The sequence below is a fragment of the Mycolicibacterium sp. XJ1819 genome, assembly GCF_053483675.1.
Map to the genome: position 1 here is coordinate 1 of NZ_JBEFST010000024.1, position 54,785 is coordinate 54,785.

Consider the following 54,785-nt stretch of genomic DNA (forward strand, 5'->3'; position numbering starts at 1 on the left):
AACAACGCGAACTGCTCGCCGCCGAGCGTGTGATCGGTGAACTCTTCGATGGCGCTGCCGCCGATCACGTTCTCCAGGCAATCCAGGAAGTCGGCATCGGTGACCAGCGGGACACCGAGTTCGCGCGCCTGATAGCCCTTGCCGTGGTCCGGGTCGGCATCGTTGCTGATGACCAGCGAGGTCTCCTGGTCGACGGCGTCGGTGTAGGCCAGCCCGGCGTGCACGATTCGTTCGACGAGCTCCTCGTGGGTGCGGGTGACCTCGGCGGCCAGCGCTACCCGCATGCCCTGCACCAGTGGGCGCCCCGCGACGAACCGGCCGGGGTTGAGGTACCGGCACGGCAGCCTCGAGGCCAGTTGCTTGAGCGGACGCAGCTCCTCGTGGGTCACCTGCCCGTTCGGCCACGCCCGGCGCGACAGCGGGCGCAGCGGCAGCCAGACCCTGCGCTCCCTGGCCCGCATCAGCACCGGCTTGAGGATCTGCGCGAGCACCATCGCGTCGTCGAGCGCGTCGTGCGGCTTGATCTGGGTGATCCCCCAGTGCGCGGCGAGGGTCTGCAGCCGCAGGTCCTCGGTGCCCAGCGCGAGCCTGCGGGCCAGTTCGACGGTGCACATCGCGGAGTCGATGGGCAGTTCGGCCTCGACCATCTCGGCCTCGGCGGCCAGAAACGCGTAGTCGAACGCCACATTGTGGGCCACCAGGGTGCGGCCCCTGAGCAGCTCGATCAGATCACCGACGATGTCGCCGAAGCAGGGCTGACCGTCGAGCATCTCGGCGGTCAACCCGTGCACATGGGTGGGGCCGGGATCGACGCCGGGGTTGAGCAGGGTGTACAGGCTGTGTTCGACGTTGCCGTCGTCGCCGAGCGCGAGGACGGCGATGCTCACGACGCGGGCGTGTCCGGGCCGGAAGCCCGAAGTCTCGACGTCGACGACGGCCCAGCCCGCGCCGGGCTCTGCTGCCGGACGTCCCCAGCAGTGGCTCACAGTTCGAGGATGGCACGCAGCTGTGACAAACCCGGGACGTCGGCGCTCGGGTCAGGCGGCGTGTCGGACGGCCCCGCCACGGCCCTATTTAGACTGCCGGGGATGGTCACCACACGTGGACGGGTCGCGCTGGCGGCCGGGGCCGGGGCGCGCTGGGCGTCGCGGGTCACCGGGCGCGGTGCGGGCGCGATGATCGGCGGCCTGGTCTCGATCGCGCTGGACCGTTCGATACTGCGCCAGCTGGGCGTGGGTCGTCGCACCGTGGTGGTGACGGGCACCAACGGCAAGTCGACCACCACCCGGATGGTGGCCGCGGCGCTGGACACGATGGGGTCCGTCGCGACCAACAGCGAGGGCGCCAACATGGACGCGGGGCTGGTGGCCGCCTTGGCCGGATCGCGCGACGCGCCGCTGGCGGCGCTGGAAGTCGACGAGATGCACGTCCCGCACGTGATGGATGCGGTGGCCGCCGACGTTCTCGTGCTGCTGAACCTGTCGCGTGACCAACTCGACCGCGTCGGCGAGATCAACCACATCGAGCGCACGCTGCGGGGCGGGTTGGCGCGCCATCGCGCCACGGTCGTGGTCGCCAACTGCGACGACGTGCTGATGACGTCGGCGGCCTACGACAGCCCCGACGTGGTGTGGGTGGCCGCCGGCGGCGGCTGGGCCAACGATTCGGTCAGTTGCCCGAGGTCGGGCGAGGTCATCGTGCGCGACGGCAGCCACTGGTATTCGACGGGAACCGATTTCAAGCGGCCGACCCCGCAGTGGTGGTACGACGACACCCACATCCACGGCCCCGACGGGCTGTCCTTGCCGATGCGCTTGGCGCTGCCGGGAAACGTCAACCGCGGCAACGCGACTCAGGCGGTGGCGGCGGCTGTCGCGCTGGGCGCCGACCCGGCCGCCGCGGTGGCCGCGGTGTCGGGGGTCGACGAGGTCGCGGGCCGGTACAGCACCGTGCGGATCGGGCCGCACACCGTGCGCATGCTGCTGGCCAAGAACCCGGCGGGCTGGCAGGAGGCGCTGTCGATGGTCGACACCGCCGCCGGGTCGGTGGTGATCTCGGTCAACGGGCGGGTGCCCGACGGCGAAGACCTGTCCTGGCTGTGGGACGTCGACTTCGAGCACTTCGTCGACCACCCCGTCGTCGCCGCGGGCGAACGCGGCACCGACCTGGCCGTGCGGTTGGGCTACGCGGGCGTCGAGCACACCCTGGTGCACGACCCGGTCAAGGCCATCGCGTCCTGTCCGCCCGGGCACGTCGAGGTGGTCGCGAACTACACCGCGTTCCTGCAGCTGAGCCGGGCCCTGACCAAGGTCGGCAATGGCTGAGTCGACGGTCCGGATCGGGCTGGTGCTGCCCGATGTGATGGGCACCTACGGCGACGGCGGCAATTCAGTGGTGTTGCGCCAGCGGCTGCGGATGCGCGGGCACGACGCCGAGATCGTCGAGATCACGCTGGCCGATGCGGTGCCCGCCGAACTGGACCTGTACACCCTGGGCGGGGCCGAGGACTACGCGCAGCGGCTGGCGACCAAGCACCTGATGCGCTACCCCGGGCTGCAGCAGGCTGCCGCACGCGGAGCGCCGGTGCTGGCGATCTGCGCGGCGATTCAGGTGCTGGGCCACTGGTATGAGACGTCGTCGGGCGAGCGGGTCGAAGGCGTCGGGCTGCTCGACGCCACCACCTCGCCGCAGGACGAGCGCACGATCGGCGAAGTGGTCTCGCAGCCGTTGCTGCCCGAACTCTCGCAGCGGTTGACCGGTTTCGAGAATCACCGCGGCGGAACGGTATTGGGCACCTCGGCGCGGCCGCTCGCCCGGGTGGTCACCGGTGCGGGCAACCGCGCGGGCGACGGTGTCGACGGAGCGGTGCAGGGCAGCGTGGTGGCCACCTACCTGCACGGGCCGTGTCTGGCGCGCAATCCGGAGCTCGCCGACTATCTGCTGAGCCAAGTGGTGGGTGAGCTGGCGCCGTTGGACATCGACGAGGTCACCCAGCTGCGCAAGGAACGGCTGGCCGCCCCCCGCCGCGCCTAATCAGGTCGCCAGCCCCTGGACAGCAATGCCTCCCGCGCGCGGGCGACGATGTCGTCGGGCCTGTCCTCTTTGATCACCTGGTCGACAATCCAACCCATCGCCCGCAGCGTGCGCATCACCCTGGCGTCCTTGACGTAACGCCGCCGTTCTGTCTGGTGTCGGCTGCCGTCGTACTCCGACCCGACGAGGTAATCCTCCCAACCCATGTCGAGCATCCGGATCAACCGCCCCTTCGCGTCGACAACGGGGATCTGGGTCGTCGGCGCAGGCAGACCAGCGTCGATGTACAGCAACCGCAACCAGGTCTCCCGCGGTGAGTCGGCCCCGCCGTCGACAAGCGGAAGCACCCTTCGCAATGACTTCAGCCCCCGCGCGCCGCTGTGGCGGTTGGCCAGAAGAAGCACGTCCTCGATGGCGAACTCCCTCACCCGCATCAACGCATCGAGTCGCGCGACGGCCTCTTCGCGTGGCAGATAACGCCCCAGGTCGAACGCCGTGCGCTCGCGGGTCGTGACCGGAAGTTTGCTTGCCCACGTGATCTCGTCGGATGCGAGCATTTCAGTGCGCACGATGAGACCGTCTTGCCTTCGAAGACGACTGGAGATGACCTCGATCGGTATGTCGGGCTCGACCCACGACGCGCCATGCAGCGCAGACGCCGCGGCACCCGCGATGACTCCGTCGCGTCGCGTCCGCAACCACGCGCCCGTTGTCCGGTCTCGCAGCGACGGCTGCACCCTCTTGTCCAGGTACACGTCTCGGAAGATCGGCCGATACCAGCGTCGCAGTTCATGTTCGGTGACGTCGCCGCGAACCAGGGCCTCGCTACCCAGAAAGACTTCCCCCACCCGAGAGAGCGTGCCCCCGCGCACTGACAACTCCGCGAGATGCACGTTAGCGAGGAAAAGTACGAGTAGCGGCCTCGCTAACGTACGTTTCGCGTCAGGCCATGGCGCGGCGGCCTGCCAGCGCCCGGCCCAGCGTCAGCTCGTCGGCGAATTCCAGGTCGCCGCCCATCGGCAGACCCGAGGCGATACGCGTCACCGTCAACTCCGGGATGTCGCGCAGCATCCGCACCAGATAGGTCGCGGTCGCCTCGCCCTCGGTGTTGGGGTCGGTCGCGATGATCACCTCGGTGATGTCCACCCCGTCGACCCGTTCACCGATCCGGTTGAGCAGCTCACGGATTCGCAGCTGTTCGGGGCCGACGCCCGACAACGGGTCCAGCGCCCCACCCAACACGTGATATCGGCCGCGGAACTCCCGCGTGCGCTCGACGGCCTGCACATCCTTGGGCTCCTCGACCACGCACACCACCGAACCGTCCCGCCGCGGATCGGCGCAGATGCGGCATCGGTCGGCGTCGGAGACGTTTCCGCACACAGCGCAGAACTTCACCCCGTCGCGGACCCTGTTGAGCGCGGCGGTCAACCGGTCGATGTCGGGCGGTTCGACCGACAGCAGATGAAACGCGATCCGCTGCGCGCTCTTCGGCCCGATGCCGGGCAGCTTGCCGAGCTCGTCGATGAGGTCTTGTACGGGTCCTTCGAACAATTACGTGCCCGGTAGGCCGAGGTCGCGCATACCGCTGGCCAGCGGGCCCAGCCGGTCGTGCGCGAGGATGGTGACCTGTTTCGCGGCGTCGGCGATGGCGCCGACGACCAGGTCCTGCAGCGTCTCGACGTCGTCGGGGTTGACGACCTTGGGATCGATCGCGACCGCGACCACCTCACCGCTGCCCTTCATGGTGACCTGCACCAGACCGCCGCCGGCCTGACCGTGCACCTCGGCGTTGGCCAGCGCCGCCTGGGCCTCCATCAGCTGTTGTTGCACCTGCTGGGCCTGAGCGAGGAGCGCCGACATGTCGGGCTGTTGGCCTCCGGGTTGCATGACGATCCCCTTGCGTGTTGGTTTCGACTTGGTCTCTGTCCCCCGCATGCGGCGGTTTGGCCTTTCAGCGTAGTCGCGGTCGCGGCTACGGTGACGCCCGTGCCTGCCCGCCTGCGTGTCGGCGCCGCGATCGGTGCCGTACTGCTGATCACCGCGTCGACGCTCGCCTACCCGCCGACCCGAGCCGACGCGGCACCGGTCAGCATCGCGGGCAAGATCGTGTTCCTCGACCCCGGCCACAACGGCGCCAACGACGCCTCGATCAGCCGGCAGGTGACCACCGGCCGCGGCGGCACCAAGGACTGCCAGGCCAGCGGCACCTCCACCGACGACGGCTACGCCGAGCACACCTTCGCCTGGGAGACGACGCTGCGCATCCGGCAGGCGCTGACCGCGCTGGGTGTGCGCACCGCGATGTCGCGCGGCGACGACACCGGCCTCGGGCCGTGCGTGGACGAACGCGCCGCGATGGCGAACTCGCTTCGGCCCGACGCGATCGTGAGCATCCACGCCGACGGTGGCCCGCCCACCGGCCGCGGCTTCCACGTCCTGTACTCGTCGCCGCCGCTCAACGACGCCCAGGCCGGCCCGTCGGTGCGGCTCGCGAACATCATGCGCGACCAGTTGAAGGCCTCGGGCTTCGTGCCGTCGACCTACATCGGCTCGGGCGGGCTCAATCCGCGCTCGGACATCGCCGGGCTCAACCTGGCCCAGTTCCCGTCGATCCTGGTCGAACTCGGCAACATGAAGAATCCCGCCGACTCCGCCTTGATGAAGACGCCCGAAGGCAGGCAGAAGTACGCCGAGGGCGTGGTCCGCGGAATCGCCGGATTCCTGGGTTCTAGTTAGAACCCTCGAGGTGCTTCTTGAGGTTGGCCAGCACCTCGTCGTAGATCCGGCGAAGGCCCAGCGGCGCGAACGTCTTCTCGAAGAACCCGCCGATACCGCCCGCGCCCTGCCACGTGGTCTTGACCGTGACCGACGACCCGGGCCCGGCGGGTGCGACGGTCCAGTTCGTGATCATCGTCGAGTTGGCGTCCTTCTCGATGACGGTGTGACCGGCCACGTCGACATGCGCCTCCACGTCGCGCACCCGCGACTTGGTGGCTTGCAGCTTCCAGCGCGCGACCGTGCCCGCGCCCTGCCCGCCCTCGACCACCTGGTACTCGCTGTAGTGGGGCGAAAGGACTTTCGGGCGCACGGTCGAGTAGTCCGCGATCGCCGCCAACACGGTTTCGGGGGCGGCGTCGACCAGGACGGTGCTGGACGCGCTGACCTGTGCCATCTGATTACTCCTGGTAGTGACTGTGCGGTCGCATCGATGGGCGACGCGGACTAGCGTATATCCGTGTCAGTTGATGAGGCCGACGCACGTACTGCTCATGCGGCGGGGGTAGGGCGGCTTCTCGCCAGCTATCGGGCGATCCCGCCGAATGCCACCGTCCGACTCGCCAAACCCACCTCGAATCTCTTTCGGGCGCGCGCCAAGCCGACCGCCAAGGGCCTCGACGTGTCCGGGCTCACCGGTGTCATCTCCGTCGATCCCGACGCGCGCACCGCAGACGTGGCCGGCATGTGCACCTACGAGGACCTCGTCGCGGCCACCCTGCCGTACGGCCTGTCGCCGCTGGTGGTGCCGCAGCTGAAGACGATCACGCTCGGCGGGGCCGTCACCGGTCTGGGCATCGAGTCGGCGTCGTTCCGCAACGGGTTGCCGCACGAATCGGTGCTGGAGATGGACATCCTGACCGGATCCGGCGAGGTGCTCACCGCGAGCCGCGACACCCACGCCGACCTTTTCCGCGCGTTCCCCAATTCGTATGGCACGTTGGGCTATTCGGTGCGGCTGAAGATCGAGCTGGAACCGGTCCGGCCGTTCGTCGCGGTCCGGCACCTGCGGTTTCACGCGATCGAGGACATGGTCGACGCGATGAACCGCATCGTCGAGACCGGCGGGCACGAGGGTGTCGAGGTGGACTACCTCGACGGCGTGGTGTTCACCGCCGACGAGAGCTACCTGACGCTGGGCTTAAAGACCTCCACCCCCGGCCCGGTCAGCGACTACACCGGTCAGCAGATCTACTACCGCTCGATACAGCATGCCGAAGGCGCCGTCGACGACCGGCTCACCATCCACGACTATCTGTGGCGCTGGGACACCGACTGGTTCTGGTGTTCGCGTGCCTTCGGCGTGCAGAACCCGCGGATCAGGCGGTTCTGGCCGCGGCGCTACCGACGCAGCAGCTTCTACTGGAAGCTGGTCGCGCTCGACCAGCGCTTCGACATCGCCGACCGCATCGAGATGCGCAACGGCCGCCCGCCGCGCGAGCGCGTCGTGCAGGACGTCGAGGTGCCGATCACGCGGACCGCCGAGTTCCTGACCTGGTTTCTGGGCAACGTCCCCATCGAACCGATCTGGGTGTGTCCGCTGCGCCTGCGCGACGACGGCGGATGGCCGCTCTACCCGATTCGCCCCCACCACACCTACGTCAACATCGGTTTCTGGTCCTCGGTGCCGGTCGGCCCGGGCTGGCCCGAGGAGCAGGGCCACACGAACAAGCTGATCGAACGGAAGGTGAGCGGACTCGACGGGCACAAATCGCTGTACTCGGATGCCTATTACAGCCGCGACGAGTTTGACGAGCTCTATGGCGGAGAAACCTACAAGACCGTAAAAAAGGCATACGATCCGGACACACGACTCCTCGACCTGTACGCGAAGGCGGTGCAAAGACGATGACGACGTTCAAGGAGAACCCGACACACGCGCCGGCCAACAAGCTGACGCTGGCCGAGATCCTCGAGATCCTGGCTGGCGGCCGGTTACCGCTGAGGTTCACCGCATACGACGGCAGCAGCGCCGGGCCGCAAGACGCCGAACTGGGACTGGAACTGCTGACTCCGCGCGGCACGACGTATCTGGCCACCGCCCCCGGGGACCTCGGCTTGGCGCGCGCCTACGTGTCCGGCGACCTCGAACCGCGCGGTGTGCACCCCGGCGACCCGTATGAGCTTCTGCGGGCCCTGGCCGACAAGATGGAGTTCAAGAGGCCGCCCGCGCGGGTGCTGGCAAACATCGTGCGCTCCATCGGTTTCGAACACCTCAAGCCGATCGCCCCGCCTCCGCAGGAGGCGCTGCCGCGGTGGCGTCGCATCGCAGAAGGGTTGCGGCACAGCCGGACCCGGGATGCCGAGGCGATCCACCACCACTACGACGTATCGAACAGGTTCTACCAGTGGGTGCTCGGGCCGTCGATGACCTACACCTGCGCGTGCTATCCCAGCGCCGAGGCGAGCCTGGACGAGGCGCAGGACAACAAGTGGCGGCTGGTGTTCGACAAGCTACGGCTCTCGCCGGGCGATCGGCTGCTCGATGTGGGATGCGGCTGGGGCGGCATGGTCCGCTACGCCGCCGAGCGCGGCGTGAAGGCCATCGGCGTCACGCTGTCCCGTGAGCAGGCCACCTGGGGCCAGAAGGCCATCGCCGAGCAGGGCCTGTCCGATTTGGCCGAGATCCGCCACGGCGACTACCGCGACATCGCGGAGTCCGGTTTCGACGCGGTGTCCTCGATCGGCCTGACCGAGCACATCGGCGTGCAGAACTATCCGGCCTACTTCGGCTTCCTCAAGTCCAAGATGCGACCCGGGGCGTTGCTGCTCAACCACTGCATCACCCGCCCGGACAACCGGTCGGCGCCGACGGCCGGCGGCTTCATCGACCGCTACGTGTTCCCCGACGGCGAACTCACCGGCTCCGGCCGGATCATCACCGAGATCCAGGACGTGGGCCTGGAGGTGATGCACGAGGAGAACCTGCGCCACCACTACGCGTTGACGCTGCGCGACTGGTGCCGCAATCTCGTCGAACACTGGGACGAGGCCGTCGAGGAGGTCGGGTTGGCCACCGCCAAGGTGTGGGGCCTGTACATGGCCGGATCGCGCCTCGGCTTCGAAACCAACATCGTTCAGCTGCACCAGGTCCTGGCGGTCAAGCCGGACTCGCACGGCTACGACGGCGGTCTGCCGCTGCGGCCGTGGTGGACGGCGTAGTGCGCTAACCGTCGATACGGCGGGCGCCGAGCTCGTTCTGGAGCAGTTCCAGCGCGGCTTCCTCGGGGTCGCGGCGGGTCACCTCGACGGTCTCGCTGCCCGCCTCCGCCAGCATGCTCTCCTCGTCGTCGTCCTGCGGCGGTGCGAGGGCGGCCGCGGCGGGCGGCGGCGGTTCGGCTGCGGCGGGCGGCGCGGCGCCGGTCTCGCAGCGGATCTTCCAGTCGACGCCCAGCGCATCCTTGAGCGCCTCACGAATGACATCGGAGTTGCGTTGCTCGACAAGCCTTTTGGCCAGTGGCGCGGACTCGTGGCTGAGGACGAGCGTGTCGCCGTCGACGTCGAGCACGATCGCGCCCGCCAGCATCACCTCCGTGGTGCGGCTACGCTCGCGCACCTTCTCCCGCACCGTCTGCCACATGCTGCGCACCGCGGCCGCGTTCGGCTCGCCGGCACGGGCGGCAGGCGCGGTTGGCGGCGCCTCCACAGCCGGGTCCGACGGCGGCCGCACGGGCGGCGGTGACGCGGGCTTGGCCTGCGGTTGCGGCGCAGGCTCCGGGGCGGGCTCCGGACGGGGCTCGGGCTTGGTTTCGGCTCGGGTTTCCGCCTTGGTTTTGCGGACGAACTGCTTGGGCGCCGGCGGCACCTGGCCGGCGTCCGGGATCGCCATGTCGAGGCGCGTCTCGATACGTTCGATGCGTTGCAGCAGCGCCGATTCGGTGTCGCTGGCCGACGGCAACAGCAGCCGCGCGCACACCACCTCCAGCAGCAGCCTCGGCGCCGTCGCCCCGCGCATCTCCCCCAGCCCGGCGTGCACCACCTCGGCGTAGCGGGTCAGCGTCGCGACGCCTGCCCGCGTGGCCTGCTCACGCATTCGCTCCAACACGTCCTCGGGCCCGTCGACGACACCGCGGGCGATGGCGTCGGGCACCGACTGCAGCACGATCAGATCCCGGAACCGTTCCAGCAGGTCGGTGGCGAACCGTCGCGGGTCGTGGCCGGCATCGATGACGGCCTCCACCGCACCGAACAGCGCCGCGGCATCTCCGGCGGCCAGCGCGTCGACCGCGTCGTCGATGAGCGCCACATCCGTGGCGCCCAACAGCGCCAGCGCCCGCGGATAGCTGATGCGGCTGCCGTCCGCGCCGGCCTCGGAGCCGGCCAGCAGTTGGTCCAGCACCGACAGGGTGTCGCGGGGAGAGCCCCCGCCCGCGCGGATGACCAGCGGGTACACCGCCTCGTCGACGGTCACGTCCTCTTGGGCGCAGATGCGTTCCAGCAGCGAGCGCATGGTCCGCGGCGCCAGCAGCCGAAACGGGTAGTGGTGGGTGCGCGACCGGATGGTCGGCAGCACCTTTTCGGGCTCGGTGGTGGCGAACACGAAGATCAGGTGGTCGGGCGGTTCCTCGACGATCTTCAACAGCGCGTTGAAACCCTGCGGGGTGACCATGTGCGCTTCGTCGATGATGAAGATGCGGTAGCGCGATTGGGCGGGGGTGTAGAAGGCGCGGTCGCGTAGTTCCCGGGTGTCGTCCACGCCGCCGTGGCTGGCCGCGTCGAGTTCGACGACGTCGACGCTGCCCGGTCCGTTGGGGGCCAGCGCCACACACGAGTCGCACGTGCCGCACGGCGTCGGGGTGGGACCCTGCTCGCAGTTCAGCGAGCGGGCCAGAATCCGGGCCGACGACGTCTTACCGCACCCGCGCGGCCCGGAGAACAGGTAGGCGTGGTTGATGCGTCCGGCCGACAGCGCGGTGGACAGCGGTTCGGTGACGTGTTCCTGGCCGACCACGTCGGCGAAGGTGGCCGGTCGGTACTTGCGGTAGAGCGCCATCGCTGCGCAGGCTACCGACGCGGTGTGACGGGTTGGGCCGGGTGGTCCATCAGCTCTCCATCAGCGCTTCGGTGGCGGACAGCAGCGCACAGGTGGCCAGCCCGTCGATCGCCGCCCGCAGCTCGGGCTCGTCGGGAAATGTGGGTGCGATGCGAATGTTCTTGTCCTCGGGGTCTTTCCGGTACGGGAACGTGGCTCCCGCCTCGGTCACCGCGATGCCGGCGTCCTTGGCCAGCGCGATGGTGCGGCGGGCGGTGCCCGGCCACACGTCCAGGCTGACGAAGTAGCCGCCCTTGGGGTCGGTCCACGACGCGATCTTCGACTCGCCCAGCCGGTCCTCGAGGATCTCGGCCACCGCGGCGAACTTGGGCGCCAGCAGCGCCTGGTGCCGCTGCATCTGCAGCCGCACCCCGTCGGCGTCGCCGAAGAAACGCAGGTGCCGTAGCTGGTTGACCTTGTCGGGCCCGATCGTCTTCTTGCCCGCGTGCTGCAGATACCAGGCGATGTTGCCCAGCGAGCCGCCCAGGAAGCTGACCCCGGCGCCCGCGAAGGTGATCTTGGAGGTCGACGCGAACACCAGCGGCCGGTGCGGGTTGCCCGCGGCCTCGGCAAGGCCGAGCACGTCGATGTTGCGCTCGAACTCGTGGGTCAGGGTGTGCACCGCGTACGCGTTGTCCCAGATCAACCGGAAATCGTTTGCCGCCGTTCGCATCTGGACCAGGCGCCGGACCGTCTCCCACGAGTAGGTGACTCCGGTCGGGTTGGAGTAGACCGGCACGCACCACATGCCCTTGACGGCCGGGTCGGCGGCGACGAGTTCCTCGATGAGGTCGACGTCCGGGCCGTCCTCACGCATCGGCACAGTGATCATCTCGATGCCCAGCGTCTCGGTGATCGCGAAGTGCCGGTCGTAGCCGGGCGCCGGGCACAGGAACTTCACCGTCGGTTCCGCGCGCCACGGCCGCGGCGAGTCCACCCCGCCGTGCAGCATCGAGAACACCACGACGTCGTGCATCAACTCGAGGCTGGCGTTGTTGCCCGCGATCAGATTGGGCACCGGGATGCCGAGCAGTTCGCCGAAGATCGCCCGCAGTTCGGGCAGTCCGTGCAGCCCGCCGTAGTTGCGGGTGTCGGTACCGTCGCCGTCGCGGAAGGCGTCCGGGCCGTCACCGGGCAGCGTGAGCAGCGGGTTGGCGAGGTCCAGCTGGGCTGGGGACGGTTTTCCGCGGGTCAGGTCGAGGCGCAGGCCCTTGGCCATCAGCTCCTCGTAGTTACGTTTCTGCTGCTCGTGTTGTGCCCGAAGTTCATCAGGGCCGAGCGACTGAAACGACACGGGGCGCGCCTTTCGCGAGAGCGGGGATAGTTGAGGGGACCCCGCGCACCCGCCAGAGCCCATTGACCCTTGCTGCCTTCCGGCCCTGGGGGAGTTCACAGGATGGACGCCGCGCGGGGTCCACGGCGAGTCTAATACCCACCGCGGCCGCAACTCGACGGGCCGCTCGGCCGCGGTCGGTTACCATGGCCCGCGGAGGATTCGCCTAGTGGCCTATGGCGCTCGCCTGGAACGCGGGTTGGGTTAATAGCCCTCGCGGGTTCAAATCCCGCATCCTCCGCATCCGGACCGGGGTGCGACCACATAGCGAAATAGCGAAGGCGTGGTCGCACCCCGGCCAGACAATCACGAGGAGGAGTATGCGGCGCTGGGTCGCGGTGGTGTGGCACGCCTCGTTCTCTGTGGTCGCCGCGGCCCTGTTCTTCGCGTTCGTCATGCCCCGCTGGTGGGAGCTGATGGGTGTCACGTCGCACACCCTCGGCACCGTGGCGCGCATCGTGACCGGCGCGCTGATCGGATTGGCCGCACTGCCGGTGGTGTTCACGCTGCTACGCACCCGCAGACCGGAGTTCCGCACCCCCCAGCTCGCACTGACGCTGCGGACCTGGTCGATCGTGCTGCACGTACTGGCGGGGGTGCTGATCGTCGGCGCCGCGATCAGCGAGATCTGGCTTTCGCTCGACGTCGCCGGCCAGTGGCTGTTCGGACTTTACGGCGCGGCCGCCGCGATCGCCCTGCTGGGCATCATGGCGTTCTACCTGGCCGATGTGGCCGAACTGCCGCCGCCACCACCCAAGCCGCTCAAGCCGAAATCGAAGCAGCGTCGCGGCCGGCGCAAGAAGGCCGACGAGGCCGGGGCGACCGACGACACCGAAACCACCGAGGTCGCCGAGATGGCAGAAGCCAACGAGACCGCTGAGACCGAAGAGGCCGAAGAGACCGAAGACGGCGACGAGCCTGAAGACACCGAGCCCGACGCGACCGACGACACCGACGAGGCTCCGGAAAAGGGCGGCAAGCTGCGCAACCGCCGCCCGTCGGGCAAGACCGAATCGACCGGGCGTCGCCGCAGACGAACCCGCGGCGGCGTGGCGATCGAGGATTAAGCGCCCCGACTTCGGGCACTATGAACCCATGGGCATACTTCGCACCCGTCGCCCGCTCGCGACGCTGCTGGCTGCGCTTGCCATGATGTTCGCCGTGGTCGTGCCGGTGCTGCCGGCGCCCGCCACGGCCGCCCCCGCCGACCCGCTCGCCGCGGCCACCGGCGTTGAGCCGGCCGTGGCGCGCATCGACACCGAGATCTACTACCAAGGCGCGGTCGGCAACGGTGCGGGCGTGGTGCTCGACCCGGGCGGCCAGGTGTTGACGAACTTCCATGTCGTGTCCGGCGCCGACCGGATCACCGCGACCGTGGCCGACCGTGCCTACCCGGCCGAACTGGTCGGCTACGACCGGCGCCACGACATCGCGGTGCTGCAACTGATCGGCGCGAGCGGCTTGCCGGCGGCCCCCATCGGCGACTCCGCGCAGCTGGTCGGGGGCGAACCGGTGGTCGCGCTGGGCAATGCGATGGGTTCGCACCGGCCGTTGACCCGCGAGGTCGGCTCGGTCACCGCCTTCGGTCAGACCGTCAACGCCGAAGACACCCTCACCGGCAGCAAGGACGAGTTGTCGGGGCTGATCGAGTTCGCGGCCCCGGTGGTGGCCGGTGACTCCGGCGGCCCGCTGGTGAACAGCGCCGGCCAGGTCGTCGGGATCACCACGGCCGCATCGGTGAACTTCCGGATGGGACCGGGCGGTCAGGGCTATGCGATCCCGATCAACGACGCGATGGCGATCGCCGACCAGATCCGGTCGCGGGTGCCGTCGGAGAATGTGCACATCGGGCCACCCGTGCTGCTCGGCGTCGGGGTGCGCACTGCGCCGCAGCGCACACCCGGCGTCCTCATCGCCGAGGTGCTGCGCGGCGGCCCGGCCGAACGGGCCGGGTTGATGGACGGCGATGTGCTGATCGTTCTCGACGGCACGCCCCTGGACTCGGCCACCACCTTGACCTATGTCCTCGACCGGCACTACCCCGGCGACGTCGTCGACCTGACCTGGATCGACCGCAACGGCACCGAGCGCACCGGCAAGGCCACCCTGACGCCGGCGGTGTAACCCCGCCTAACGCGCCAGCAGCCGCTGCAGGCCTTCGGTCAACAGGTCGAGTTCGAACTCGAACTGTGTCTCGGCGTCGCGGCCCTTGGGTTCGGCCGAGGCCAGCACCGCGCGCAACGCCGGATAGGTGTCCTGCGGTTCGCGCCGGAGGGCCTCGCTGGTTTCGGCGCGATGCCGGTGCACACCAGCGGCGCCGGCCTGCGCGACGACGGTCTGCGCGGCCGACTGGGCGATGTTGGAGGCGGCGGTCAGACCGTGGCGGGCGCTGTCGGGGTCGAGCCCCGCCGACAGCAGCGCGTCGAGCACGCGGTCGGCCAGCCCCAGCGCCGCCGAGGTACTCAGACCGCTCAGCTGGGTGAAGTCGGTGGCCACGCCGACCTGGACAAGGCCGTCACGAAACGCGATCGCGTAGGCGCGCAACACCGCGCGCCAGTCGTCGCCGTCCGGTAACTCGACGGGTTCGAGTTCGCGCTCGAACAGATCGAGCACCATCAACGTCAACAGGCCCTCCCGGTCGCCCACGTAGTAGTGCAGCGCCTTGCGGCTGACCCCGAGTTCGTTGGCCACCGCCTGCATCGTCAGTCCGGCGGGCGCGACCGTTCGTGCCGCCGCCACGATCTGCGCCCTGCTGATCCGCGGTGGGCGGCCCCTGGTTCGACCCGGCGCCCCGTTCATCCCCGTCAGCGTAAATCAATTTTCGCCAGTCGGTAAAAAACACCACCGAAACCCGCCGAGCGGCCCTATGCTGTGCGGGTGCCAAACACCACTACGTATCGCGTGGTCCAGTGGACCACCGGAAATGTCGGCAAGAGTTCGATCACCGCGATCGCCAACCATCCGCATCTCGATCTGGTCGGCCTGTACGCCTGGTCGCCGGACAAGGTCGGCCGCGACGCGGGCGAGTTGGCGGGCATCGCCCCGCTGGGAGTGGCGGCCAGCAACGACGTCGAGGCGCTGCTGGCGACCAAGCCCGACGTCGTGGTCTACAACCCGATGTGGATCGATGTCGACGAACTCGTCAAGATCCTGTCCGCCGGCATCAACGTGGTGTCGTCGGCCTCGTTCATCACCGGCCATAACCTCGAAGCCGCGCGCGACCGCATCGAGCAGGCGTGCCAGGCGGGCGGCTCGAGCATCTTCGGGTCGGGGGTGAGCCCGGGCTTCGCCGAACTGCTGGCCATTGTCGCGGCCTCGGCGTGCGACCGGATCGACAAGATCACCATCTCCGAATCCGCCGACACCACCCTCTACGACTCCCCCGACACCGAGCGGCCCGTCGGGTTCGGCACCGCGATCGACGACCCGGGCCTGACGCCGATGGCCGCCAAGGGCACGGCGATCTTCGCCGAGGCCGTGCGACTGGTCGCCGACGCGATCGGAGTCACGCTCGACGAGATCAAGTGCGTGCCCGAATACGCCCAGACCACAGAGGATCTCAAGATGGCGTCGTGGACCATCCCGGCCGGCCACGTCGCGGGGGTCTACGCCAGTTGGCAGGGCATCGCCAACGGCAAGACGGTGGTGGAGATCAGCGTTCGGTGGAAGAAGGGCCAGACGCTCGACCCCGACTGGCCGATGGACGGCGACGGCTGGAAGATCACCATCGACGGGCGGCCGACGGTCAACATGGCGGTCGGTTTCCTGCCGCCGCAGGACATGATCGAGAACGCCACGTCGATCGAGGACTTCTTCGTGCTCGGCCACATCATGACCGCGATGCCGCCGATCCACGCGATCCCGGCCGTGGTCGCCGCCGCGCCGGGCATCGTGACCTACAACGACCTGCCGCTTCCGCAGGCACGGGGCGTCGCGTCCGCCGGTTAACCGCGGGCCCGCGCGCCGTAGGCCGGCACCCGCACCGGGGTGTTGCGTCGGGCGGCGAGGATCGCGTTGCGCATGGGTTTGGCCAACCCGGCGAACGTGGCCATGTCGAACACCATCGGCGTGAGCAGTCGGTTGTGCACGAACGCGAACGCGCTGCCGCTCTGCGGATCGGCCCAGCCCAGCGTGCCCCCGAGCCCGATGTGACCGAATCCCTTGAGCAGACCGGGAATCGGCGAGCCGTGGTAGCCGAGATGAAACGGCATCGGCACCCCGACGTTGAGGTCGGGCCACGGTCGCGGCGTGCCCGCCAACCCGCGGGTGAGGTCCTCGGACAAGAATTGCGCACCGTCGATGACACCGCCGTTGGCGAGGGCCGCGTACATCTTGGCCAGCGCGCGGGCCGTCACCACCCCGTTGGCGGCGGGCACTTCACCGTCCAGAAACGGGATCTCCCCCTGCACAAAGGATTTGATGCCGGGAAAGAACATCGCGCCGAACGCACCGGACATCGGCAGACCCGCGACCTTGGGGGCGACGAAGTCGAAGACCGGGTTGGCGCGGGTGTTCTGCGGCGCCAGGATCTGGGCGGCCGGGGTCGGTGACCCCTTGGGTGGACGGCCGAGGTGGATACCGTCGACCTTGAGCGGATGGGCCACCTCGGTGCGGAACAACTCCCGCATGCCGCTGCCGGTCACCGCACGGGCCAGCCCCGACAGGATCCACCCGTAGGTCAGGGCGTGATAGGCCGGCCACCCCCTGAGGTGGTCGACGGGAGCGGCGGCCAACCGCGCTTCCATCAGCCGGTGATCGAGCAGTTCGTCCTTGGTGACCCCCTTCAGATGCGACAGCCCGCAGCGGTGCCGCAACACGTCGCGCAGGGTGATCGCCTCCTTGCCGCTGGCGCCGAATTCGGGCCAGTACGCCGCGACGGGTTCGTAGGACAGCAGCCCGCGGTCGACCAACCGGTGGATGACGGTGGCACTCACCCCCTTGGTCGCCGAGAACACCATCGCCGCGGTGTCCGCGGTCCACAGTTGACGTCCGTCGCGGTCGGCCCATCCGGTCCAGACGTCGACGACCGGGCGGCCGTCGAGGTACACCGCCAGCGCGCCCCCACCGAACCGTCGGCCCGGAAACAAGCCGGCGAACAGGCGCATCACCCGCTCGAAGCGGGGATCGGCGGCGCCCTGCACACCACGCGGCAGGCCGTTGCCCGCCTTCAGTGGTGATGCTCGTGCCATACCGCCGAATCAGCCCTTCACATCCATCACGATGGCCCTCAGTTGCGCGTTCGGCGGGCCTTCGACCACCACATCCTTGAGGATCTTGGCCTGATCCTTGTGCACGGTGAACTCGCCCTTCTGCGGCTGGAACCCCCCGTTGACTTCGTAGAAGACCGTGAACGGCGTCTCGGGCAGCGGATGCCTGCCGACGTACTGCGGTTCGATCGTGTACTTGTAGGCGCAGGTGCCCTCCGGCGCGCACTGCGTATCGGTGACCGCCACGCCGATGGTGAACTCCACCGGGATGGGCACCTTGGGGGTCGGCTGCGCGAACGTCGGCGCCGGCCGGGCGGTTTGCGTGGGTTCCGGGCTTGTGATGCTGCCGAAGATCATCACGGCCCCGATACCGATACCGCTGACCACCATCGCCACCAAAGCCAGTGCCGCAAACCACTTGCGAACCGTCGACGAAATGCGCATGTGCCTATGCAACATCCTCGCCGCGCGAGTGCGCGGCATTTCGGTGGCGTTGGTTCACCTGGACTCCAGCACGTCGTAGAGGTCGTAGTGGAGGGGAACGTCGAGTTGATCGAAGGTACAACTGCGCGGATCCCGGTCGGGGCGCCACCGCCGGAATTTCACCGCATGCCGAAACCGCCTGCCGTGCACCGTGTTCCCCTCCATCTGGTCGTAAGCGACCTCGCACACCTTCTCCGGGCGCACCGGGATCCACCGTTTGTCCGCCGCGGAGTTCCAGCGGCTCGGGTCGCCTTCACGCAGCTGGTCGCCCAGCCGCAGCGGCTCCAGGTCGGCGAGAAGTTTGAGCCGGTCCTTGGCGGTGAACGACGCCGCGCCACCGACCATCTGCAGCTCACCGTCGTCGCGGTACAGGCCCAGCAGGATCGACCCGATCCCCTCACCGCTTTTGTGGATGCGGTAGCCCATCGCCACGCAGTCGGCGTCGCGGGCGTGTTTGACCTTGATCATCTCGCGCTTGCCCGGCAGATACGGGCCGTCGAGCCGTTTGGCGATCACGCCGTCCAGGCCGGCGCCCTCGAACTCCTCGAGCCACTGTGCGCCCAGGGCGGGGTCCTCGGTGGTGCGGGTGACATGGCACCACTGCTTTTCGGTCACCGCCTCCAGCAGCGCTTCGCGGCGCACCCGAAACGGTTCCTTCAACAGCGACGTGTCGGCGGTGGACAGCGCGTCGAACCCGATGAAGTGCGCGGGTGTCTGCTCGGAGAGCAGCTTGATGCGACTGGCTGCGGGATGCACGCGCTGTGACAGCGATTCCCAGTCCAACCGGGTCCGTCCGTCGATCTCCCTCGGGACGACGAGTTCACCGTCGAGCACGCAGCGCGGCGTCAATTCCTCGCGGACCGACTCGATGACCTCGGGAAAGTAGCGGCCCAGGTCCTTACCGCTGCGCGAGAGCAGCACCACCTCGTCGCCGTCGCGGAACACCAACGCGCGAAAGCCGTCCCACTTCGGTTCGTAGGACCAGACACCCGGCTCGACGGGCACCTTGGCCTGCGCCTTGGCCAGCATCGGCTCCAACGGCGGCATCACGGGAAGGTCCACAGTCTCCATACTCGACTAGACCCACGAGGCCGGGCAATGTCATCGCAACAGCGAAGCCACGAGGGTCTGGGTGAGCCACCGCTCGTATCGCTTCGGCGGCCAGCCGCTGTCGAGCACCAGTAGCCGATAGACCTCGGGAGACATCAGTGAGTAGACGATGTCGGCGGCCTCTCGCTCGCGCAGGCCGTCCCGCAGCGAGCCCGCGCGGCCCAGGGCGCGCGCAAGTTGGCCCTGGCCGGCGCGTCGCTGGCGGTTCAACTCCTCGAACAGAGCCGCGGCGTCGGGATCCGAACTCGCCGCGCCGACGAGGATTCGGTAGACGGCCGCGGTGCGTGAGTTCACCGCCGAGGCGACCGCGACGAAGCCCGCCACCTGGTTCTCCGGGTCCGGATCGGCGACAAGTGTTTGAACCTGGGGGCGATCCGGCAACGCCACAGGGTGGTCGTCGCCGGCGATCGACACGTCGAGGATCGCTTTGAGGATTCCGCGCTTGGAGGAGAACAACCGGTACACCGTGGCCTGCGGGACGTCCGAGGCGGCGCTGATGGCCTCGATCGTGGTGGCGCCGTACCCGCGTTCGACGAACAGCGTGCGCGCGGCGTCGATCACCGCGGCGCGCGCCAGGCGGGTCCTGGCCTGACCCGGCCTGTCGGCGGATCTTCCGGCGTTCGTCACGAATTGAGTCTATTACTCTCGAATCGAGAGTGATACTCTCAATTTGAAAAACTGACCGGACGACTACGAGAGGAGTCCCGGCATGACCCGAATCGAGTGCGTCACGCTCGAGACCCCCGACCCCGCCGCCGCCGACGCCTTCCACGCGGCCGCCTTCGGCCCCGACCTGCCGGTACGCACCCGACCGGGAGACGCGCCGACGTCGGGCTTCCGGGGCTTCACGCTGTCGCTGGTGGTGCCGCAACCGTCCACCGTCGACGCGTTGCTCGACGCCGCTCTGGCGGCGGGCGCGTCCGAGTTGAAGCCGCGCAAGAAGTCGCTGTGGGGCTACGGCGGCGCGGTGACCGCGCCCGACGGCACGATCTGGACGGTCGCGTCGTCATCCAAGAAGGACCGGGACCCCGTGGAGCAGGCGGCGCACCGGATAGACGAATTCGTGCTCCAATTGGGCGTCACCGACGTCGCGGCCAGCAAGCGCTTCTACGTCGAGCGCGGCCTGGACGTCGCGAAGAGTTACGGCCGCAAGTACGTCCAATTCGCCGGCCCGAGCCCGATCACCATGGCGCTGTTGAGCCGCCGCGGCCTGGCCAAGAACGCCGGCGTGTCCCCGGAGGGCACCGGCTCGCACCGCCTCGTCGTCAACAGCACCGCGGGGGAGTTCACCGATCCCGACGGGTTCACCGGGGAGGCCATCCGATGACCGGGCGCCCGAAGCTGCTGTCCGGCGGCAATCCTCAGATCCCCAAGGGCGAGGGAAACGGGCCGGTGCAGGACTACATCGCCGCGATGCCCGGCTGGAAACACGCCGTCGGGAAACGGCTCGACCAGTTGATCGAGCGCGCGGTCCCCGACGTGCACAAGGCGGTGAAATGGAACCAACCGTTCTACGGCCGCGACGACGGCTGGTTCGTGTCGTTTCGCTGTTACACCAATTACGTGCAGGTGGCGTTCTTCAAGGGCGCGTCGCTAAATCCGGTGCCGCCCAAGGCCTCCAAGCACCCCGAGGTCCGCTACCTCGACATCCGCGAAGACGACGACCTCGACGAGGACCAGTTGCGGTCGTGGATCGAGCAGGCAGCCAAGCTGCCCGGCGAGAAGGTCTGACGCGGTCTACACGGGGTTTCCGTCGTCGTCCCAGTTGGCCGCGACCTTCTTGCTGGGCTGCACGCGCGGCGGCTCACCTGGCATCTTCGGATAGTTCGGCGGGTAGGGCAGATCGCCGAGCCCGCGTTCCTCGTCGGCCTTGACCATGTCGAGCAGCTTGTTGATCGACTGCGGTTTGTCGATGCCGGCCCACGGATCGTCGCGTCGCGCAACGAGATCCGGCACGGTCGCGATCGTGTAGTCGTCGGGGTCGGCGTCGCGCAGTTCGTCCCAACGCAACGGCGTGGACACGGTGGCGATCGGCGTCTTACGCGCCGAGTAGGCCGAGGCGAAGGTCCGGTCGCGGGCATTCTGGTTGTAGTCGATGAAGATGCGTTGGCCGCGCTCCTCTTTCCACCAGGACGTGGTCACCGCGTCGGGTGCGCGCCGCTCCACCTCCCGCGCCAGCGCGATGCCTGCCCGTCGTACCTCGATGAAGTCCCAGTCGGTCTTGATCCGCAGGAACACGTGGATGCCGCGGCCACCGGAGGTCTTGGGATAGCCGACCAGGCCGAGTTCGTCGAGCAGCGGTTTGAGGATGTCCACCGCGACCGTGCCGGCTTCGGAGAACCCGGTGCCGGGCTGCGGATCGAGGTCGATGCGCAGTTCGTCGGGGTGCTCGGTGTCCGGGCAGCGCACTTGCCACGGGTGCAACGTGATGGTTCCCATCTGGGCGGCCCAGGCGATGGCCGAGGAGTGGGTGACCTTGAGCGCGTCGGCGGTGCGGCCGGACGGGAACGTCACCGTGCAGGTCTCGAGGTAGTCGGGGTGCTTGGCCGGCACCCGTTTCTGGTAGATCTCCTCGCCGTCGATGCCGTCCGGGAAGCGCTGCAGGTGCACCGGCCGGTCGCGCAACAACGCGACCATCGGCTCGGCGACCGACAGGTAGTAGTCGAACAGCGTGCCCTTGGTGCCGTTCTTGCCGAGCTTGGGGAAGTACACCTTGTCCCGGTTGGTCAGCCGTACCTTGACGCCGTCGACATCGATTTCCTCCGCGCGAGTGGCCACAGGTTCCATACTCACCCAGACCCGCGCGGCCGACCAGAGTCATCGCGAACAGAGCGTGGATAAAGTTTCGACGATGGACCTGCCCGTGATGCCACCGGTTTCGCCGATGTTGGCCAAGTCGGTCGCCGCGATCCCGCCCGACGCGTCCTACGAACCGAAATGGGACGGCTTTCGCTCCATCCTGTTCCGCGACGGGAACGAGGTCGAACTGGGCAGCCGCAACGAGCGGCCGATGACGCGCTACTTTCCCGAACTGGTCACCGCGGCGATGGCGGAGCTGCCGCCGCGGTGCGTGGTCGACGGCGAGATCGTCGTGGCCGCCGATGCCGGCCTGGATTTCGAGGCTTTGCAGCAGCGCATCCATCCGGCGGCCAGCCGCGTCAACATGCTCGCCGAGCGCACGCCCGCGTCGTTCATCGCGTTCGACCTGCTGGCGCTGCGCGACGAGGACTTGACCGGACAGCCGTTCGCGCAACGCCGCGCCACCCTGGTCGACGTGCTGACCGGATCCGGCCCGTCGATACACGTCACGCCGGCGACCACCGATCTCGACACCGCACGCGTGTGGTTCGACGAGTTCGAGGGCGCCGGCCTCGACGGCGTCATCGCCAAACCCCTGGACCTGACGTACCAACCGGACAAGCGCATGATGTTCAAGATCAAGGATCACCGGACCGCCGACTGTGTGGTCGCCGGCTACCGGGTGCACAAATCCGGTGCGGACGCGATCGGCTCGCTGCTGCTCGGGCTCTACGACGAGGGAACACTCGCATCGGTCGGCGTGATCGGCGCGTTCCCGATGGCCACCCGGCGGCAATTGTTCGCGGAGTTGCAGCCGCTGGTCACGACCTTTGACGAGCACCCGTGGAACTGGGCGGCGCACAGGACCGGCGAACGCACGCCCCGACGCAACGAAGGGTCGCGCTGGAACGCCGGCAAGGACCTGTCGTTCGTGCCGCTGCGACCGGAGCGGGTGGTGGAGGTGCGCTACGACCACATGGAGGGCCGACGGTTCCGCCACACCGCACAGTTCAACCGGTGGCGCCCCGACCGTCACCCACGCTCGTGCACGTACGACCAACTCGAGCGTCCCGTCGCCTTCAGGCTCGACGACATCGTGCCGGGGCTGGTGACCAGGAACATCGGGTAAGCAGTGCCGTGGATGGGTGAAACGTGTGATGCTGCGTGCATGCTCACCCGTGCGATGGTCGTCGGGGTCGCGGTCGCCGGCGTCGCGATCGGGTCGGCGGCGCCGGCCTGGGCGGTCGACCGGCTCGAGGGCGACTACCGCTACACCAACGGGGCGACGGTCAACACGTGGACCATCACCTCGCAGTGCAACCCCGAAGGCCTGTGTGGCGGGACGGTGTCGAGTTCCACCGGGATGCTCGTGCACATCGGCAAGCAGATCGACGGCCCGTGGACCGTCAACCGCCACGACGTGCCCAACGGCCGGGTGTGTGCCGACGGCAGCACCGGCCCCGCCGATCAGTCGTACTCGTTCGACCCGGTGAGCCTGACGGGCACGCTGAGCTACTCGTGGCCCGCCGGCACCTGCGGTGACCCCCACCCCGGGCACGCCGAGGAACCGATCAGCCTGACGCCGCTGTGATCAGCGTGCGTCCTGCAGGTGCCTGATCGCGGGCATCACCACGGTGTCGATCACGTGGCGCACGAAGCCGGCGTCGACGCGCTGCCCACGCACCACCTGTAGCAGGCTCATGGCGGTGGTGATGTCGGCGACGACCGACCAGTCCCGGTCGCCGGCGATCTCACCCCGGTCGGCGGCCTGACTCAGGATCGCGGAGAACACGTGGCGTCCCCTGAACAACATCAGGTCGTCGAGGGCCGCGGCCAGCTCGGGGTCTTTCGAGGCTTCCAGCGCGACTCTCAAGATCAGGTCCGTGGACACCAGCGAGTCGTCATTTCGCTTCACGCGCTCGACGAGCAGGTCCAGGTCACCGCGGAGGCTTCCGGTGTCGGGCGCATGGTTGTCGAGGAGGTCGGGCCGCCAGTAGAGCAGAGCGTCGGCAAGCAACGCCGCCTTCGACGACCAACGCCGGTAGATCGCGGCCTTTCCGACGCCGGCGCGCTCGGCGATGTCGTTCATGTTCGTGGCGTCGTACCCGTGTTCATTCAACGCCGCCAGGGCCGCATCGAGGATGGCGGGGTCGCGGGATCGGTCCAGGCGTCCCTCCGTGCGCTGGCGCAGTTTCGACTCTGCCACCGTTGCACGCTGTCGCCGGCCGCGCGGTGCGTGATTCACCCTGCGGCTCGCTTCAGGCGGTACCTGTCGACGATCTCGAAGGTGTTCAGCGGCCACCAGAACCAGCGGCCCAGCGCCGCGGCGATCGACGGGGTCATGAACGACCGCACGATCAGTGTGTCGATCAACAACCCGATGCCGATGGTCATACCGAGCTGGCCGATCACCCGCAGATCGCTGACGACCATCGACATCATCGTGAACGCGAACACCAGGCCGGCGGCGGTCACGACGCGGCCGGTCGCGCCCATCCCGCGGATGATGCCGGTGTTCAGGCCGGCGTGGATCTCCTCCTTGAGCCGCGACACCACCAGCAGGTTGTAGTCGGAGCCGACTGCCAACAAGATCACCACCGACAGCGGCATCACGATCCACTGCACCCCCAGCCCCAGGATGTCCTGCCACAGCAGCACCGACAGACCGCAGGCGGTCCCCAACGACGCGGCGACGGTTCCGACGATCACCAGCGCGGCGACGACGCTGCGGGTGATCATCAGCATGATCGCGAAGATCAGGATCATCGAGGCGATGACCGCGATCATCAAGTCGACGACGACCCCGTTCTGCATGTCGTGATAGAGCGAGGCCGTACCGGCCAACGACACTTTCGCGTTCTGCAGCGGTGTGCCCTTGACCGCGTCGGCGACGGTGTCAGTGATTCCGTCTATGTGCGCGATGCCATCCACCGAAGCGGGATCACCCTGGTGGGTGATGATCATCCGGACGGCCTTGCCATCGGGTGACACGAACATCTTGAGTCCGCGCTCGAAGTCCGGGTTCTGGAAGACCTCGGGCGGCAAATAGAACGAATCGTCGTTCTTGGCCTGGTCGAAGTACAGGCCCATCTCCGTGGCGCCCTGCGCGAGCTCCTGGGAGTGCGCCTGGATACCCGCCATCGTGCTGTGCGTCGACAGCATGAAGTTGCGCATCGTCTTCATCGACTCGATCGTCGGCGGGATGGTCGCCAACATCTGCGGCATCAATCGGTCCAGCTGGTCGAGGTCACCGGTGACGCCTTGCAGTTGGTCGGCGAGTCGGTCGATCCCGTCGAGCGAGTCGAAAATCGACCTCAGCGACCAACAGATCGGGATGTCGTAACAATGCGGTTCCCAGTAGAAGTAATTGCGAAGGGGCCGGAAGAAGTCGTCGAAATTGGCGATGCTGTCGCGCAATTCGCTGGTGGTGTCCACCATGTCGTGAGTTCGGCCGACCATGTCGTGCGTGGTGGCGGTGACCTGTTGCATGAGGCCGTACATGCGTTCGAGGTTGGCGACGGTCTCGCCCAACTCATCAGCCTGCTCGAGCATCTGGGCGGTGTTGTCGTTCATCACCTTCGCGGTCTGCAGGGTCCCCGAGTTCTGCATCGCGATCTGGAAAGGAATGGAACTGTGCTCGATCGGCGCACCGAGCGGGCGGGTGATCGTCTGCACCCGCTCGATACCGCGCATGTGGAAAACACTCTTGGCCACCCGGTCGATGACCAGCATGTCCGCCGGGTTGCGTAGGTCGTGGTCGGCTTCGAGCATGAGTAACTCGGGGTTCATCCGGGCTTCGGAGAAGTGCCGTTGCGCGGCGGCCATCGAGACGTTGGCGGGCATGGCGGCGGGGGTGAACTTGTCGTCGTTGTACTGCGGCACGTAGGTCAGCAGGCTGACGAATCCGATGACGGCGACCAGCGCGGCAACGCTGATGACCGGCTTGGGCCAGCGCACCACGGTCGTGCCGACCTTGCGCCAACCGCGGGTGGACAGTTCCCGCTTGGGGTCGAACAGACCGAACCGCGAACCGGTCACCAGGATCGCCGGCACCAACGTCAGGGCCGCGGCCACGATGACCAGAAGTGCTATCGCGCACGGCAGCGCCATCGTCTGGAAGTACGGCAGCGTCGTCATGGTCAGGCACAGGCAAGCGCCCGCGATGGTCAGGCCCGACCCGAGGATCACGTGCGAAACACCCCGGTACGCCGTGTAATACGCATCTTCCCGGTTCAAACCGGTGGCACGAGCCTCGTGGTAGCGCCCGAGCAAAAAGATGACGTAGTCCGTTCCGGCGGCAATGGACAGCATCGTCACCATGCTCACCGCATAGGGCGTCAGGCCGATCAGGTCGAGGTTGCCCGCGGTGGCTGTGACTCCCTGTGCGGCAAAGAGTTCGATGCCGACGATCAACAGCGCCAGCAGGGTGGTCACCACCGAGCGGTAGACGAGCAGCAGCATCAACAGGATGACGCCGATCGATACCAGCGCCATCGTCGCCATCGACTTGTGCCCGGCGATGCTGGTGTCGACGTTGAGCACGGTGTTGCCCGCCACGTAGGCCTGCACTCCCGGCGGCGCCGGAACCGACTCGACGATGTCGCGCACCGCCGCCACCGATTCGTGGCTGGGGGTCGTGCCTTGCGCGCCTTCGAGGAAGACCTGGACGTAGGCGGCCTTGCCGTCCGGACTCTGCGAACCCGCCGCCGTCAGCGGATCACTCCAGAAATCCTGCAGGAATTGGACGTGGGCGCCGTCGGCCTTCAGCTTGGCCACGATCTGGTCGTAGTACGCGTGAGCGCCCTCGCCGAGCTTGTCTCGGCCTTCGAGCACCACCATCGCCGTGGAGTCGGTGTCGAACTCCTCGAACACCGCCCCGATGTTCATCATCGACTGGAAAGCGGGCGACTGCTGCGGGGCCAGCGACACCGAATGTGCGTCGGCGACCGCGTCCAGAGGCGGGGTGAGCACGCCCAGGACGACCGCGAGAAGCACCCAGAACAGGATGATCGGAATCGAGAGGATCCGCACCAACCGGGCGACGAGTGGACGACCCGGCTTGGAATGCGTTGTGCTCATACGGACTTCACCAAGCAGTAGACGAACGGGTGAACCTCGTCGTTGCTGCGGTCATCACGTACCTGACCGTCGACCACGACTCGACAGCGCAGGCTCTCGACGTCGGCGTCCCCTTGCGCGACGATGTTGGCCGACATCGAGGGCAGCGTCGTCACGATGGTGAACGACCACGGCAAGGTCGCGGCGTCGATCCGATGGGGTTGACCGTTTTCGTCCAGATAGTCGAGGTCGACGTGGCCACCCGGACCGGTCAACTCGTAGGTGATGTGCTTGGGGTTGAACGGTTCGGTCAGACCGGAATTCGCGTCGACGGCCGTGGCCGCCCGGCGGTCGGTGACTGTGTCACGGATGCGGACCACCGCGTATGCCCCGATCGAGACCACGACCACGAGGACCAGTGGCATCCACGTTCTTGCCATCAGTCGGAGCACCGATCGCCGCCTCCCATCGTGCGCCGATGGGCGGAACTCGAGTTCCGTCACGGCAACGGGAGCACTTTACCTCCCCGAAACGGCAGTCCGCTCGCCGGGTTAGGCGCCGCGGGCGCCCGTTGTGCTCAGCTGCGGCTGTCCTCGAGTTCGTAGTCCAACTGTGGCGGTGCTTCCGCGGTGCCGGGAATTTCGGTGCCGCCGATCGGGCACCGCGCGGTCTCGGGCAGCTTGAGCAGGGCGATCGCGCCCACCACGCACGCCCCCATCATGTAGTAGGCCGGGAACAGGCCGTCGCCGGTGGTGTTGATCATCCAGTCGTTGACGGCCGGGGCCGTGCCGCCGAAGATCGCCGTCGACACGTTGTAAGCGATCGCGAACCCGGCATAGCGCACCTGGGTGGGAAACATCGCCGGGAACGTCGCCGAGATCGTGGCCAGTTGCGGCATGTACAGCAGGCCCAGCACGGCGAAGCCGATCACGGCGCCCACGACGCCGGTGGACATCAGCAGGAACATCGGTATGCCCGCGACGAACAGCCCGATCAGCGAGATCCACCAGACCGGTTTGCGCCCGATGCGATCGGACAGCAGCCCGGCCAACGGCAGCACCAGCATCATCGAGAGCATGCCGATGATGGGCACCAGCAGCGACATGTCGGTGGACAGCCCGATGGTGTTCTCCAGATACGTCGGCATGTAGGTCAGCAGCGTGTAGTTGACGACGTTGAGCGCGACCACCAGCCCGCCCAGGCGCAGGATCGGACTCCAGTACTCGCGCAGTAGGTCGCGGAACTGGTTCTTGATGTCGTCCTCGCGCTGGCCGGACTCCGACAACTCCTTGAACACCGGCGTTTCGTCCAGCCGCGACCGCAAATACAGCCCGATCAGGCCGAGCGGGGCGGCGATCAGGAACGGCAGCCGCCAGCCCCAGGTGTTCATCTGGTCGTCGGTGAGCACCAACGAGAAGCCGAGCATCATCAGCGCGCCGGCCGAGAACCCCGCCAGGGTGCCGAATTCCAGGAAGCTGCCCAACACCCCGCGACGGCGTGTCGGCGCGTACTCGGCCATGAACGTCGCGGCACCGCCGTACTCACCGCCGGTGGAAAAGCCCTGGATCATCCTCAGCAGCACCATCAGCGCCGGCGCCCACAACCCGATCGCGGCGTAGCTGGGCACGAGCCCGACGCACAGGGTGGCGCCTGCCATCAGCAGGATCGTGACAGCGAGCACCCTGCGGCGGCCCAGTCGGTCGCCGAGCGGGCCCCAGACGAACCCGCCGAGCGGCCGGACCAAAAAGGACACCGCGAACGTCATCAGCGCCAGCAGTGTCGCCGTGGCCCCGTCACCGGGGAAGATCGCCGTGGCGATGTAGGAGACCCCGTAGGCGTACAGACCGTAGTCGAACCATTCGGTGAAGTTGCCGACGGCCGAGGCCGCGATGGCCTTTCTGACGGTGCCCGGCTCTTCGTGGGGTCCGGCGTCCTGCGTGCTGGCGGAGCCTTCGGAATCCACAGTTCCTCCTTGTGTGCGGTCCCCCCGACTAGCGCTATATACCCAGCGCGGCACTGTTTGTACACCGTTACATTTTTGGGGTGACTGCAGGCAGGTTTGCGCCGAGCCCGTCGGCCGATCTGCACATCGGCAACCTGCGCACCGCGGTGCTGGCCTGGCTGTTCGCCCGGTCCACCGGTCGGCACTTCGTCATCCGCGTCGACGACCTCGACGACCGCACGGACCCGGCCATCGCCGAGCACCAGTTGGCCGACCTCGCCGAGATCGGGCTGACCTGGGATCGGGTGGAGTGGCAGACCCGGCACCGCGACCGTTACGACGCCGCCATCGCCGAACTCGCCGATGCCGGACTGCTATACGAATGTTATTGCAGCCGAAGAGATATCGCGCAGGCGCCACGCGCTCCACACGCGCCGGAGGGGGCCTACCCGGGAACCTGCCGAGAGCTCACCGATGCGCAGCGCGAGGCCAGACGCGCCGAGATCGGTCGTCCGCCGGCGCTGCGATTGCGCACCGACGCGCTCGTACACACCGTCCACGACCTGTTGCACGGCGATTACACCGGCGCCGTCGACGACTTCGTGGTGCGTCGCGGTGACGGGGTCCCCGCCTACAACCTCGCGGTGGTCGTGGATGACGCGGCTCTGGGCATCGATCAGGTGGTGCGCGGCGACGACCTGCTGGCGTCCGCACCCCGGCAGGCCTATCTGGCCAGGTTGCTCGGCTACCCGGAGCCGACGTACGCCCACGTCGCCCTGGTGCTCAACGAGGACGGCGTCCGGTTGGCCAAACGCGACGGCGCCGTGACGCTCGCCGAGATCGGCCGGCGACGCGCGATGGCGCAGATCGGCGCGTCGTTAGGCTGGCGGGCGGACAATCTCGAGGAGATGCTGGCGCAGTTCGAGCCGTCGCGCCTGCCGCGTCAACCCTGGATCTACCGCCCGGACTGAACCAGGGCGTCGCGGAACCGGGGGTGGGCGATGTCGGCGAGCGCCTCGGCGCGCTCGCGCACGGTTCTGCCTTCCAACTCCGCGGCGCCGTATTCGGTGACGATCACGTCGACGTGGTGTCGGGGAGTGGTGATCAGGGCGCCCGCGTCGAAGCGCGGCACGATCCGCGACTGCAGCACCCCGTCCTTCTCGAACGTGGACGGCAGGCAGATCAGCGAGCGGTCCGACAGTTCGAGGCCGGCGCCCGCGACGAAGTCCTCGGCGCCGCCGACGCCGCTGAACTGGCTGCCGCCGATGGTGTCGGCGACCACCTGGCCGTGCACGTCGATCGCGAGCGCGCCGTTGATCAAGATCATGTCGTGGTTGGCGCCGATCACCTCCGGCGCGTTGACGATCCCGACCGGAAGGAAGGCGACCTCGGCGTTACCGTTCAACCACGCATACAGCTCGGCCGAGCCGAACGCGAACGTCGTCACGCTCACCCCGGCGTATTGGCCCTTCCTGTTGTTGGTGACCTTGCCCGCCCGGTGCAGCCGCATGCAGCCGTCGGTGAACATCTCGCTGTGCACGCCGTATTCGCCGCCGTCGCCGTCGGCGAGCAGCGTGGCGATCTGATTGGGGATGGAGCCGATGCCGGTCTGCAGGGTGGCTCCCGGCGGGATGAACGCGACGGCGTGCCGCGCGATCGCCTTGTCGACGTCGGTGGGCTCCGCATCGCCACCGGGCAGCGTGAGCGGCGCCTCGGTCGAGTTGACCAGGATGTCGATCTCGTCGACATGCAGTGCGTGGCGCCATTTTTCGCCGAGCCCGAAGGTTCGGGGGAACGCGTCGGAGGCCTCGACGACAAGCACTCGGTCGGGATCGGCGCCCGCACGGCGCAACTCGTCGACGGTGCCGCCTGCGTGCAGTGAGAGCGAACACCAACCGTCCGCGTCGGGCGGGGTGGCCACGGTCGTCATCACCCGCGGCGCCTGATGCTCCATGAGCGGCCCGAACCGGCGGAAGTCGGCGGGCACGAACTCGATGTCGGCGCCCGCGCCGAGCAGTGCGCGCTCCAGAGGTCCGTAGAAGCCCGACAGATAGCGCACCCCGGGTCGGGAGAACAGTTCGGTGCCGACCGCGAGCAATGCGCCGTAGACGCGCAGATCCGTCCAGTCGTCGCGCTCGCCGAGGGCACGCAACACCGCAGGCGGCTGGCCGGGACCGAGCGGCATCCCGAGCGTGTCGGCGGGTCGCAGGCGCGCGGCGGCCTGGTCGGCGGCGAGTTCTTCGGGCATCACAGCTCCATCTGGCCCCACGGCGCACCGTAGGCCGTCAACAGTTCCAGAAACGGCACGGCGTCGAAGGCCTCCGGTCCCAGAACCCCGGAGCCCGACCAGGTTCCGTTGGCCAGAAGCTCCAGCGCGACAACGGGATTGATCGCGGTCTGCCACACCACGCACTGGTGCCCGTACTCGGCCATCGACCACTCGTTGTCGACGACGTGATACAGGTAGGTCGAGCGCGGGTTGCCGTCGGAGCCGGTGCCCGTCACCCACACCCCCGCGCATGTCTTACCGCGCATCTTCGGGCCCAGTGTGGCGGGATCGGGCAGACAGGAGGCCACCACATCGCGCGGACTGACCTCGACCGGCCCTACCCGGACCTTCTCGGTGCGGTCCAGGCCGAGCTTGTGCAGCGTCTTGAGCACGTCGATGAACTCCTCGCCGAGCCCGTACTTGAACGTCGCACGCTTGCAGTCGATCCAGCGCGGCATCAACAACACCTCCTCATGCTCGACGTTGACGCACTCGACCAGACCGATGCCGTCGGGAAAGTCGAACACCTCGGGCTCGCTGAACGGTTCGGTGGTGAACCAGCCGCGGCCGGCCTCCCAGATGACCGGTGGGTTGAGGCACTCCTCGATGGTGGTCCAGATGGAGAACGACGGGGCGAACTCGTAGCCGTCGACGGCCAGGTCGGACCCGTCGCGGGTGCCGAGCTCGTCGATCTCGGAGAACAGGTGGTCGGCCGCGTAGCGCGCGAACACATCCGACAGCCCCGGTTCGACGCCGATGCCCACCAGCGCCAGCCGGCCCGCCGCCGTCCACCGGGCCTCGTCGGCGAACTGCTCGTCGCCGAGTTTGACGCCGGTGAGTTCGTACGGCTTGTCCGGATCGGGCCGCGACAGGCTCATCGCCATGTCGAGATAGTCCGCGCCGCCCGCGAGTGCGCCGGTGAAGATCGACATCACGAACCGGGGATCGACGGCGTTGAGCACATGGGTGATGCCGTGGCGCCGAACGAGTTCGGCCACCGCATCGGCCGAACCGGCGTCGACGTGCGCGGCGCGAAACCGCGCGTCACCCGCCGCGGCGGCCCGCTGTGCGCGGCTCTCGTCGTAGTCGGCGACGACGAGCGCGTCGTAGAACCCTCGACGCACGGCGATCGAGCAGAACGCCGCCCCCACCCCGCCGGCACCGACCAACAGAATCCGCATGGGCTAGGACGCTATACCGTGATTTCACTGCAGCGCCACGGAAAGCGAAGCCATCCCGCGCAGCGTCAGGTTCGGCTTGTACACCGGTTCGGCGGCCATCCGCGCGCGCGGGAACCGGGCGGTGAGCGCGGAAAGCGCGACGGCTCCCTCCAGCCGGGCCAGCGGCGCGCCGAGACAGAAGTGCACACCCTTGCCGAACCCCAGATGCCGGATGGTCCCCCGGTCGGGATCGAACTCACCGGGGCGTTCGACGGCGGCGGGATCGTGGTTGGCCGCCGCCAGCAGCAGCATCATCACGTCACCCCTGGGAATCGCGACGTCGCCGACGGTCATATCGTCGGCGGCGATCCGGCTGGTCAGCTGCACCGGCGGTCGTACCGCAGTGTCTCTTGGACGACGGCCGACACCCGTTGCGGGTTGTCGCGCAGCGCATTCCACTGCGCAGGGTGGCGAAGCAGGGCCAACGTCGCGTTGGCGATCAGGTTCACCGTCGTCTCATGGCCCGCGACGAGCAGCAGGTTGCAGGTCGCAACGATCTCATCTTCGCTGAGTTGATCTCCGGCCTCCTCCACGCCGACGAGGGCCGACATCAGGTCCTCGCCGGGCTCGGCGCGTCGCCGTGCGATCAAGTCGCGCAGGTACTCGCGCAGCCACAGCCCGGCGTCCACGATTTCGTCGAAGTTGCCGTGGGCCTGCCCGGTGACGGTGTAGATCGGATCCAACGCCCTGGCCAGAATCGCCGAGGCCCGGCTGAAATGCGGCTCGTCGTCGATCGGGACACCGAGAAGCCGACAGATCACCGCGACCGGAAGCGGATAGGCCAGATCCGCGACCACGTCGAACTGCCCCGCGTCGGCCGCCTTGTCCAGCAGCGCGTCGACCATCGCGACGATGTCGGGCTTTAGCGCCCTGACCACCTTCGGCGCGAAGGCCTTGCTGACCAGCCCGCGCAGCCGGGTGTGGTCGGGTGGGTCGAGGAACAGAAAGCTCGGCGGGCCCACCTGTCGCGTCTCGGCCTCCTCGCCGGCGGCCTGGCGCTGCGCGAGCGTGGCCTTCGACCGGTCGTTGGCCGACGACGGATGGCGCAGGATCTCGTCGCAATGCGCATACGAGGAGAAGACCGTCAACGTCATCTCCGGCAGTCGCATCGGTCCGGCGTCCCGGATCTGCCGGTAGGCCGGGTACGGGTCCGCCCGGTTCGACGGGTCGAGCAGCGTCAGCAGCAGCGCCTGCGGGTCCGCGGTCGAGCTCATCTGTCTATTGTGCACGTGTCGAGTAGTACCGGCCCAACACTTTTTCGCGTAGCTCGTCGAAGTCACCGGCTTTGATCGCCTCCCGGATCTGGTCGACCAGCCTGATCACGAAGCGTTCGTTGTGGATGGTGCACAGCGTCGCCGACAGCAGCTCCTTGGCCTTGAACAGGTGGTGCAGGTAGGCGCGGGTGTAGTGGCCGCAGGTGTAGCAGTCGCACTCGTCGTCGATGGGCCCGAAGTCGCGGCGGTAGCGGGAGTTGGTGACGTTGAAGCGCCCGGTCGCGGAGTAGACCGCGGCGTTGCGCGCGACGCGTGACGGCGACACGCAGTCGAAGGTGTCGGCGCCGGCGGCGACGGCGTTGAACAGGTCGTCGGGCTCGCTGATACCGAGCAGGTGCCGGGGTTTGTCGGCGGGCAGTTCGCTGCTGACCCAGCCGACGATGGTGGCCAGGTTCTGTTTCTCCAACGCCCCGCCGATGCCGTACCCGTCGAAGCCGACCCCGTCGTCGCCGACGATCTCGGTCAGCCCGCGCGCCGCCTGCCTGCGCAGGTCCTCGTACTGGGCGCCCTGCACCACACCGAACAACGCCTGCCGCGGTCCGGCGCCGTCGGCGCGGGTCAGGCGGCGGTGTTCGACGATGCACCGCACCGCCCAGTCGTGGGTGCGCTGTACCGAGCGCTCCTGGTAGCCGCGGGTGTTGACCAACGTGGTCAGCTCGTCGAACGCGAAGATGATGTCGGCGCCGAGTTGGTGCTGGATGCCGATCGACACCTCGGGGGTGAACCGGTGGGTGGAGCCGTCCAGATGCGAGCGGAACGTCACCCCGTCGTCGTCGACGTCGGCCAGCCGCTCCTTGCCCTCGGCGATGATGTCGTCGGCCTGCACCCGCTCGGCGTCCATCGCCAGCACCTTGCGAAAGCCCGCGCCCAGCGACAGCACCTGAAACCCGCCGCTGTCGGTGAACGTCGGCCCCGGCCAGTTCATGAACTTGCCCAAACCGCCCGCCGCCGCGACGATATCGGGCCCCGGCTGCAGATAGAGGTGGTAGGCGTTGGCCAGGACCGCTTGTGCACCAATCTCTTTCATGGTTTCTGGCAGCACGGCCTTGACCGTGGCCTGGGTGCCCACCGGAATGAAGGCCGGGGTGTGGATGTCGCCGTGCGGCGTTCGGATCACCCCCGCCCGACCGAGTCGGCCCGGCAGTTCTGACTCAATGCTGAAAAACGGGCCGTCCACGCCGTAGATTCTCCCACTGTGAGGTTGCGGTGGATTGTCGCCTGCGCATCGGCGCCGGCTTTCGGGTGGGCATTGACCGGGTGCTCGTCGGCCCCGCCGGAATACCAACCCGCGCCGGGCACACTGGTCTCCGGCACGGCGCAGGTCACCGTCAACGGTCAGGACACCGGCGTCACCGATGCCGTGCAGTGCGATTCGACCGGAACGCTGACCACCATCACCACCGGCGACGAGGCCGCCGGCGTCACCGCCATGATCTCCAACCGCGACGAGCTGGTGGCCGAGTCGGTCACGATCCGCGATCTCGGCGGTTTCACCGGCAGCTACAACAACGGCCTCGGCGACACGGCCGCCTCCGAAGTCTCGATGATCGGCAGAACCTACGACATCACGGGCACCGCCGACGGCTTCGCCACCGACAATCCGAGCTTCCGGACCTCGGGCACATTCGCGATCAAGGTGTCCTGCTGACGCACCGGCGGACCCGCGGTCGCCGCTTTTTTTCGCCCAAATCGCCCGTCGCGGCCGATGCCGCGCACCATACTGCCTGAGGATGGTCTGCCGATCTTGACGGATCACAACTACACAAAGGAGACAGTGGTGAAGCATGGATTACTGGTCGCCATAGGCGGCGCGGCGATCGTGGTCGCAGGACTGACCGGCTGTTCATCGGACGACAGCAGCACGTCAGCGGAAAACGAAAGCCCAGCCGCGACTGCGGAGACCACTGCCGAGACCACCGCTGAGGCCACCGCCACCGCGGAAGCGGGCTCGGGCGAAACCAGGGTCACCATCGACGGCCAGGATCAGGAAGTCACCGGCACGGTGGTGTGCAGCGCGATGGGCGGCAACATGAACATCGCGATCGGCGACGCGGCCACCGGCATCGCGGCCGTGGTCAGCGAGGGTGACGAACCCACGGTGACGTCGGTCGGTCTGGGCAACGTCAACGGTGTGACGCTGGGCTACCAGAGCGGCACCGGACAGGGTGAAGCCACCGCGGAAAAGGACGGCAACAGCTATCACATCACCGGCACGGCCACCGGCGTGGACATGGCCAACCCGATGCAGCCGGTGGAGAAGCCCTTCGAGATCGAGGTCACCTGCCCATAGGCGACCCAATAGCTTGACAGCGAGGCGGCGGCGTCCCTGACCGGGGCGCCGCCGTTGCTGTGTCTGCCTTGCGAGTACCTACGGTGTGACGGCGGGCAACGTGTACCCGGCCGCGGACTGCCGCAACTGCCAGATCTGTGCCGGGCACAACTCGTTGACGGCCTGGTTGATCAGGTAGGCGCCCTGGTAGTAGTCGCTGGTGTGGAAGTCCGCCTTCACCTGCTCGACCAGTTCTGCGTAACCCACCTGTGCGCCGACTCGCTCGCAGATGCTGTTGCCGTAACCGATCGCGGCCTCGGCGTTGGGGAAGTTGTAACCGGGCCGAACATGCACGTTGACGAGGTAGGCGACGGAGTCGGCGTGGACGGGAGGAGCCAGCGCGACGGCGGCTCCGGCAGTGACCATTGCGGCGAGTACCAGCTTCATGAAGCGAAACCATACGCGGACGGCCGCTCCGATACCTAGGCTTGTCGCCATGAAGTTCTTTGCCGCAGTAGTGATGGCGTGCGGACTGCTGGCCGCACCGATGGTTGTCGCGGGGCCCGCGACGGCGTCGCCGGGCTATTGCGACGGGCCGGACTGTGTCCCCTATCTCAATCGCACCGCCGCCGCCGGCGAGCATTGCGTGCAGAACACCCGCTACAACTTCGGTGTCGATGCCTCGGGTAACACGCTGGCGTGCAGTTCGCGCAGCGTCTGGATCGCGGCGCCGCCGCTCGTCGGGGTGCGCACGCTGCGGCTTCCCTGCGGTGAGGACACCGGCGTGGCGCAGTCACCCGACGGGGTGCCGCTCAGCTGCATCGACGGCGCGTGGACCGCCGACTACAGCTGGACCTTCTACCGGTAGCCACATCCCCTATGGTCGAACTCGCGCGTTGCGTGAGTTTACGAGCCAAGGGGTACAGGGGGAGCGTGCCGATCGATACGCATCCTCGTCCGATGGACTCGCTTCGAATCGAGGTACCGGCGACCGCGGATCGACTGGCAGACATCCGGCGCCGCCTGTCGTCCTGGCTGGCCTCGACGCAGGTGCCCGACCAGATCGCCACCGACATGGTGCTGGCCGCCAACGAGGCGGCCACCAATTGCATCGAACACGCCTACCGCGGCGACGAGTCCGGCGTGGTCCAGGTGGAGGCCGCCCGGGAGGGTGACCGGGTTGTGGTGTGCGTCACCGATTTCGGCTCCTGGCGGACACCGCCCCGCCAGCCGGGCACCCGCGGCCGGGGCATGGCGATCATGCGCGCGGTCGGCGACCGCGTCGAACTGGACGCCTCGGACACCGGCACCACGGTGCGCATCAGCGTCGACGTGACCGACTCCGGTTAGGAATTCGGAAGCCGGACCACCTGGACGAAGAACTCGTCGATCTGGCGCACGGCGTTCATGAACTGGTCGAGATCCACCGGTTTGGTGACATAGGCATTGGCATGCAGTTTGTAGCTGCGCAGGATGTCCTCTTCCGCCGAGGACGTGGTGAGCACCACCACCGGGATGTGGCTCAGGTCCGGATCGGATTTGATCTTCTCCAACAGTTGCCGTCCGTCGTACTTCGGCAGGTTGAGGTCGAGCAGGATTAGGTCCGGCCGCGGCGCGTCCTGAAAGCGGCCGCGCCGGTACAAGAAATCCAGCCCCTCCTCGCCGTCGTGGGCGACGTGCAGGGTGTTGTTGATCTTGTTGTGTTCGAAGGCCTCCCGAGTGATCAGCTCGTCTCCCGGGTCGTCCTCGACGAGCAAGACGTCTATCGCCCGACCAGATGTCATGCGGTGTCTCCTTCCAGAGCGGCCGCGGCGGGTTCCCCTGCAGCGACGGGATCAGCGACGGGAATCGTGAAACGGAACCTGGCTCCGTCGGTGTAGTCGGTGTCGATCCAGATGCCGCCACCGTGGTGTTCGACGATCTTCTTGCACAACGCCAGCCCGATACCGGTTCCGGTGTAGACGTCGCGACCGTGCAGCCGTTGGAAGAGCACAAACACCTTGTCCGCGAACTCCTCGGAGATGCCGATCCCGTTGTCGGTCACGGTGATCAGCCAGGAACCGCCACGCTCGTCGGAATCGACCTCGCAGTCGATGACGATGCGGGGCGTGACGCCGTCCCGGCGGAACTTCATCGCGTTGCCGATCAGGTTCTGCCACAGCATTGTCAGCAACGTGGGGTCGCCGGTGATCTGCGGCAACTGTCCCTTGCGCACGATCTCGGCCTCGGTCTCGTCGATGGCCGTGGCCAGGTTCGCCAGCGCGTCGTCAAGTGCGTCGTCGAGGCTGACCTGCGCCTCGGTCGAGTTGAGCCTGCCGACGCGGGAGAACGTCAACAGGTCGTTGATCAGAACCTGCATGCGTTTGGCGCCGTCGACGGCAAAGCCGATGTATTCCTTGCCGCGGCCGTCGAGTTGGTCACCGTAGCGCTTTTCTAGCAACTGACAGAACGAGGCCACCTTGCGCAGGGGTTCCTGCAGATCGTGCGAGGCGACATAGGCGAACTGCTCCAGTTCGGAGTTGGAGCGTTGCAGTTCGAGCGCCTGATCGGCCAACTGTGCGCGCGCCGAGCGTGTCGACTCGAGTTCCTCGACGATGCGCTGGCGCATGTCTTCGACGTCGGTGGCGATCGCGCGGATGTCCCTCGGACCCCGCGGCACGATCTTCTCGTCGAAACTGCCATCGGTGATCTTGCGGCAGGCCGCGGCCAGCACCGAAAGCGGCCGGGTGACGGCGGTGCGCACCAGCACCGCCAGCAGAACCGTGGCCAGCAGAAACATCGCGGCGAGTGCGGCCAGAATCACGTTGCGCCACAAGCGAATCTGTTCGAGTTCGGCGACGGCGTCCTGGCGGGCCTGCAGCAGGTTGCGGTTCTGCACGTCGAACATCGACCGCAACACGTCGAATTCCGCCTTGCCGCGCTCGGCGGTGCCGGCGTCCAGAATCGCGGGTCGGCCCGGAGCCACGGCGGCGATCAGCGGTTCCACATACGACTCGCGCCACGCCGCCGCTCCCTGCTCGACCGCGTCCAGATCGCCGATCAGCTCCGGTCGGTACCCGACGAGATCCCGAATCTCCTGCGCAGTGTCGCGTTCGAGGTCTCGGCCCTTGAAGTAGGGCTCCAGGAACAGTGGGTTCGCGGTGATCGCATAGCCGCGCACCGCCGTCTCCTGGTCACGCAGCGCGCCCTGCAACTGGTAGGCCGCGATGCGCGCCGGCTGAACGTCGAAGGTCAGGGCACGGGTCACGTCGTCGGTTCTGGCGAACAGCACCGCGACCGCGACGCCCCCGGCCAGCACCACGATCACCATGATCGAGAGCACGAGGTTCTGCCAGCCCTGCACCGTGGGCGGCCATCTCATTCGCCCGCCGTCCGCTCCACCCGCACGACGGCGATGTCGTCGCTGATCCCGCCGACGGACTGGGCGCGCCGGTCGACGTCATCGATCAGCGCGCTGACGAACTCGGCGGGCGGCAGGTGCGCGTAGGACCTGGCCACCTCGAGCAGGCCCGCTTCGCCGAGGCGCTCGTTACCCCGGCCCGACCGCCCCTCGAACAGGCCGTCGGTGAGCAGTACCAGGCCGTGCCCGGGCGGGAGGTCGAACTTGTTCAACGGCCACAGGTAGCCGTTGAGCCCGAGCGCGGGCCCGACCGCGGGTTCCAGCCATTCCACGGTGTCCGGGCCGTGCACCAGCATGCCGGGATGACCGGCCGACACGACGTCGAAACCCAGTCCTTCGGGGTGGATGGCGACCGACAGCACCGTCGCGAAGATGCTCGAACCGGGACGTTCGGTGGTCAGCACGCGTTCCAGCTGACGCATCCGCTCGTTGCCGCGCAGTCCGGCGAAGGTCAACGCCCGCCACCCGATCCGCAGCGCCACGCCCAGCGCGGCCTCGTCGGGCCCGTGTCCGGCCACGTCGCCGACCATGACGTGCACGGTGCGGTCCGGGGTCTGGACGAAATCGTAGAAGTCGCCGCCGAGCAGGGCGTGCTGCCGGCTCGGCCGGTACTGAGCGACGATGTCGACACCGGGCGGATCCAACAGCAGCGGCGACGGCAGCAGCCCACGCTCCAGCCGGGCGTTCTCGTTGGCGCGCAGTTCACTGGCGTGCAGTTCGACCGCGGTCAACTCGGCGCGTTTGCGCTCGACGGCATACAGCAGCGCGCGGTGCAGGGTCTCCGGCTCCACGCGGCCCTTGACCAGATAGTCCTGCGCACCCGCCGCGACGGCCGAGACTCCGAAGTGCTCGTCGTGAAGGCCGGTCAACACGACGATCGGCATCGTGGGGTCGCGCCTGGCCACCAGGTCGAGCGCCTTGATGCCGTCGGCGTCGGGCAGGTTCAGGTCCAGCAACACGCAGTCCGGGCGCTGCGCGGCCAACATCTGCTCGGCCGCCTCCATCGACGGGGCCCACCGCACGGCGATCTCCGCCGTGGCGTCGGCGATCAACTCCTCAACCAGAATCGCGTCAGCTCGGTCGTCCTCGACGAGGAGCACCGAGAATGGCCGGCTGCTGCCGCCCGTCGAAATCACATCGCCACCCGCTGACTCGGGGTCGTAAAGCGCACGCACCAGTAACCAGGCCTCCCACGTTGGTCACCGTGGTCGCCCTGACCCTTCTTTAGTGACGTTTCAGACAATAGCGGGCCTTCCCCACACCCGCCGATAAGTACGGTTTCCGTCCGGTCGGCGCGCTGGGGAGGGCATTGGCGGTGGCGGAGGGATTTGAACCCTCGGACGGGGGTTACCCGTCACACGCTTTCGAGGCGTGCTCCTTAGGCCGCTCGGACACGCCACCGCGTTGCAGCTTACCGACCAGCGCACCGACAGCCCAAATGCGGCGGCTTGGGTGTGATTTCTTTTCGCTCAGCGAAAGTTTTCACGCCCGAATCGCTGCCCAGCGAAGAACTGCTCGAGCGGCGCAGCGCACTCATCAGCCAACACCCCGCCGCGCACCTGCACGCGATGCGTCAACCGCCGGTCGCGGACCACGTCCCACAATGAGCCCGCCGCCCCCGTCTTCGGTTCCCAGGCCCCGAACACCAGCCGCGCCACCCGCGCCATGACCAGCGCTCCCGCGCACATCGTGCAGGGCTCGACGGTGACCGCGAGCGTGGTGCCCGCCAGCCGCCAGCCGTCGCCGAGGGCAGCCGCGGCGGCCCGCATCGCCACGATCTCGGCGTGCGCGGTCGGGTCACCCAGCGCTTCGCGGGCGTTGGCGGCGCGGGCCAACTCGGTGCCGTCGGGCCCGATGATCACCGCGCCGATCGGCACGTCACGGGATCCCGCACCGCGGGCGGCGTCCAGCGCGGCGCGGATGAGCTCTTCGTCCGTCCTCCTCACGATTTGTGTGCGCTTACGAGCGGTACGCGCAACAAAACGCACACAAATCGCACGTCATCGGCCCAGGCGGTCGAGCACCTTCGACAGCTCATCGGCGAAGCCCATCTCGCGGGCGATCCGGCCCAGCTGCTCGTCGGCGTACAGGTCGGTCTCGTCGAGGATCACCCCGAGCACCCCGTCGGGGAGGCCGACGTCGGACAGCAGGCCCAGGTCGCCTTCCTCGAACGGTTCGGCTTCGTCGAGGTCCTCCGGGCCGATGTCGGCGTCCAGCTCCTCGAGCACCTCGGCGGCGATGTCATAGTCCAGCGCGGCGGTGGCGTCCGACAACAGCAGCCGCGTGCCTGCCGGGGCGGGCCGGACGATCACGAAGAATTCGTCGTCGACGTCCAGCAACCCGAAGACCGCTCCGGCGCTGCGCAATTCGCGAAGTTCGGTCTCGGCGGCGGATAAGCTCGTCAGAGCCGCTCGACGCATCGGTGCGCAACGCCACTTACCGTCTTCACGCACGACCGCGACACCGAAGCCGTCCGGCGTATCGGTTTGCTCTCGTGCCGGCGCACGCTGTGCTCCCATGTCGGCTTACGGTAGTCGCCGACCAGGTCATTTACCAGGAGAGCACCTGGAGCCTGACGTCGGGCGATGCCACGAGATGTGCCAACCTGAACAGGTGACGAAAACGCCGGTATGCGTGGTCGGCCTTGGATTGATCGGCGGCTCGGTGATGCGCGCCGCCGCGGCCGCCGGGCGGGAGGTTTTCGGCTACAACCGCTCGGTGGAGGCCGTCGCGGCCGCCAGCGCCGACGGCTACGACGCCACCGACGACATCGACGCGGCGCTGGTCCGGGCGTCCGATAGCAAGGCGCTCATCGTGCTGGCCGTTCCGATGCCTGCGCTGCCGCAGATGTTGGGCCACGTCACCGAGACCGCTCCCGAGTGCCCGTTGACCGACGTCACCAGCGTGAAAAGTGCTGTGCTGCAAGAGATCCAATCTTTCGGGCTGCTGGACCGCTTCGTCGGCGGCCACCCGATGGCCGGCACTGCGCACTCGGGCTGGGCGGCCGGCGACGCCAGGATGTTCGTCGACGCGCCGTGGGTGATCAGCGTGGACGACCACGTCCGGCCCGACGTCTGGGCCCAGGTGATGGAGCTGGCGCTGGACTGCGGCGCGTTCGTCGTACCCGCCCGTTCGGACGAACACGATGCGGCGGCCGCCACGATCTCGCATCTGCCGCATCTGCTCGCCGAGGCGCTCGCCGTCACGGCGGGTGAGGTTCCGCTGGCGTTCGCGCTGGCCGCCGGGTCGTTTCGGGACGGCACCCGCGTCGCGGCCACCGCGCCGGACCTGGTGCGGGCGATGTGTGAGGCCAACGCCGAACAGCTGGTTCCGGTGCTGGACCGCACGCTGGAGCTGCTGAGCCATGCCCGCGACGCGCTGGTCGCCAAGAATCCGCTGAGCGATCTGGTCGACGCCGGTCACGCCGCCCGGGTGCGCTACGACAGCTTCGGCAGGCCCGAGATCGTGACGATCGCCATCGGGGAAGAGCGCTGGCGTGAGGAACTCGCCGCCGCGGGCCGCGCAGGCGCGGTGATCAGATTCGCTCTGCCAACCCTGGATAGTCGAGGGGGAAGCCCTCGGCGTCGACGGTGATCGTGGTGTCGGCGACCGGCGAGTGCAGTTTGATCCCGTCGGCCGCGCTGCTGTAGCTGATCATCGCGGTGGCCACCGAGACCTCCGGCAGCCGCACGTAGACCACCGGGCAGGTGACCGAGTCCGAGCGCTGATGCAGCCCGGTGCGCCGGATCGGCAGGGCGTTGAAGAACGGGCTGAAGACCACGTCGACGTCGAGTGCGCCGTCGAAGGCAGAGCGGGTCGACTGGCCGGTGTGGTCCTGCACCAGCCACATGTTCTCGTCGTCACGGGCGATCGACAGCTGGCGTTCCCGCTCGGCGAGGGTAACGGTGAGCGAGAGCCGGTTCGTGGCTCCGGCCTCGTCGGTCACCAGGTTGTAGGACGCGGAGAACGCCGGATGCGACGCGGTCGCAGCCGAAACGATCCGGCCGTAGGCCTTGATCCGGTTGCCGGCCAGCTGCACCCGCACCGACTCCATGCGCGCCAAATCGTGCGCCTGCCACGTCAACATCGCCGGCCATGCGTTCTGGGTCGCATCGGTATTGCCTGCGTCGCTCACCCCTCTACGGTAAGCGACGGGTCCCCTCGCCCGTAGCGCGGCTCCGAACCACCGGTCGCGGGCGCCCGCTGCCGGGATTCGAGCGCGACCTCGTCGCCGAGCAACGGCTGCGGCATGCGACGCAGTTTCTGTAACCGCCCGGAACCGGGCACCGACACCCAGACAGCGAACGCCAGCGCGGCGTCGAAAATCAGCGCCAGCGCGGTGACCATCAGCGCGCCGACCAACGCGATGTGGAACTGGCGCACCTTGATGCCGTCGATCAGGTAACGGCCCAGACCGCCGAGGCTGGCGTAGGCCGCGACGGTCGCGGTCGCCACGATCTGCAACGTGGCGGTGCGCAACCCGCCCAGGATCAGCGGTAGCGCGTTGGGCACCTCGACGCGCAGCAGCACCTGCCGTTCGGTCATGCCCATCGAGCGGGCCGCGTCCACGACGGTGGGCTCCACGTTGGCGATACCGGCGTAGGTGCCTGCGAGCAGCGGCGGGATGCCCAGCAACATCAGCGCGACCGTCGGCGGAACCAACCCGAGGCCCCACAGCAGTACCCCGAGCAGCAGCACCCCCAGCGTGGGCAGCGCGCGCAATGCGTTGACGCCGGTGACGATGACGAACGTGCCCCGCCCGGTGTGCCCGATGAGCATCCCGATCGGGACCGCGATCAGCACCGAGAAGACCACCGCCAGCACGGTGTACTCCACGTGCTCACCGATGCGCGCGGCGATGCCCGCAGGCCCGCCCCAGTTGGCGGCGGTGAAGATGAACGACAGCGCGTCGGAAAGAAAGTCCATCGGGCTCATCCGGCGACCGCCTTGATCCGATCGGCGCGGCTGATCCGCGCGGTGCGGGTCCAGGGCGTCGCCGCCCGGCCGGCGAGCATGATCAGGGTGTCGACGACGATGGCCAGTAGGAAGATCGCGATGATGCCCGCGATGATCTGATCGCTCTTGTTGGACTGGTAGCCCTCGGTGAACCAGGTTCCCAGCCCGCCGATGCCGATCACCGACCCGACCGACACCATCGAGATGTTGGTCACCGCGATGACGCGCAGGCTGGCGACGAGCACCGGAATCGACAACGGAAGTTCGACCTTGAGCATCCGGAACAGCGGGCGGTAGCCGACCGCGGTGGCGGCGTCGCGCACCGCCTCGGGCACGGCGTCGAGCGCTTCGGGCACCGCGCGCACCAGCAGCGCGCAGGTGTAGAGCGTCAGCGCGACGATGACGTTGGCCTCGTCGAGGATCCGGGTCGGGATGATCAACGGCAACACCACGAACAGCGCCAGTGACGGAATGGTGAAGATGATGCTCGCCGTCACGGTCGTCAACCGCCGAAGGTAGGCGGTCCGCTGCACCAGCGCACCCAGCGGCACGGCGATCAGCAGCCCGAGCACGATCGGCATCAGCGACAGCCGCACATGGATCACCGTCAGAGCCCAGGCGGCGTCGAGATGGGTCAGCAGGTAGCGCACTAGCCGGCCCGCTGTTCCTTCAGCGCCGCCAGCACGTCGTCGGCCAGCACACCGCCGATCGGCTTACCGTCGGCGTCGACGGCCACCCCGACGCCCGACGGCGCCGACAGCGCGGCGTCGAGCGCCTGACGCAACGAGTCCTCGCGGGTGAACAGCGATCCGCCCGCGGTGGTGCTGTCGTAGAGCGAGCTGCCGTTGCGGTGCAACTGCACCCCGTCGGCGTCGATCCACGCATACGGGGTGCCGTCGGGCTTTTTGACCAGCACCCAGTCGCCCGGGCCCAAGGCGAGCGCGTCGACCTCCGCTTCGGTGACGGACCGGATGTCATGCAGCGGAAGGCCGGTGGAGTGACGGAACTGCAGGCCTCGGTAGCCGCGGTCGGCACCGATGAACCCCGCGACGAAATCGTTGGCCGGATTGGACAGCAGCCGGGCCGGTGCGTCGTACTGCTGCAACACGCCACCCCGACCGAATACCGCGACCTTCTCCCCGATCTTGATGGCCTCGTCGATGTCGTGGGTGACGAACACGATCGTCTTCTGCAGTTCGCTTTGCAGCCGCAGGATTTCGGTCTGCAGCTCTTCGCGGACCACGGGGTCCACCGCGCTGAACGGCTCGTCCATCAACAGGATCGGCGGGTCGGCGGCCAGCGCCCGCGCCACCCCGACCCGCTGCTGCTGGCCGCCGGACAGTTGGGCGGGATAGCGGTTGCCCAGCGCGGGATCCAGCCCGACGCGTTCGAGTACGCCGAGTGCGGCTTTGCGTGCGGCGCGCCGGGATTCGCCTTTGAGCACCGGCACCGTTGCGACGTTGTCGACGACGCGTTGGTGCGGCATCAGGCCCGCGCTCTGGATGACGTAACCGATGCCCAGCCGCAGCTTCACGGGGTCGACGGCGGTGACGTCGTCGCCGTTGACGGTCAGCGTGCCCGACGTCGGGTCGATCATCCGGTTGATCATCCGCATCGAGGTGGTCTTACCGCAGCCCGACGGCCCGACGAACACCGCGAGCGTGCCCGTCGGCACCTCCAGGGTCAGATCGTCGACGGCGACGGTGCCGTCGGGATACCGTTTGGTGACGCCGTCGAAGACGATCATCCGCTGACCGGCTTGTCGAAGCCGTTGTCCTGGACCCATTTTCGGGCGGCCTCGTCGGGATCGACGCCGGCGTTACCCGAAACCGCGCTGTTCATCTCGATGAGCGCCTCGGTGGTGAGTTTGGCCGAGACCGCATCGAGCACGGTCTTGAGCTCGTCGGACTTCTTCTGCGAGCTGACCAGCGGCATGACGTTGGCGGCCGGGAAGTTGTTCTTGGGATCCTCGAGGACCACGAGGTCGTTCTGCGGGATCGCCGGTGCGGTGCTGAAGATGTTGGCGGCGGTCACGGTGCCGTCGACCAGCGCGCGCACCGTCGCGGGGCCGCCGCCGTCGTTGATCGAGACGAAGTTGCCCCGCGGGATATCGAGGCCGTAGTTCTGTTTGAGCCCGGGCAGGCCCTCGGCGCGGTCGAGGAATTCCGAGGACCCACCGAACTTGACCTCGGCGGAGTGCGCGGCGAGATCGCCGATGGTCTTGAGGTACCACTTCTCGGCGGTCTCGCGGGTGACGGCGACGGTGTCCTTGTCCTCGGCCGGCGAGGGCGGCAGCATCGACAGGTCACCGGGAAGCACCCGCAGCAGGGCCAACTCGATCGCGTCGGGTTTCGTCACGGTCGACGTCGGGTCGAAGTAGTTCAACAGGTTGCCGGTGTATTCGGGGATCAGGTCGATGGAGTGGTCCCGGACCGCCGGGACGTAGGTTTCGCGGCTGCCGATGCCGAATTGGCGGGAGATCGTGAAGCCGTTGGCTTCCAAGGCCTGCGCGTAGATTTCGGCGAGGATCTTGCTCTCCGGGAAGTCCGCGGAGCCGACGGCGATCGTCTTGAGGTCCCCGGACACCGTTCCGCCGCCCAGCGGATTGGAGCTGCCGCAGGCGGTCAGCACGGTGCTCACCAGCCCGAGGAGCAACGCCAGCACGGCCACCTTCCACCTGGCGACGTTGCCCATGCGTGGAGTCCTTTCGGCGCACTTGTCTGCCGACACTATCGACTGGTGGTTTCATTCGCCGTACGAAAGGGTCAAGATGGATCCATGACCAGCGATCCCGCGCGGCAGCCGGTACCCGAACCTGCCCGCGAGCCCTCAAGGGGAACGCCGCCTGAGGCGACCGGCACCGCGGGTGAGTACCTGCTGCACCCGGAGTCCGCGGTCAAGTTCACCCGCGCCGCGGCGCTGTGGTCGGCGTTGATCACCGGGTTCGTGATCCTGATCGTGCTGCTGGTGTTCATCATGCAGAACACCGACTCGACCACGATCAACTTCTTCGTGTGGGAGTGGAATCTGCCTGTGGGCGTGGCGATTCTGCTGGCCGCGGTGTGCGGCGGGCTGTTGACCGTCGCGATCGGCACCGCCCGCATGGTTCAGTTGCGCCGAGCGGCCAAGAAAAACCTAGGCGCCCGCGGCTAGTTCTGGCGTTTCCCCAGCGAGCTTGCCTTTGGCGAGTGCTTCGCTGCCCAGAAAGACGTCTTCCACGCGCGAATATTGCATCCGCACACCGACACGTTCGCGAGATGTACGTTAACGAGGAAAAGAGCGAGAGGCGGCCGCGTTAACGTACGTTTCGCGGAAAACCTGTGGCAACCCGCCGCGCTTAGGCCAGCGTCTTGAGGCCCTCGGCGATCAGCGGGCCGACCGCTTCGTCCACCTGCCCCGCATCGTCGGCGACGCCGCCGCCCATCCGGGCGCGGTAGGCGATGCCCGCGGCGATGATCGCCACCTTGAAGCACCCGAGCGCCAGGTAGAAGTCCCAGTTGTCCAGCGACTGACCCGACGCCGCCGCGTACCGGTTGGCCAGGTCGTCGACGTCGGGCATCAGCGGTGACGCCCACGCCGAGCTGGCGTGGATGACGTTGAACATCGGGTGGCGGTACACGCACATCAGCGCGGCATCGCTGATCGGGTCGCCGAGGGTGGACATCTCCCAGTCCAGCACCGCCAGCACCTTCGTGGCGTCGTCCGCGTCGAGCATCGTGTTGTCGATGCGGTAGTCGCCGTGCACGATCGAGCTGCGGCTCTGCGCGGGGATCGCCCCGGCCAGGACGCCGTGCAGGCGTCTGACGTCGGCGTCGTGAGGGTCGTCGTCCCGGCGCACGAGCTCCCACTGGCCGCCCCAGCGCCGGACCTGACGTTCCAGATATCCGCTGGGCTTGCCGAAGTCGCCGAGCCCGACCGCCTCCGGGTCGACGGAGTGCAGGTCGGCGAGCACCTTGATCAACGCGTCCACGCAGTCGCTGATCGCGGTCTTGTCGCCGAGCTGCTCGAGCTCGCTGGCGTAGCGCACCACCCGCCCGGACACGTACTCGACCATCTGGAACGGCGCGCCCAGCACGGCGTCGTCGTCGCTCATCGTCACCGCGGGCGCCACCGGGACCGGCGTGTCGGCCAGCGCGGCGACCACCCGGTACTCGCGGACCATGTCGTGCGCCGACGGGGTCAGGCCCTGCAGCGGCGGCCGTCGCAGCACCCACTTCGACGCGTCGTCGCGCACCAGGAACGTCAGGTTGGACCGGCCGCCGGCGATCAACTCGGCGCGCAGCTCACCGGCGCGGGCGATGCCGACCGAACGCAGATGACGGTCCAGTGCGGCGAGGTCCAGTCCCTCCGGGGAAGTAGTCACGGCCTTTGTCTACCACCTGCCTGATGGGCGGTTCGCGCAAGCGCTCACCACCGAAGGTTTCGCGGCAGCAGATCCCATACGTGTTCGGTGCCGTTCACCGACGCCACGTACAGCGGACCCTCGCGGGAGGACAGCAGCCGGGTGACGCCGGCGTAGTCGACGTTGACGCACAGCACCTTCTCGGTGCGCAGGATCGTGTGCAGCAGGCCGTTGATCACGCCGCCGTGGCTGAACACCGCGACGGTGTCCTCGTGGCTGCCCGCGGCCACCGCGTCCTGGACGGCCTCGTTGATGCGGGCCAGGAAAGCGCCCTCGTCCACGCTGCTGGGCAGGTGTCCGCTGGCCAGCCGGGCCAGCTCCTCGGGGAACTCCGCGGCGATCTGCTCGATCGGGATGTAGTGCGCGAGGTCCCGGTCGTATTCGGCGAGCCGCGCATCGATTTCGACCGGAAGGCCCAGCGCGTCGGCGACCGGCTGCGCGGTCTGGATCGCGCGGCGCTGCGGGCTGCTGAGCAGCCGGGTGATCGGGAACCGTGCCAGTGCGTCGGGCAGCCTCGCCGCCTGTTCGACGCCCTCTGCGGACAGGTCGGGATCGGAGCCCTGCCCCGGTTCACTGCGGTGCGGCAACGCATGCCGGATGAGTAGCAACTGCACCGTGACACCATAGAGCGATGGGATCCGACAAGGGATTTGCAGCTGACCTTTTCGATTTGACCGACCGGGTGGTGTTGGTCACCGGCGGCAGCCGCGGGCTCGGCCGGGAGATGGCGTTCGCGGCGGCGCACTGCGGCGCCGACGTGGTCATCGCCAGCCGCAAATACGACACCTGCGTGGCCACCGCGTCGGAGATCGCCGAGGCGACGGGCCGCAAGGCGTTCCCCTATCAGGTGCACGTCGGCCGGTGGGATGAGCTCGACGGGTTGGTGGCCGCCTCCTACGAGCAGTTCGGCAAGGTCGACGTGCTGATCAACAACGCGGGCATGTCGCCGCTGTACGAATCGCTGAACTCGGTCACCGAGAAGCTGTTCGACTCGGTGATCAACCTCAACCTCAAGGGCCCGTTCCGGCTGTCGGCGCTGGTCGGGGAACGGATGGTGGCCGACGGCGGCGGGTCGATCATCAACGTCAGCTCCAGCGGGTCGCGGCGCCCGCAGCCCGCGCAGCTGCCGTATTCGGCGGCCAAGGCCGGGCTCAACGCGTTGACCGAGGGGTTGGCGCTGGCGTACGGGCCGACGGTGCGGGTCAACACGCTGATGCCCGGGCCGTTTCTGACCGACATCAGCAAGGCCTGGGACATTCCCGCGACGACGAAGGGTGCGCAGCACTTCGCGTTGAAGCGGCTCGGCAATCCACCCGAGATCATCGGCGCGGCTTTGTATCTGATGTCGGATGCGTCCAGCTACACCTCGGGGTCGATCATCCGCGTGGACGGCGGAATTCCGTAATCGGGCGGTCAGGGCGTGACGATGTTGAACGCCGGATCGGGCCGGTCCACCGCCGCCAGCAGCGACGTCAGCGCCGCACCGTCACCGGTGATCTTCAGGCCGGGCGAATCGTTGTCGCCGGCGGCAAACGCCAAGAGCCGCAACTTGTTCGCAAGCTTGACGGTGGCGTGCGCGGTGGCCTCGTCGGCGGGCACCTTGCGGTGCACCAGCACCCCGTTGCGCAACGTCAACCGGTAGTTCGTGCCGGCGTCGAGGAACACCACGTCCACGGCAATGTCCAGATCCCATGCCCGGGGGCCGTTTACGTTGAGGGCAAGGCTGTCGAAGACCTGCTCCGGGGTGAGCTGGGCCAGCAGTGTCGGCGACGTCGACTGGGTGGCTGTGCCGAAGTTGCCGTCGCGCAGTTCGGTGGCCCCGGACAGGAAGAAGTTGCGCCACACGGCGTTCTCCGCGCCGTAGGCCAGCTGTTCCAGCGTGTCGGCGTAGAGTTCGCGCGCCCCGCGATGGTTCTCGTCGGTGAAGATGACGTGGTCGAGAAGCGTTGCCGCCCAGCGGAAATCACCGGAGTCGAAGGCTTCTTTGGCGAGCTCGACGACGCGGTCGGTGCCGCCCATCGCCGCCACGTAGCGCGGCCCGATCGCGTCGGGCGGGTGCGGCCACAGCCGGCCGGGATTGCCGTCGAACCAGCCCATGTAGCGCTGGTAGACCGCCTTGACGTTGTGGCTGACCGAGCCGTAGTAGCCGTGGGTGTGCCAGGCCTTGTGCAGTGCGGGCGGCAACTGGAACTGCTCGGCGATCTCGACGCCGGTGAAGCCCTGGTTGAGCATTCGCAGCGTCTGATCGTGCAGATAGGCGTACAGATCTCGTTGCACCGACAGGTAGTCGACGATGCGGTCGTGTCCCCACGTCGGCCAGTGATGCGACGCGAACACGACGTCGGTGCGGCCCGCGAACGTGTCGATCGCCTCGGTGAGGTAGCCGGCCCACACGTGCGGGTCGCGCACCAGCGCGCCGCGCAGCGTCAACAGGTTGTGCAGGTTGTGCGTGGCGTTCTCGGCCATGCACAGCGCGCGGTAGCGCGGAAAGTAGAAGTGCATCTCGGCGGGCGCCTCGGTGCCCGGGGCCATCTGGAACTCGATCTCGACGCCGTCGACGGTGTGGGTCTCGCCGGTGTGTTTGATGTCGACGGTCGGCACGATCAACGCGACCTCACCGGTCGAGGTGCGTTGGCCGAGGCCGCAGCCGACCTGGCCCTGCACGCCGATCGGCAGCGAGGTGCCGTACATGTAGGTGGCGCGCCGGGCCATCGCCGTTCCGGCATAGACGTTCTCCTGCACGGCATGTTCGGTGAAGTGCTCGGGTGCGATGACCGCGACCTTGCCCGCGTCGACGTCGGCCTGGGTGGTCACGCCGAGCACACCGCCGAAGTGGTCGACGTGGCTGTGGGTATAAATGACCGCGACGACGGGCCGATCACCGCGGTGCGCGCGGTACAGGGCGAGCGCGGCGGCCGCGGTTTCGGTGGAGATCAGCGGGTCGATGACGATGACGCCGCTGTCGCCCTCGATGAAGCTGATGTTGGACAGGTCGAATCCGCGTACCTGGTAGATGCCCTCGACGACCTCGTATAGCCCTTGCTTGGCGCACAATTGGCTTTGCCGCCACAGGCTGGGGTGCACCGAGGTAGGCGCGTCGCCGTGCAGGAACGCGTAGGCGTCGTTGTCCCACACCACCCTGCCATCGGCGGCGGTGATCACGCACGGGCTCAGCGCCGCAAGGAATCCGCGGTCGGCGTCGTCGAAGTCTGCGGTGTCGCCGAAAGGCAGGTCGATGAATTGTTGCCGGTGGGCGGATTCGATGACCGCGGTCGGCGGTTTCTGTTCCATGTCGACACAATATGTACCCGCGCATCGGCGCGGGAGTGGTTCACTGCACCAACGAACAGCCCGCCGTGGAACTGGAGCACGCGCCTGCCAATATGGTGAGAAGCTGCCCGGGATGATCCAGAAGGAGATCGTCGTACTGCCAACGGTTCTGCGAGCCGCCCATGCCTATGAACACGGTGATGTTCTGGCCGACTGCCACCGCATGGCATGTCACATGCATTTGTTCACGCAAAGTTCGGCCAGACTCGCCTGCGGGAGATCTGGCAGCGAGGGGTCGACCGGCGGCTGGTCTTTGGTCATATCGATGTCGCCCTCGAGGTTGGGAGCGATCGGAAAGAAGTAGCAGAGAATCGACTCACTCGGCGAACACCGATCGTCAGGTTGATCAGCGTGAGCAGCCGGCACCGCAGTGAAGAGACCACCCGCAAAAAGGGCCACCCCGACGATCGTGATTCGCTTCCTCGTCAACACAGACCGACACGTCGCGAGCATCTCGGACCTCCTATCTGATGGTTGCGCTCAGGTCACCGGACATGGCGGCCAGTTGGGCTGCCCAGGTCGACAGGTCCTGCAGGGTGACCCATCAGTCCCGCACTCCCTTCGGAAGGTCGTTCCCAGCGGTGATTGATGGTAACCGTACGGATGCCACCCACTCCGGCAACGCCTTTCGATTTGGCTTCACCCCAGAAACCTAATGCCTCATGGTTTGTGATTGACCATTTTTATCTATATGGGTAAGGTTTACTCGACTCAGTGGCCTGAGTCACAGTCGCGGCCTCGGTGGGGCGCAGCGAGGCCATAGCGGGCGCGCGCCGGGACGCTCGCACAACCGAAGCAAAGGAGAGCAGCCGGCTGATTGGATGCCACGCCGCAGCGACGGCAAGCGACCCAACGATTGTCAGTTCGACCCGCCCGTCTGTGCTGGACTCAATCAAAAGCCACGGCTACAGAGCTATCTCGCGTGAGGAGATCATCATCACGAACATCAGCCAACCGACTGATGCAGGACCGATCCGAAGGGTCGCGCTCTCTGGCGAGTCGTCGTTCAGGTCGGCGGCAGGCCACTCCGGGGAAACGCCTGCCGGCGCGGGCGCACGTCAACACCGACGGACACTGCGGGGTGACGATGCACGGCGTCAGTGACCCTGCTGGGGTCGAGTCGCCGGCGGGGGTTCGCTCGGTCCTCAAAGGAACCCGTCTACCTACCCGGCTGGCCCAGGTATCTTCGGCCAAGTCTGCCAAGCCGGTGCGCGCCTTGGGCGGATTCTTCGCCATGGCGCTCGACGTACTGGTGCTACTGCCCAAGCGGCCTTTCGCGTGGCGCGAGTTCTTGCTGCAATCCTGGTTTATCGCTCGCGTCTCGCTTTTGCCGACGCTCATGCTGGCTATCCCCTTCACGGTGTTGATGATCTTTACGTTCAACATCTTGTTGGTCGAATTCGGTGCTGCCGACTACTCGGGCACCGGTGCCGCGTACGGAACGGTCACCCAGATCGGACCTGTCGTGACGGTGTTGGTCGTGTCTGGTGCGGGGGCCACGGCGATGTGCGCTGACCTCGGAGCGCGCACCATCCGCGAGGAGCTCGACGCGCTGCGCGTGATGGGCGTCAATCCGGTTCAGGCTCTGGTGGTGCCGCGGGTGTTGGCAGCCACCGCCGTGGCCACGTTGTTGTCATCGGTGGTGATCCTCGTCGGGCTGATCGGTAGCTTCGTCTTCTCCGTGTTCATCCAGCACGTCACGCCGGGTTCGTTCATCGGGGGTCTCACGGTGATCACCAAGGCGCCGGACGTGACGATCTCGTTGATCAAGTCGACGCTCTTCGGACTCGCTGCAGGGCTAATTGCCTGTCACAAAGGGATTTCCGTGGGCGGCGGGCCAGCAGGCGTCGGTAACGCCGTCAACGAGACGGTCGTCTACACATTCGTTGCGCTGTTCGCCATCAACATCATCGCCACCGCCGTCGGAGTGAAGGTGACCCTATGAGCACCGCTATGCCCAGCAGCCTCCATCCGCGCCTGCAGAGAGCGTTCGACAGCCAGATCAGTGGCCTCGTCCGGATCGGCGCTCAGGCTCAGTTCTATTTCCGCACCATCAGCGCGATCCGCGACGCGCTCGTCCACTACAAGACGGAGACGGTCCGGCTCATCGCCCAAATGAGCCTCGGCACAGGCGCACTGGCCATCATCGGTGGGACCGTGGTGATTGTCGGATTCCTTACGTTGTCGACGGGTGCGCTCGTCGCAGTACAGGGCTACAACCAGTTCGCCAACGTCGGTGTCGAAGCCCTCACCGGGTTCGCATCAGCGTTCTTCAACGTCCGACTCATCGCACCGGTCATCGCCGGTATCGCGCTGGCGGCGACCATCGGCGCCGGGGCCACTGCCCAACTCGGTGCCATGCGAATCAACGAAGAGATCGATGCCCTCGAAGTGATGGGCGTTCACGCCATCGCATACCTGGCCTCTAACCGCGTCATCGCTGGGGTCATCGTCGTGATGCCTTTGTACTGCGTCGCCATGATCACGGCCTTCACGGCGGCCCGCTTGGGCACCACCGTGGTGTACGGACAGTCCAGCGGCGTGTATGACCACTACTTCAACACGTTCCTCAATCCCGTCGACATCATCTGGTCGTTCTTCCAGGCAGTGCTGATGGCGATTGTCATCATGCTGGTGCACACGTACTACGGTTTCAACGCGTCCGGCGGACCGGCGGGGGTCGGCGAAGCGGTCGGCCGTGCGGTGCGCACATCCATGATCTCGGCAGTGTTGGTCGTCCTGTTCGTGTCACTGGCCATCTACGGGCAGTCCGGCAACTTCCACCTGTCGGGGTAGCGCGATGAACCAGGAGCAGAAGGACCGAAGGATCCATTTCTTATGCTGGACTGCAGCGCTTTTCGCGACGATCACTGCGCTGGTCGCGGCCTGC

The 54,785-nt window shown here is 67.6% G+C and carries 58 protein-coding genes, 2 tRNA genes, 1 other RNA gene and 1 pseudogene (1 of these 62 running past the window's edge); 24 read left to right on the forward strand and 38 right to left on the reverse strand.

What is annotated here, in order from left to right:
• Nucleotides 1-986: DEDDh family exonuclease (locus ABQE89_RS22915; protein ID WP_448420939.1), on the reverse strand; the 986-nt coding region annotated here is incomplete at its 3' end.
• A 102-nt stretch (nt 987-1,088) separates the two neighbouring features.
• Here ABQE89_RS22915 and ABQE89_RS22920 point away from each other — a divergent pair.
• Both ABQE89_RS22920 and ABQE89_RS22925 read left to right on the forward strand, forming a co-directional pair.
• On the forward strand, nt 1,089-2,324 hold the full coding sequence (locus ABQE89_RS22920) for a Mur ligase family protein (protein WP_448420941.1): 1,236 nt from the start codon (nt 1,089-1,091) through the stop codon (nt 2,322-2,324).
• A complete protein-coding gene (locus tag ABQE89_RS22925) occupies nt 2,317-3,033 on the forward strand; it encodes a type 1 glutamine amidotransferase (RefSeq protein ID WP_448420943.1) in 717 nt (238 codons plus the stop codon). Before ABQE89_RS22920 ends, ABQE89_RS22925 begins: the two co-directional genes overlap by 8 nt.
• On the opposite strand, the gene ABQE89_RS22930 is transcribed toward ABQE89_RS22925, so the two are convergent.
• From ABQE89_RS22930 to ABQE89_RS22940, 3 genes are read right to left on the reverse strand one after another with little or no spacing between them, the layout of a single operon-like run.
• Nucleotides 3,030-3,926, reverse strand: a complete 897-nt coding sequence (locus tag ABQE89_RS22930) for a type IV toxin-antitoxin system AbiEi family antitoxin (protein WP_448420945.1) — start codon at nt 3,924-3,926, stop codon at nt 3,030-3,032. The genes ABQE89_RS22925 and ABQE89_RS22930 overlap by 4 nt on opposite strands.
• A 49-nt stretch (nt 3,927-3,975) precedes the next feature.
• Nucleotides 3,976-4,587 carry a recombination mediator RecR gene (recR, locus tag ABQE89_RS22935; RefSeq protein WP_448420947.1) on the reverse strand — a complete coding sequence of 204 codons (612 nt, stop codon included), beginning with the start codon at nt 4,585-4,587 and terminating at the stop codon, nt 3,976-3,978.
• Nucleotides 4,588-4,923, reverse strand: a complete 336-nt coding sequence (locus ABQE89_RS22940) for a YbaB/EbfC family nucleoid-associated protein (RefSeq protein ID WP_448420949.1) — start codon at nt 4,921-4,923, stop codon at nt 4,588-4,590.
• Between the two features lie 99 nt (nt 4,924-5,022).
• On the opposite strand from ABQE89_RS22940, the gene ABQE89_RS22945 reads away from it, so the two are divergent.
• Nucleotides 5,023-5,772, forward strand: a complete 750-nt coding sequence (locus tag ABQE89_RS22945) for an Rv3717 family N-acetylmuramoyl-L-alanine amidase (RefSeq protein WP_448420951.1) — start codon at nt 5,023-5,025, stop codon at nt 5,770-5,772.
• On the opposite strand, the gene ABQE89_RS22950 is transcribed toward ABQE89_RS22945, so the two are convergent.
• The gene (locus ABQE89_RS22950; protein ID WP_448420953.1) at nt 5,765-6,208 is read right to left on the reverse strand and encodes an SRPBCC family protein; all 444 of its coding nucleotides are present in this window, start codon (nt 6,206-6,208) and stop codon (nt 5,765-5,767) included. The two genes, ABQE89_RS22945 and ABQE89_RS22950, sit on opposite strands and share 8 nt — an antisense overlap.
• Before the next feature lie 63 nt (nt 6,209-6,271).
• On the opposite strand from ABQE89_RS22950, the gene ABQE89_RS22955 reads away from it, so the two are divergent.
• Both ABQE89_RS22955 and ABQE89_RS22960 read left to right on the forward strand, forming a co-directional pair.
• Complete coding sequence (locus tag ABQE89_RS22955; protein WP_448420955.1) at nt 6,272-7,663, forward strand: FAD-binding oxidoreductase; 1,392 nt, start codon at nt 6,272-6,274, stop codon at nt 7,661-7,663.
• Nucleotides 7,660-8,973 (forward strand): class I SAM-dependent methyltransferase, encoded by a 1,314-nt coding sequence (locus ABQE89_RS22960; protein ID WP_448420957.1) that lies wholly within the window; start codon nt 7,660-7,662, stop codon nt 8,971-8,973. The genes ABQE89_RS22955 and ABQE89_RS22960 overlap by 4 nt, the downstream gene beginning before the upstream one ends.
• A gap of 4 nt (nt 8,974-8,977) precedes the next feature.
• Here ABQE89_RS22960 and ABQE89_RS22965 read toward each other — a convergent pair whose 3' ends face one another.
• From ABQE89_RS22965 to ffs, 3 genes are all read right to left on the reverse strand, one after another.
• Nucleotides 8,978-10,804, reverse strand: a complete 1,827-nt coding sequence (locus ABQE89_RS22965) for a DNA polymerase III subunits gamma/tau (protein ID WP_448420959.1) — start codon at nt 10,802-10,804, stop codon at nt 8,978-8,980.
• Nucleotides 10,805-10,853: 49 nt separating this feature from the next.
• On the reverse strand, nt 10,854-12,137 hold the full coding sequence (locus ABQE89_RS22970; protein WP_448420961.1) for an aspartate aminotransferase type Ic: 1,284 nt from the start codon (nt 12,135-12,137) through the stop codon (nt 10,854-10,856).
• A gap of 30 nt (nt 12,138-12,167) precedes the next feature.
• Nucleotides 12,168-12,262, reverse strand: an RNA gene (gene ffs, locus ABQE89_RS22975) — signal recognition particle sRNA small type.
• 69 nt (nt 12,263-12,331) lie between these two features.
• Between ffs and ABQE89_RS22980 the strand changes: the two genes are divergently transcribed.
• The 3 genes from ABQE89_RS22980 (at nt 12,332) to ABQE89_RS22990 (ending at nt 14,300) form a co-directional block, all read left to right on the forward strand.
• Nucleotides 12,332-12,417: transfer RNA gene (locus ABQE89_RS22980), tRNA-Ser, on the forward strand.
• Between the two features lie 79 nt (nt 12,418-12,496).
• The gene (locus ABQE89_RS22985; protein WP_448420963.1) at nt 12,497-13,243 is read left to right on the forward strand and encodes a lipid uptake coordinator LucA; all 747 of its coding nucleotides are present in this window, start codon (nt 12,497-12,499) and stop codon (nt 13,241-13,243) included.
• Nucleotides 13,244-13,271: 28 nt separating this feature from the next.
• On the forward strand, nt 13,272-14,300 hold the full coding sequence (locus ABQE89_RS22990) for a S1C family serine protease (protein ID WP_448420965.1): 1,029 nt from the start codon (nt 13,272-13,274) through the stop codon (nt 14,298-14,300).
• Nucleotides 14,301-14,306: 6 nt separating this feature from the next.
• Here the strand turns inward: ABQE89_RS22990 and ABQE89_RS22995 are convergent, their stop codons facing one another.
• Complete coding sequence (locus tag ABQE89_RS22995) at nt 14,307-14,975, reverse strand: TetR/AcrR family transcriptional regulator (RefSeq protein WP_448420967.1); 669 nt, start codon at nt 14,973-14,975, stop codon at nt 14,307-14,309.
• 78 nt (nt 14,976-15,053) lie between these two features.
• On the opposite strand from ABQE89_RS22995, the gene ABQE89_RS23000 reads away from it, so the two are divergent.
• The gene (locus ABQE89_RS23000; protein WP_448420969.1) at nt 15,054-16,124 is read left to right on the forward strand and encodes an NAD(P)H-dependent amine dehydrogenase family protein; all 1,071 of its coding nucleotides are present in this window, start codon (nt 15,054-15,056) and stop codon (nt 16,122-16,124) included.
• Here ABQE89_RS23000 and lipL read toward each other — a convergent pair.
• From lipL to ABQE89_RS23020, 4 genes are read right to left on the reverse strand one after another with little or no spacing between them, the layout of a single operon-like run.
• Nucleotides 16,121-17,365, reverse strand: a complete 1,245-nt coding sequence (gene lipL / locus ABQE89_RS23005; protein WP_448420971.1) for an esterase/beta-lactamase LipL — start codon at nt 17,363-17,365, stop codon at nt 16,121-16,123. The two genes, ABQE89_RS23000 and lipL, sit on opposite strands and share 4 nt — an antisense overlap.
• Nucleotides 17,366-17,374: 9 nt before the next feature.
• Nucleotides 17,375-17,827 carry a hypothetical protein gene (locus ABQE89_RS23010; RefSeq protein ID WP_448420973.1) on the reverse strand — a complete coding sequence of 151 codons (453 nt, stop codon included), beginning with the start codon at nt 17,825-17,827 and terminating at the stop codon, nt 17,375-17,377.
• Nucleotides 17,828-17,881: 54 nt separating this feature from the next.
• Complete coding sequence (locus tag ABQE89_RS23015) at nt 17,882-18,937, reverse strand: ATP-dependent DNA ligase (protein ID WP_448420975.1); 1,056 nt, start codon at nt 18,935-18,937, stop codon at nt 17,882-17,884.
• Between the two features lie 30 nt (nt 18,938-18,967).
• Nucleotides 18,968-19,603: a TetR/AcrR family transcriptional regulator gene (locus tag ABQE89_RS23020; RefSeq protein ID WP_448420977.1), complete on the reverse strand. Its 636-nt coding sequence runs from the start codon at nt 19,601-19,603 to the stop codon at nt 18,968-18,970.
• Between the two features lie 82 nt (nt 19,604-19,685).
• Between ABQE89_RS23020 and ABQE89_RS23025 the strand changes: the two genes are divergently transcribed.
• Both ABQE89_RS23025 and ABQE89_RS23030 read left to right on the forward strand, forming a co-directional pair.
• Nucleotides 19,686-20,303 (forward strand): VOC family protein, encoded by a 618-nt coding sequence (locus ABQE89_RS23025; RefSeq protein WP_448420979.1) that lies wholly within the window; start codon nt 19,686-19,688, stop codon nt 20,301-20,303.
• Nucleotides 20,300-20,707, forward strand: a complete 408-nt coding sequence (locus tag ABQE89_RS23030; RefSeq protein ID WP_448420981.1) for a DUF1801 domain-containing protein — start codon at nt 20,300-20,302, stop codon at nt 20,705-20,707. The genes ABQE89_RS23025 and ABQE89_RS23030 overlap by 4 nt, the downstream gene beginning before the upstream one ends.
• 6 nt (nt 20,708-20,713) lie before the next feature.
• Here ABQE89_RS23030 and ligD read toward each other — a convergent pair whose 3' ends face one another.
• The gene (gene ligD, locus ABQE89_RS23035) at nt 20,714-21,754 is read right to left on the reverse strand and encodes a non-homologous end-joining DNA ligase (RefSeq protein ID WP_448420983.1); all 1,041 of its coding nucleotides are present in this window, start codon (nt 21,752-21,754) and stop codon (nt 20,714-20,716) included.
• Nucleotides 21,755-21,827: 73 nt separating this feature from the next.
• On the opposite strand from ligD, the gene ABQE89_RS23040 reads away from it, so the two are divergent.
• Together ABQE89_RS23040 and ABQE89_RS23045 are read left to right on the forward strand one after the other, a co-directional pair.
• Nucleotides 21,828-22,904 (forward strand): ATP-dependent DNA ligase, encoded by a 1,077-nt coding sequence (locus ABQE89_RS23040; protein ID WP_448420985.1) that lies wholly within the window; start codon nt 21,828-21,830, stop codon nt 22,902-22,904.
• Nucleotides 22,905-22,943: 39 nt separating this feature from the next.
• Nucleotides 22,944-23,366: a hypothetical protein gene (locus ABQE89_RS23045; protein ID WP_448420987.1), complete on the forward strand. Its 423-nt coding sequence runs from the start codon at nt 22,944-22,946 to the stop codon at nt 23,364-23,366.
• Here the strand turns inward: ABQE89_RS23045 and ABQE89_RS23050 are convergent, their stop codons facing one another.
• From ABQE89_RS23050 to ABQE89_RS23065, 4 genes are all read right to left on the reverse strand, one after another.
• The gene (locus ABQE89_RS23050) at nt 23,367-23,981 is read right to left on the reverse strand and encodes a TetR/AcrR family transcriptional regulator (protein ID WP_448420989.1); all 615 of its coding nucleotides are present in this window, start codon (nt 23,979-23,981) and stop codon (nt 23,367-23,369) included. It lies immediately after the preceding gene.
• Nucleotides 23,982-24,016: 35 nt separating this feature from the next.
• On the reverse strand, nt 24,017-26,854 hold the full coding sequence (locus tag ABQE89_RS23055; protein WP_448420991.1) for an MMPL/RND family transporter: 2,838 nt from the start codon (nt 26,852-26,854) through the stop codon (nt 24,017-24,019).
• Entirely contained in the window at nt 26,851-27,273 is a 423-nt protein-coding gene (locus tag ABQE89_RS23060) for an MmpS family transport accessory protein (RefSeq protein ID WP_448420993.1), read from the reverse strand. The genes ABQE89_RS23055 and ABQE89_RS23060 overlap by 4 nt, the downstream gene beginning before the upstream one ends.
• A gap of 137 nt (nt 27,274-27,410) precedes the next feature.
• Nucleotides 27,411-28,796, reverse strand: coding sequence for an MFS transporter (locus ABQE89_RS23065; protein WP_448420995.1), 1,386 nt, complete (start codon nt 28,794-28,796; stop codon nt 27,411-27,413).
• An 80-nt stretch (nt 28,797-28,876) separates the two neighbouring features.
• Between ABQE89_RS23065 and gluQRS the strand changes: the two genes are divergently transcribed.
• On the forward strand, nt 28,877-29,746 hold the full coding sequence (gene gluQRS / locus ABQE89_RS23070; RefSeq protein WP_448420997.1) for a tRNA glutamyl-Q(34) synthetase GluQRS: 870 nt from the start codon (nt 28,877-28,879) through the stop codon (nt 29,744-29,746).
• On the opposite strand, the gene ABQE89_RS23075 is transcribed toward gluQRS, so the two are convergent.
• The 4 genes and pseudogenes from ABQE89_RS23075 to tgt all read right to left on the reverse strand — a co-directional run bounded on the left by ABQE89_RS23075 (nt 29,731) and on the right by tgt (nt 34,715).
• Complete coding sequence (locus ABQE89_RS23075) at nt 29,731-31,023, reverse strand: acetyl-CoA hydrolase/transferase family protein (RefSeq protein WP_448420999.1); 1,293 nt, start codon at nt 31,021-31,023, stop codon at nt 29,731-29,733. The two genes, gluQRS and ABQE89_RS23075, sit on opposite strands and share 16 nt — an antisense overlap.
• Nucleotides 31,023-32,225: a saccharopine dehydrogenase family protein gene (locus tag ABQE89_RS23080; protein WP_448421001.1), complete on the reverse strand. Its 1,203-nt coding sequence runs from the start codon at nt 32,223-32,225 to the stop codon at nt 31,023-31,025. Before ABQE89_RS23080 ends, ABQE89_RS23075 begins: the two co-directional genes overlap by 1 nt.
• A 24-nt stretch (nt 32,226-32,249) precedes the next feature.
• Nucleotides 32,250-33,478, reverse strand: a pseudogene (locus ABQE89_RS23085) (cytochrome P450).
• 4 nt (nt 33,479-33,482) lie between these two features.
• On the reverse strand, nt 33,483-34,715 hold the full coding sequence (gene tgt / locus ABQE89_RS23090) for a tRNA guanosine(34) transglycosylase Tgt (RefSeq protein ID WP_448421003.1): 1,233 nt from the start codon (nt 34,713-34,715) through the stop codon (nt 33,483-33,485).
• Between the two features lie 18 nt (nt 34,716-34,733).
• On the opposite strand from tgt, the gene ABQE89_RS23095 reads away from it, so the two are divergent.
• Both ABQE89_RS23095 and ABQE89_RS23100 read left to right on the forward strand, forming a co-directional pair.
• Nucleotides 34,734-35,186, forward strand: a complete 453-nt coding sequence (locus ABQE89_RS23095) for a lipoprotein LpqH (protein WP_448421005.1) — start codon at nt 34,734-34,736, stop codon at nt 35,184-35,186.
• Nucleotides 35,187-35,315: 129 nt separating this feature from the next.
• Nucleotides 35,316-35,828, forward strand: a complete 513-nt coding sequence (locus ABQE89_RS23100) for a lipoprotein LpqH (protein WP_448421006.1) — start codon at nt 35,316-35,318, stop codon at nt 35,826-35,828.
• A gap of 78 nt (nt 35,829-35,906) precedes the next feature.
• Here the strand turns inward: ABQE89_RS23100 and ABQE89_RS23105 are convergent, their stop codons facing one another.
• The gene (locus ABQE89_RS23105) at nt 35,907-36,254 is read right to left on the reverse strand and encodes a DUF732 domain-containing protein (RefSeq protein WP_448421008.1); all 348 of its coding nucleotides are present in this window, start codon (nt 36,252-36,254) and stop codon (nt 35,907-35,909) included.
• A gap of 49 nt (nt 36,255-36,303) precedes the next feature.
• Here ABQE89_RS23105 and ABQE89_RS23110 point away from each other — a divergent pair, with 49 nt between their 5' ends.
• Together ABQE89_RS23110 and ABQE89_RS23115 are read left to right on the forward strand one after the other, a co-directional pair.
• Entirely contained in the window at nt 36,304-36,675 is a 372-nt protein-coding gene (locus tag ABQE89_RS23110) for a hypothetical protein (protein ID WP_448421010.1), read from the forward strand.
• Between the two features lie 92 nt (nt 36,676-36,767).
• Nucleotides 36,768-37,157 (forward strand): ATP-binding protein, encoded by a 390-nt coding sequence (locus tag ABQE89_RS23115; RefSeq protein WP_448421012.1) that lies wholly within the window; start codon nt 36,768-36,770, stop codon nt 37,155-37,157.
• On the opposite strand, the gene ABQE89_RS23120 is transcribed toward ABQE89_RS23115, so the two are convergent.
• From ABQE89_RS23120 to ABQE89_RS23145, 6 genes are all read right to left on the reverse strand, one after another.
• The gene (locus ABQE89_RS23120) at nt 37,154-37,591 is read right to left on the reverse strand and encodes a response regulator (RefSeq protein ID WP_448421014.1); all 438 of its coding nucleotides are present in this window, start codon (nt 37,589-37,591) and stop codon (nt 37,154-37,156) included. The genes ABQE89_RS23115 and ABQE89_RS23120 overlap by 4 nt on opposite strands.
• Nucleotides 37,588-39,168 carry a sensor histidine kinase gene (locus tag ABQE89_RS23125; protein ID WP_448421016.1) on the reverse strand — a complete coding sequence of 527 codons (1,581 nt, stop codon included), beginning with the start codon at nt 39,166-39,168 and terminating at the stop codon, nt 37,588-37,590. Before ABQE89_RS23125 ends, ABQE89_RS23120 begins: the two co-directional genes overlap by 4 nt.
• Nucleotides 39,165-40,343 carry a PP2C family protein-serine/threonine phosphatase gene (locus tag ABQE89_RS23130; RefSeq protein ID WP_448421018.1) on the reverse strand — a complete coding sequence of 393 codons (1,179 nt, stop codon included), beginning with the start codon at nt 40,341-40,343 and terminating at the stop codon, nt 39,165-39,167. The genes ABQE89_RS23125 and ABQE89_RS23130 overlap by 4 nt, the downstream gene beginning before the upstream one ends.
• A 174-nt stretch (nt 40,344-40,517) precedes the next feature.
• Nucleotides 40,518-40,608: transfer RNA gene (locus ABQE89_RS23135), tRNA-Ser, on the reverse strand.
• Nucleotides 40,609-40,676: 68 nt separating this feature from the next.
• Nucleotides 40,677-41,153: a nucleoside deaminase gene (locus ABQE89_RS23140; protein WP_448421020.1), complete on the reverse strand. Its 477-nt coding sequence runs from the start codon at nt 41,151-41,153 to the stop codon at nt 40,677-40,679.
• Nucleotides 41,154-41,207: 54 nt separating this feature from the next.
• Nucleotides 41,208-41,726: a tRNA adenosine deaminase-associated protein gene (locus tag ABQE89_RS23145; protein WP_069403410.1), complete on the reverse strand. Its 519-nt coding sequence runs from the start codon at nt 41,724-41,726 to the stop codon at nt 41,208-41,210.
• Nucleotides 41,727-41,820: 94 nt separating this feature from the next.
• Between ABQE89_RS23145 and ABQE89_RS23150 the strand changes: the two genes are divergently transcribed.
• Complete coding sequence (locus ABQE89_RS23150; RefSeq protein ID WP_448421022.1) at nt 41,821-42,801, forward strand: prephenate dehydrogenase; 981 nt, start codon at nt 41,821-41,823, stop codon at nt 42,799-42,801.
• On the opposite strand, the gene ABQE89_RS23155 is transcribed toward ABQE89_RS23150, so the two are convergent.
• Genes ABQE89_RS23155 through ABQE89_RS23175 form a run of 5 tightly spaced genes read right to left on the reverse strand, consistent with a single transcriptional unit; the run spans nt 42,743 to nt 46,857 of the window.
• Nucleotides 42,743-43,294 carry a putative glycolipid-binding domain-containing protein gene (locus ABQE89_RS23155; RefSeq protein WP_448421074.1) on the reverse strand — a complete coding sequence of 184 codons (552 nt, stop codon included), beginning with the start codon at nt 43,292-43,294 and terminating at the stop codon, nt 42,743-42,745. The genes ABQE89_RS23150 and ABQE89_RS23155 overlap by 59 nt on opposite strands.
• A gap of 44 nt (nt 43,295-43,338) precedes the next feature.
• Nucleotides 43,339-44,133, reverse strand: coding sequence for an ABC transporter permease (locus ABQE89_RS23160; RefSeq protein WP_448421076.1), 795 nt, complete (start codon nt 44,131-44,133; stop codon nt 43,339-43,341).
• A 5-nt stretch (nt 44,134-44,138) separates the two neighbouring features.
• Complete coding sequence (locus ABQE89_RS23165; RefSeq protein WP_448421024.1) at nt 44,139-44,813, reverse strand: ABC transporter permease; 675 nt, start codon at nt 44,811-44,813, stop codon at nt 44,139-44,141.
• Entirely contained in the window at nt 44,813-45,910 is a 1,098-nt protein-coding gene (locus ABQE89_RS23170) for an ABC transporter ATP-binding protein (RefSeq protein ID WP_448421026.1), read from the reverse strand. The genes ABQE89_RS23165 and ABQE89_RS23170 overlap by 1 nt, the downstream gene beginning before the upstream one ends.
• Nucleotides 45,907-46,857 (reverse strand): ABC transporter substrate-binding protein, encoded by a 951-nt coding sequence (locus tag ABQE89_RS23175; protein WP_448421028.1) that lies wholly within the window; start codon nt 46,855-46,857, stop codon nt 45,907-45,909. The genes ABQE89_RS23170 and ABQE89_RS23175 overlap by 4 nt, the downstream gene beginning before the upstream one ends.
• A gap of 84 nt (nt 46,858-46,941) precedes the next feature.
• On the opposite strand from ABQE89_RS23175, the gene ABQE89_RS23180 reads away from it, so the two are divergent.
• On the forward strand, nt 46,942-47,316 hold the full coding sequence (locus ABQE89_RS23180; RefSeq protein WP_069406547.1) for a LapA family protein: 375 nt from the start codon (nt 46,942-46,944) through the stop codon (nt 47,314-47,316).
• A gap of 184 nt (nt 47,317-47,500) precedes the next feature.
• Here the strand turns inward: ABQE89_RS23180 and ABQE89_RS23185 are convergent, their stop codons facing one another.
• Together ABQE89_RS23185 and ABQE89_RS23190 are read right to left on the reverse strand one after the other, a co-directional pair.
• Nucleotides 47,501-48,526, reverse strand: a complete 1,026-nt coding sequence (locus ABQE89_RS23185) for a phosphotransferase family protein (RefSeq protein WP_448421031.1) — start codon at nt 48,524-48,526, stop codon at nt 47,501-47,503.
• A gap of 44 nt (nt 48,527-48,570) precedes the next feature.
• Nucleotides 48,571-49,179 carry a histidine phosphatase family protein gene (locus ABQE89_RS23190; protein ID WP_220691876.1) on the reverse strand — a complete coding sequence of 203 codons (609 nt, stop codon included), beginning with the start codon at nt 49,177-49,179 and terminating at the stop codon, nt 48,571-48,573.
• Between the two features lie 17 nt (nt 49,180-49,196).
• Here ABQE89_RS23190 and ABQE89_RS23195 point away from each other — a divergent pair, with 17 nt between their 5' ends.
• Nucleotides 49,197-49,970: an SDR family NAD(P)-dependent oxidoreductase gene (locus ABQE89_RS23195; protein ID WP_069406550.1), complete on the forward strand. Its 774-nt coding sequence runs from the start codon at nt 49,197-49,199 to the stop codon at nt 49,968-49,970.
• A gap of 8 nt (nt 49,971-49,978) precedes the next feature.
• Here the strand turns inward: ABQE89_RS23195 and ABQE89_RS23200 are convergent, their stop codons facing one another.
• Together ABQE89_RS23200 and ABQE89_RS23205 are read right to left on the reverse strand one after the other, a co-directional pair.
• Nucleotides 49,979-51,856, reverse strand: coding sequence for an alkyl/aryl-sulfatase (locus ABQE89_RS23200; protein WP_448421034.1), 1,878 nt, complete (start codon nt 51,854-51,856; stop codon nt 49,979-49,981).
• A 210-nt stretch (nt 51,857-52,066) separates the two neighbouring features.
• Nucleotides 52,067-52,294: a fibronectin-binding protein gene (locus tag ABQE89_RS23205; protein ID WP_131815154.1), complete on the reverse strand. Its 228-nt coding sequence runs from the start codon at nt 52,292-52,294 to the stop codon at nt 52,067-52,069.
• A gap of 835 nt (nt 52,295-53,129) precedes the next feature.
• Here ABQE89_RS23205 and ABQE89_RS23210 point away from each other — a divergent pair.
• The 3 genes in view from ABQE89_RS23210 to ABQE89_RS23220 are tightly spaced (at most 4 nt apart) and all read left to right on the forward strand, a layout consistent with a single transcriptional unit that may run on beyond the window.
• The gene (locus ABQE89_RS23210; RefSeq protein WP_069407174.1) at nt 53,130-53,840 is read left to right on the forward strand and encodes an MlaE family ABC transporter permease; all 711 of its coding nucleotides are present in this window, start codon (nt 53,130-53,132) and stop codon (nt 53,838-53,840) included.
• Nucleotides 53,837-54,691: an ABC transporter permease gene (locus ABQE89_RS23215; RefSeq protein ID WP_069407172.1), complete on the forward strand. Its 855-nt coding sequence runs from the start codon at nt 53,837-53,839 to the stop codon at nt 54,689-54,691. The genes ABQE89_RS23210 and ABQE89_RS23215 overlap by 4 nt, the downstream gene beginning before the upstream one ends.
• Before the next feature lie 4 nt (nt 54,692-54,695).
• Nucleotides 54,696-54,785, forward strand: partial view of an MCE family protein gene (locus ABQE89_RS23220; protein ID WP_069407171.1) — the 5' end (the start) only. It continues 1,287 nt past the right edge of the window; 90 of the gene's 1,377 nt are visible here — the first part of the coding sequence; its start codon is at nt 54,696-54,698; its stop codon lies off the right edge, out of view.

What these genes read in the sequence shown, in the direction of transcription:
- ABQE89_RS22920 (WP_448420941.1), top strand. Translation starts at nt 1,089, where the DNA reads ATGGTCACCACACGTGGACGGGTCGCGCTGGCGGCCGGGGCCGGGGCG.
- ABQE89_RS22925 (WP_448420943.1), top strand. Translation starts at nt 2,317, where the DNA reads ATGGCTGAGTCGACGGTCCGGATCGGGCTGGTGCTGCCCGATGTGATG.
- ABQE89_RS22940 (WP_448420949.1), bottom strand. Translation starts at nt 4,923, where the DNA reads ATGCAACCCGGAGGCCAACAGCCCGACATGTCGGCGCTCCTCGCTCAG.
- ABQE89_RS22950 (WP_448420953.1), bottom strand. Translation starts at nt 6,208, where the DNA reads ATGGCACAGGTCAGCGCGTCCAGCACCGTCCTGGTCGACGCCGCCCCC.
- ABQE89_RS22960 (WP_448420957.1), top strand. Translation starts at nt 7,660, where the DNA reads ATGACGACGTTCAAGGAGAACCCGACACACGCGCCGGCCAACAAGCTG.
- ABQE89_RS22965 (WP_448420959.1), bottom strand. Translation starts at nt 10,804, where the DNA reads ATGGCGCTCTACCGCAAGTACCGACCGGCCACCTTCGCCGACGTGGTC.
- ABQE89_RS22985 (WP_448420963.1), top strand. Translation starts at nt 12,497, where the DNA reads ATGCGGCGCTGGGTCGCGGTGGTGTGGCACGCCTCGTTCTCTGTGGTC.
- ABQE89_RS22990 (WP_448420965.1), top strand. Translation starts at nt 13,272, where the DNA reads ATGGGCATACTTCGCACCCGTCGCCCGCTCGCGACGCTGCTGGCTGCG.
- ABQE89_RS22995 (WP_448420967.1), bottom strand. Translation starts at nt 14,975, where the DNA reads ATGAACGGGGCGCCGGGTCGAACCAGGGGCCGCCCACCGCGGATCAGC.
- lipL (WP_448420971.1), bottom strand. Translation starts at nt 17,365, where the DNA reads ATGGCACGAGCATCACCACTGAAGGCGGGCAACGGCCTGCCGCGTGGT.
- ABQE89_RS23010 (WP_448420973.1), bottom strand. Translation starts at nt 17,827, where the DNA reads ATGCGCATTTCGTCGACGGTTCGCAAGTGGTTTGCGGCACTGGCTTTG.
- ABQE89_RS23015 (WP_448420975.1), bottom strand. Translation starts at nt 18,937, where the DNA reads ATGGAGACTGTGGACCTTCCCGTGATGCCGCCGTTGGAGCCGATGCTG.
- ABQE89_RS23025 (WP_448420979.1), top strand. Translation starts at nt 19,686, where the DNA reads ATGACCCGAATCGAGTGCGTCACGCTCGAGACCCCCGACCCCGCCGCC.
- ABQE89_RS23030 (WP_448420981.1), top strand. Translation starts at nt 20,300, where the DNA reads ATGACCGGGCGCCCGAAGCTGCTGTCCGGCGGCAATCCTCAGATCCCC.
- ABQE89_RS23040 (WP_448420985.1), top strand. Translation starts at nt 21,828, where the DNA reads ATGGACCTGCCCGTGATGCCACCGGTTTCGCCGATGTTGGCCAAGTCG.
- ABQE89_RS23045 (WP_448420987.1), top strand. Translation starts at nt 22,944, where the DNA reads ATGCTCACCCGTGCGATGGTCGTCGGGGTCGCGGTCGCCGGCGTCGCG.
- ABQE89_RS23055 (WP_448420991.1), bottom strand. Translation starts at nt 26,854, where the DNA reads ATGAGCACAACGCATTCCAAGCCGGGTCGTCCACTCGTCGCCCGGTTG.
- ABQE89_RS23060 (WP_448420993.1), bottom strand. Translation starts at nt 27,273, where the DNA reads ATGGCAAGAACGTGGATGCCACTGGTCCTCGTGGTCGTGGTCTCGATC.
- ABQE89_RS23075 (WP_448420999.1), bottom strand. Translation starts at nt 31,023, where the DNA reads ATGCCCGAAGAACTCGCCGCCGACCAGGCCGCCGCGCGCCTGCGACCC.
- ABQE89_RS23080 (WP_448421001.1), bottom strand. Translation starts at nt 32,225, where the DNA reads ATGCGGATTCTGTTGGTCGGTGCCGGCGGGGTGGGGGCGGCGTTCTGC.
- ABQE89_RS23105 (WP_448421008.1), bottom strand. Translation starts at nt 36,254, where the DNA reads ATGAAGCTGGTACTCGCCGCAATGGTCACTGCCGGAGCCGCCGTCGCG.
- ABQE89_RS23110 (WP_448421010.1), top strand. Translation starts at nt 36,304, where the DNA reads ATGAAGTTCTTTGCCGCAGTAGTGATGGCGTGCGGACTGCTGGCCGCA.
- ABQE89_RS23115 (WP_448421012.1), top strand. Translation starts at nt 36,768, where the DNA reads ATGGACTCGCTTCGAATCGAGGTACCGGCGACCGCGGATCGACTGGCA.
- ABQE89_RS23120 (WP_448421014.1), bottom strand. Translation starts at nt 37,591, where the DNA reads ATGACATCTGGTCGGGCGATAGACGTCTTGCTCGTCGAGGACGACCCG.
- ABQE89_RS23125 (WP_448421016.1), bottom strand. Translation starts at nt 39,168, where the DNA reads ATGAGATGGCCGCCCACGGTGCAGGGCTGGCAGAACCTCGTGCTCTCG.
- ABQE89_RS23145 (WP_069403410.1), bottom strand. Translation starts at nt 41,726, where the DNA reads ATGGGAGCACAGCGTGCGCCGGCACGAGAGCAAACCGATACGCCGGAC.
- ABQE89_RS23155 (WP_448421074.1), bottom strand. Translation starts at nt 43,294, where the DNA reads ATGTTGACGTGGCAGGCGCACGATTTGGCGCGCATGGAGTCGGTGCGG.
- ABQE89_RS23160 (WP_448421076.1), bottom strand. Translation starts at nt 44,133, where the DNA reads ATGGACTTTCTTTCCGACGCGCTGTCGTTCATCTTCACCGCCGCCAAC.
- ABQE89_RS23170 (WP_448421026.1), bottom strand. Translation starts at nt 45,910, where the DNA reads ATGATCGTCTTCGACGGCGTCACCAAACGGTATCCCGACGGCACCGTC.
- ABQE89_RS23175 (WP_448421028.1), bottom strand. Translation starts at nt 46,857, where the DNA reads ATGGGCAACGTCGCCAGGTGGAAGGTGGCCGTGCTGGCGTTGCTCCTC.
- ABQE89_RS23180 (WP_069406547.1), top strand. Translation starts at nt 46,942, where the DNA reads ATGACCAGCGATCCCGCGCGGCAGCCGGTACCCGAACCTGCCCGCGAG.
- ABQE89_RS23195 (WP_069406550.1), top strand. Translation starts at nt 49,197, where the DNA reads ATGGGATCCGACAAGGGATTTGCAGCTGACCTTTTCGATTTGACCGAC.
- ABQE89_RS23200 (WP_448421034.1), bottom strand. Translation starts at nt 51,856, where the DNA reads ATGGAACAGAAACCGCCGACCGCGGTCATCGAATCCGCCCACCGGCAA.
- ABQE89_RS23210 (WP_069407174.1), top strand. Translation starts at nt 53,130, where the DNA reads ATGGCGCTCGACGTACTGGTGCTACTGCCCAAGCGGCCTTTCGCGTGG.
- ABQE89_RS23215 (WP_069407172.1), top strand. Translation starts at nt 53,837, where the DNA reads ATGAGCACCGCTATGCCCAGCAGCCTCCATCCGCGCCTGCAGAGAGCG.